Annotated in this window: 57 protein-coding genes, 3 tRNA genes and 1 other annotated feature (1 of these 61 running past the window's edge); of the genes, 23 read left to right on the top strand and 37 right to left on the bottom strand. The window is 38.2% G+C overall.

The features are described 5' to 3' along the window. Window positions 1-107: the final stretch of a M20 metallopeptidase family protein gene (locus tag KTHG_RS16980; RefSeq protein WP_139995465.1), read on the top strand. It extends 1063 nt beyond the left edge of the window; the window shows 107 of its 1170 coding nt (coding positions 1064-1170); the start codon falls outside the window, past its left edge; the stop codon is at window positions 105-107. Window positions 108-196: 89 nt separating this feature from the next. Here the strand turns inward: KTHG_RS16980 and KTHG_RS16975 are convergent, their stop codons facing one another. Both KTHG_RS16975 and KTHG_RS16970 read right to left on the bottom strand, forming a co-directional pair. Further along, a complete protein-coding gene (locus KTHG_RS16975; RefSeq protein WP_139995463.1) occupies window positions 197-1384 on the bottom strand; it encodes an ABC transporter permease in 1188 nt (395 codons plus the stop codon). Further along, window positions 1377-2117 carry an ABC transporter ATP-binding protein gene (locus KTHG_RS16970; protein ID WP_139995461.1) on the bottom strand — a complete coding sequence of 247 codons (741 nt, stop codon included), beginning with the start codon at window positions 2115-2117 and terminating at the stop codon, window positions 1377-1379. The genes KTHG_RS16975 and KTHG_RS16970 overlap by 8 nt, the downstream gene beginning before the upstream one ends. 125 nt (window positions 2118-2242) lie before the next feature. Between KTHG_RS16970 and KTHG_RS16965 the strand changes: the two genes are divergently transcribed. From KTHG_RS16965 to KTHG_RS16935, 7 genes are all read left to right on the top strand, one after another. Beyond that, window positions 2243-2662 (top strand): HIT family protein, encoded by a 420-nt coding sequence (locus KTHG_RS16965; RefSeq protein ID WP_126991227.1) that lies wholly within the window; start codon window positions 2243-2245, stop codon window positions 2660-2662. A 186-nt stretch (window positions 2663-2848) separates the two neighbouring features. Next, window positions 2849-3376, top strand: a complete 528-nt coding sequence (locus KTHG_RS16960) for a tryptophan transporter (RefSeq protein ID WP_139995459.1) — start codon at window positions 2849-2851, stop codon at window positions 3374-3376. Window positions 3377-3577: 201 nt separating this feature from the next. Beyond that, window positions 3578-3982, top strand: coding sequence for a YtxH domain-containing protein (locus KTHG_RS16955; RefSeq protein WP_126991225.1), 405 nt, complete (start codon window positions 3578-3580; stop codon window positions 3980-3982). A gap of 157 nt (window positions 3983-4139) precedes the next feature. Continuing rightward, window positions 4140-4658, top strand: a complete 519-nt coding sequence (locus KTHG_RS16950) for an HTH-type transcriptional regulator Hpr (protein WP_186439678.1) — start codon at window positions 4140-4142, stop codon at window positions 4656-4658. A gap of 162 nt (window positions 4659-4820) precedes the next feature. Beyond that, entirely contained in the window at window positions 4821-5360 is a 540-nt protein-coding gene (locus KTHG_RS16945) for a DUF3267 domain-containing protein (protein WP_126991224.1), read from the top strand. A 63-nt stretch (window positions 5361-5423) separates the two neighbouring features. After that, window positions 5424-5609: a hypothetical protein gene (locus KTHG_RS16940; protein WP_029500876.1), complete on the top strand. Its 186-nt coding sequence runs from the start codon at window positions 5424-5426 to the stop codon at window positions 5607-5609. 189 nt (window positions 5610-5798) lie between these two features. Continuing rightward, window positions 5799-6713: a peptidylprolyl isomerase gene (locus KTHG_RS16935; RefSeq protein ID WP_139995457.1), complete on the top strand. Its 915-nt coding sequence runs from the start codon at window positions 5799-5801 to the stop codon at window positions 6711-6713. Between the two features lie 87 nt (window positions 6714-6800). Here KTHG_RS16935 and yhaM read toward each other — a convergent pair whose 3' ends face one another. Further along, window positions 6801-7736: a 3'-5' exoribonuclease YhaM gene (gene yhaM / locus KTHG_RS16930; protein ID WP_126991222.1), complete on the bottom strand. Its 936-nt coding sequence runs from the start codon at window positions 7734-7736 to the stop codon at window positions 6801-6803. A gap of 201 nt (window positions 7737-7937) precedes the next feature. On the opposite strand from yhaM, the gene KTHG_RS16925 reads away from it, so the two are divergent. Then, on the top strand, window positions 7938-8123 hold the full coding sequence (locus tag KTHG_RS16925) for a YhzD family protein (protein WP_126991221.1): 186 nt from the start codon (window positions 7938-7940) through the stop codon (window positions 8121-8123). A 51-nt stretch (window positions 8124-8174) separates the two neighbouring features. On the opposite strand, the gene KTHG_RS16920 is transcribed toward KTHG_RS16925, so the two are convergent. Beyond that, window positions 8175-8957 carry an enoyl-CoA hydratase gene (locus KTHG_RS16920; protein ID WP_139995455.1) on the bottom strand — a complete coding sequence of 261 codons (783 nt, stop codon included), beginning with the start codon at window positions 8955-8957 and terminating at the stop codon, window positions 8175-8177. Window positions 8958-9326: 369 nt separating this feature from the next. After that, window positions 9327-9567 (top strand) — a binding site (T-box leader). A gap of 72 nt (window positions 9568-9639) precedes the next feature. Between KTHG_RS16920 and KTHG_RS16915 the strand changes: the two genes are divergently transcribed. Both KTHG_RS16915 and serA read left to right on the top strand, forming a co-directional pair. Then, on the top strand, window positions 9640-10812 hold the full coding sequence (locus KTHG_RS16915) for a pyridoxal-phosphate-dependent aminotransferase family protein (protein ID WP_139995453.1): 1173 nt from the start codon (window positions 9640-9642) through the stop codon (window positions 10810-10812). A 14-nt stretch (window positions 10813-10826) separates the two neighbouring features. Continuing rightward, complete coding sequence (gene serA, locus KTHG_RS16910) at window positions 10827-12413, top strand: phosphoglycerate dehydrogenase (RefSeq protein WP_126991218.1); 1587 nt, start codon at window positions 10827-10829, stop codon at window positions 12411-12413. 243 nt (window positions 12414-12656) lie between these two features. On the opposite strand, the gene KTHG_RS16905 is transcribed toward serA, so the two are convergent. The 14 genes from KTHG_RS16905 to KTHG_RS16840 form a co-directional block, all read right to left on the bottom strand. Then, on the bottom strand, window positions 12657-13448 hold the full coding sequence (locus tag KTHG_RS16905) for an HAD family hydrolase (RefSeq protein ID WP_126991217.1): 792 nt from the start codon (window positions 13446-13448) through the stop codon (window positions 12657-12659). A 170-nt stretch (window positions 13449-13618) separates the two neighbouring features. Further along, a complete protein-coding gene (locus KTHG_RS16900) occupies window positions 13619-15250 on the bottom strand; it encodes a peptide ABC transporter substrate-binding protein (protein ID WP_126991216.1) in 1632 nt (543 codons plus the stop codon). Window positions 15251-15450: 200 nt separating this feature from the next. After that, window positions 15451-16368, bottom strand: a complete 918-nt coding sequence (locus tag KTHG_RS16895) for an ABC transporter ATP-binding protein (protein WP_126991215.1) — start codon at window positions 16366-16368, stop codon at window positions 15451-15453. A 1-nt stretch (window position 16369) separates the two neighbouring features. After that, complete coding sequence (locus KTHG_RS16890; protein ID WP_139995451.1) at window positions 16370-17449, bottom strand: ABC transporter ATP-binding protein; 1080 nt, start codon at window positions 17447-17449, stop codon at window positions 16370-16372. An 11-nt stretch (window positions 17450-17460) separates the two neighbouring features. Continuing rightward, the gene (locus KTHG_RS16885; RefSeq protein WP_126991213.1) at window positions 17461-18378 is read right to left on the bottom strand and encodes an ABC transporter permease; all 918 of its coding nucleotides are present in this window, start codon (window positions 18376-18378) and stop codon (window positions 17461-17463) included. Beyond that, on the bottom strand, window positions 18375-19307 hold the full coding sequence (locus tag KTHG_RS16880) for an ABC transporter permease (protein WP_126991212.1): 933 nt from the start codon (window positions 19305-19307) through the stop codon (window positions 18375-18377). Before KTHG_RS16880 ends, KTHG_RS16885 begins: the two co-directional genes overlap by 4 nt. Before the next feature lie 192 nt (window positions 19308-19499). Next, entirely contained in the window at window positions 19500-21143 is a 1644-nt protein-coding gene (locus KTHG_RS16875) for a peptide ABC transporter substrate-binding protein (protein WP_139995449.1), read from the bottom strand. Between the two features lie 283 nt (window positions 21144-21426). Further along, on the bottom strand, window positions 21427-22326 hold the full coding sequence (locus tag KTHG_RS16870; RefSeq protein ID WP_126991210.1) for an ABC transporter ATP-binding protein: 900 nt from the start codon (window positions 22324-22326) through the stop codon (window positions 21427-21429). Window position 22327: 1 nt separating this feature from the next. Then, window positions 22328-23407, bottom strand: coding sequence for an ABC transporter ATP-binding protein (locus KTHG_RS16865; protein ID WP_139995447.1), 1080 nt, complete (start codon window positions 23405-23407; stop codon window positions 22328-22330). Between the two features lie 20 nt (window positions 23408-23427). After that, window positions 23428-24363, bottom strand: coding sequence for an ABC transporter permease (locus KTHG_RS16860; protein ID WP_139995445.1), 936 nt, complete (start codon window positions 24361-24363; stop codon window positions 23428-23430). Beyond that, window positions 24363-25292, bottom strand: a complete 930-nt coding sequence (locus KTHG_RS16855) for an ABC transporter permease (RefSeq protein ID WP_126991207.1) — start codon at window positions 25290-25292, stop codon at window positions 24363-24365. The genes KTHG_RS16860 and KTHG_RS16855 overlap by 1 nt, the downstream gene beginning before the upstream one ends. Before the next feature lie 86 nt (window positions 25293-25378). Next, the gene (locus KTHG_RS16850) at window positions 25379-27007 is read right to left on the bottom strand and encodes a peptide ABC transporter substrate-binding protein (protein ID WP_139995443.1); all 1629 of its coding nucleotides are present in this window, start codon (window positions 27005-27007) and stop codon (window positions 25379-25381) included. A 554-nt stretch (window positions 27008-27561) separates the two neighbouring features. Then, window positions 27562-28392 carry a DUF2785 domain-containing protein gene (locus KTHG_RS16845; protein ID WP_139995441.1) on the bottom strand — a complete coding sequence of 277 codons (831 nt, stop codon included), beginning with the start codon at window positions 28390-28392 and terminating at the stop codon, window positions 27562-27564. Between the two features lie 143 nt (window positions 28393-28535). Beyond that, window positions 28536-30059 (bottom strand): coproporphyrinogen III oxidase, encoded by a 1524-nt coding sequence (locus KTHG_RS16840; RefSeq protein WP_139995439.1) that lies wholly within the window; start codon window positions 30057-30059, stop codon window positions 28536-28538. 90 nt (window positions 30060-30149) lie between these two features. Between KTHG_RS16840 and KTHG_RS16835 the strand changes: the two genes are divergently transcribed. Together KTHG_RS16835 and KTHG_RS16830 are read left to right on the top strand one after the other, a co-directional pair. Next, window positions 30150-30968 carry a protoglobin domain-containing protein gene (locus KTHG_RS16835; protein ID WP_139995436.1) on the top strand — a complete coding sequence of 273 codons (819 nt, stop codon included), beginning with the start codon at window positions 30150-30152 and terminating at the stop codon, window positions 30966-30968. After that, window positions 30959-31450: a methyl-accepting chemotaxis protein gene (locus KTHG_RS16830; RefSeq protein ID WP_305000253.1), complete on the top strand. Its 492-nt coding sequence runs from the start codon at window positions 30959-30961 to the stop codon at window positions 31448-31450. Before KTHG_RS16835 ends, KTHG_RS16830 begins: the two co-directional genes overlap by 10 nt. 54 nt (window positions 31451-31504) lie before the next feature. Here the strand turns inward: KTHG_RS16830 and KTHG_RS16825 are convergent, their stop codons facing one another. Together KTHG_RS16825 and KTHG_RS16820 are read right to left on the bottom strand one after the other, a co-directional pair. Beyond that, window positions 31505-31852, bottom strand: a complete 348-nt coding sequence (locus tag KTHG_RS16825; RefSeq protein ID WP_126991203.1) for a YlbF family regulator — start codon at window positions 31850-31852, stop codon at window positions 31505-31507. Window positions 31853-31864: 12 nt separating this feature from the next. After that, the gene (locus KTHG_RS16820; protein ID WP_139995432.1) at window positions 31865-33007 is read right to left on the bottom strand and encodes a DUF445 domain-containing protein; all 1143 of its coding nucleotides are present in this window, start codon (window positions 33005-33007) and stop codon (window positions 31865-31867) included. Between the two features lie 142 nt (window positions 33008-33149). On the opposite strand from KTHG_RS16820, the gene KTHG_RS16815 reads away from it, so the two are divergent. Further along, window positions 33150-33353 (top strand): DUF5342 family protein, encoded by a 204-nt coding sequence (locus KTHG_RS16815; RefSeq protein ID WP_126991201.1) that lies wholly within the window; start codon window positions 33150-33152, stop codon window positions 33351-33353. Here KTHG_RS16815 and KTHG_RS16810 read toward each other — a convergent pair. From KTHG_RS16810 to KTHG_RS16800, 3 genes are all read right to left on the bottom strand, one after another. Continuing rightward, complete coding sequence (locus KTHG_RS16810) at window positions 33344-34612, bottom strand: MFS transporter (protein WP_370362823.1); 1269 nt, start codon at window positions 34610-34612, stop codon at window positions 33344-33346. The genes KTHG_RS16815 and KTHG_RS16810 overlap by 10 nt on opposite strands. Before the next feature lie 62 nt (window positions 34613-34674). Further along, window positions 34675-36402, bottom strand: coding sequence for an ABC transporter ATP-binding protein (locus tag KTHG_RS16805; RefSeq protein WP_139995428.1), 1728 nt, complete (start codon window positions 36400-36402; stop codon window positions 34675-34677). Further along, a complete protein-coding gene (locus KTHG_RS16800) occupies window positions 36395-38140 on the bottom strand; it encodes an ABC transporter ATP-binding protein (protein ID WP_139995426.1) in 1746 nt (581 codons plus the stop codon). The genes KTHG_RS16805 and KTHG_RS16800 overlap by 8 nt, the downstream gene beginning before the upstream one ends. Window positions 38141-38578: 438 nt before the next feature. On the opposite strand from KTHG_RS16800, the gene KTHG_RS16795 reads away from it, so the two are divergent. Then, window positions 38579-39922 carry a hemolysin family protein gene (locus KTHG_RS16795; protein WP_255512491.1) on the top strand — a complete coding sequence of 448 codons (1344 nt, stop codon included), beginning with the start codon at window positions 38579-38581 and terminating at the stop codon, window positions 39920-39922. A 36-nt stretch (window positions 39923-39958) separates the two neighbouring features. Here the strand turns inward: KTHG_RS16795 and KTHG_RS16790 are convergent, their stop codons facing one another. The 3 genes from KTHG_RS16790 to KTHG_RS16780 form a co-directional block, all read right to left on the bottom strand. Then, window positions 39959-40609: a response regulator transcription factor gene (locus KTHG_RS16790; RefSeq protein ID WP_126991197.1), complete on the bottom strand. Its 651-nt coding sequence runs from the start codon at window positions 40607-40609 to the stop codon at window positions 39959-39961. A gap of 14 nt (window positions 40610-40623) precedes the next feature. Then, window positions 40624-41739: a GAF domain-containing sensor histidine kinase gene (locus tag KTHG_RS16785; RefSeq protein WP_126991196.1), complete on the bottom strand. Its 1116-nt coding sequence runs from the start codon at window positions 41737-41739 to the stop codon at window positions 40624-40626. A 127-nt stretch (window positions 41740-41866) separates the two neighbouring features. Beyond that, window positions 41867-43414: a bifunctional GNAT family N-acetyltransferase/carbon-nitrogen hydrolase family protein gene (locus tag KTHG_RS16780; RefSeq protein ID WP_126991195.1), complete on the bottom strand. Its 1548-nt coding sequence runs from the start codon at window positions 43412-43414 to the stop codon at window positions 41867-41869. Between the two features lie 132 nt (window positions 43415-43546). On the opposite strand from KTHG_RS16780, the gene KTHG_RS16775 reads away from it, so the two are divergent. From KTHG_RS16775 to KTHG_RS16765, 3 genes are all read left to right on the top strand, one after another. Next, a complete protein-coding gene (locus KTHG_RS16775; RefSeq protein ID WP_139995424.1) occupies window positions 43547-43975 on the top strand; it encodes a disulfide oxidoreductase in 429 nt (142 codons plus the stop codon). Window positions 43976-43978: 3 nt separating this feature from the next. Beyond that, the gene (locus KTHG_RS16770) at window positions 43979-44551 is read left to right on the top strand and encodes a thioredoxin family protein (protein ID WP_139995422.1); all 573 of its coding nucleotides are present in this window, start codon (window positions 43979-43981) and stop codon (window positions 44549-44551) included. 450 nt (window positions 44552-45001) lie between these two features. Next, complete coding sequence (locus tag KTHG_RS16765; RefSeq protein WP_139995420.1) at window positions 45002-45679, top strand: DUF554 domain-containing protein; 678 nt, start codon at window positions 45002-45004, stop codon at window positions 45677-45679. A gap of 46 nt (window positions 45680-45725) precedes the next feature. Here the strand turns inward: KTHG_RS16765 and KTHG_RS16760 are convergent, their stop codons facing one another. Next, window positions 45726-46574, bottom strand: a complete 849-nt coding sequence (locus KTHG_RS16760) for an aldo/keto reductase (protein WP_139995418.1) — start codon at window positions 46572-46574, stop codon at window positions 45726-45728. 160 nt (window positions 46575-46734) lie between these two features. Here KTHG_RS16760 and KTHG_RS16755 point away from each other — a divergent pair, with 160 nt between their 5' ends. Together KTHG_RS16755 and KTHG_RS16750 are read left to right on the top strand one after the other, a co-directional pair. Continuing rightward, on the top strand, window positions 46735-48039 hold the full coding sequence (locus tag KTHG_RS16755) for an NCS2 family permease (protein ID WP_126991190.1): 1305 nt from the start codon (window positions 46735-46737) through the stop codon (window positions 48037-48039). An 89-nt stretch (window positions 48040-48128) separates the two neighbouring features. Then, entirely contained in the window at window positions 48129-48530 is a 402-nt protein-coding gene (locus KTHG_RS16750; RefSeq protein ID WP_139995416.1) for a hypothetical protein, read from the top strand. Window positions 48531-48565: 35 nt separating this feature from the next. Here the strand turns inward: KTHG_RS16750 and KTHG_RS21970 are convergent, their stop codons facing one another. The 3 genes from KTHG_RS21970 to queG form a co-directional block, all read right to left on the bottom strand. After that, window positions 48566-48700 (bottom strand): hypothetical protein, encoded by a 135-nt coding sequence (locus KTHG_RS21970; RefSeq protein WP_255411574.1) that lies wholly within the window; start codon window positions 48698-48700, stop codon window positions 48566-48568. 84 nt (window positions 48701-48784) lie between these two features. Next, window positions 48785-49261: a tRNA (uridine(34)/cytosine(34)/5-carboxymethylaminomethyluridine(34)-2'-O)-methyltransferase TrmL gene (gene trmL / locus KTHG_RS16745; protein ID WP_126991188.1), complete on the bottom strand. Its 477-nt coding sequence runs from the start codon at window positions 49259-49261 to the stop codon at window positions 48785-48787. A gap of 15 nt (window positions 49262-49276) precedes the next feature. Then, window positions 49277-50410, bottom strand: coding sequence for a tRNA epoxyqueuosine(34) reductase QueG (gene queG, locus KTHG_RS16740; RefSeq protein ID WP_139995414.1), 1134 nt, complete (start codon window positions 50408-50410; stop codon window positions 49277-49279). A gap of 59 nt (window positions 50411-50469) precedes the next feature. On the opposite strand from queG, the gene KTHG_RS16735 reads away from it, so the two are divergent. Both KTHG_RS16735 and KTHG_RS16730 read left to right on the top strand, forming a co-directional pair. Then, a complete protein-coding gene (locus KTHG_RS16735; RefSeq protein ID WP_126991186.1) occupies window positions 50470-51159 on the top strand; it encodes a B3/B4 domain-containing protein in 690 nt (229 codons plus the stop codon). 11 nt (window positions 51160-51170) lie between these two features. Continuing rightward, complete coding sequence (locus KTHG_RS16730) at window positions 51171-51683, top strand: hypothetical protein (protein WP_126991185.1); 513 nt, start codon at window positions 51171-51173, stop codon at window positions 51681-51683. 216 nt (window positions 51684-51899) lie between these two features. On the opposite strand, the gene KTHG_RS16725 is transcribed toward KTHG_RS16730, so the two are convergent. From KTHG_RS16725 to KTHG_RS16715, 3 genes are all read right to left on the bottom strand, one after another. Next, entirely contained in the window at window positions 51900-52805 is a 906-nt protein-coding gene (locus KTHG_RS16725) for a C40 family peptidase (RefSeq protein ID WP_126991184.1), read from the bottom strand. Then, complete coding sequence (locus KTHG_RS16720; protein WP_139995412.1) at window positions 52793-53881, bottom strand: mandelate racemase/muconate lactonizing enzyme family protein; 1089 nt, start codon at window positions 53879-53881, stop codon at window positions 52793-52795. Before KTHG_RS16720 ends, KTHG_RS16725 begins: the two co-directional genes overlap by 13 nt. Window positions 53882-54093: 212 nt before the next feature. Then, a complete protein-coding gene (locus KTHG_RS16715; protein WP_126991182.1) occupies window positions 54094-55014 on the bottom strand; it encodes a S66 peptidase family protein in 921 nt (306 codons plus the stop codon). A 121-nt stretch (window positions 55015-55135) separates the two neighbouring features. Between KTHG_RS16715 and KTHG_RS16710 the strand changes: the two genes are divergently transcribed. Beyond that, the gene (locus KTHG_RS16710) at window positions 55136-55816 is read left to right on the top strand and encodes a gamma-glutamyl-gamma-aminobutyrate hydrolase family protein (protein ID WP_139995410.1); all 681 of its coding nucleotides are present in this window, start codon (window positions 55136-55138) and stop codon (window positions 55814-55816) included. Window positions 55817-55853: 37 nt separating this feature from the next. Here KTHG_RS16710 and KTHG_RS16705 read toward each other — a convergent pair whose 3' ends face one another. From KTHG_RS16705 to KTHG_RS16690, 4 genes are all read right to left on the bottom strand, one after another. Beyond that, entirely contained in the window at window positions 55854-57245 is a 1392-nt protein-coding gene (locus KTHG_RS16705) for a GGDEF domain-containing protein (RefSeq protein WP_139995408.1), read from the bottom strand. 144 nt (window positions 57246-57389) lie between these two features. Beyond that, window positions 57390-57471: transfer RNA gene (locus KTHG_RS16700), tRNA-Leu, on the bottom strand. Window positions 57472-57500: 29 nt separating this feature from the next. Next, a tRNA-Cys gene (locus KTHG_RS16695) sits at window positions 57501-57574 on the bottom strand. Between the two features lie 20 nt (window positions 57575-57594). After that, window positions 57595-57669 (bottom strand) — tRNA-Gly (locus KTHG_RS16690). Window positions 57670-57671: the final 2 nt, after the last annotated feature.

Below are 57671 nucleotides of genomic sequence, written 5' to 3'. Positions count from 1 at the left end.
GTATTGCTTACCCACATCATCACGGTAAATTTGATTTTGATGAAGAAGCAATGATTGTAGGCGCACAAACAATGCTTGGCGCTGTATTGAAATATCAAGAAACATAATAAAAAGAAGGAACCACGTCAAATTGACGCGATTCCTTCTTTTCTTATGCATATCTTTTTCGGCTAGGAATTTCTTTAACCTAGCTTCTTTATTTTGATAAACGCAATGTCACTTCACCAACAACTAAAACGATAAGAGCATAGACATAAAAATAGGGTTGCATAATGCTTGCTAGTAAGACAATAACTGCCTGCGCAATAATAAAGTATCGCACGATTTTAACCGCTGCTTTTTGACGTGACTCTTGTGGTAATGGATACAACATACTCATCGTAAATTCATGCGTTGATGCAATCGCCTGCTTCAGTTGAATAGCAACCGCAAATGCAAGTGCTGCTGAAATAATCGCTCCTGCAATCGTAATGTCTACAAAAGCAACAATAAGCGCATTAATAACCACTAAACGCAGCCATAAGTAAAAGTGATCATCCGTACGAATAACACTACGGAATAAATAATATTCAAATGTTGTTTTATGCTTTTTAGGTACCATATTATATAGGAAGTCAAAATATGGGCGACGTTTAATACTGCCATGCACTTGTGGTACATCCGTAAAATAATTCGCAAAACGATAAATACCCATCATACGATTATCTTCAAGTGCTACAAAATGTTCGTAAGGAAATGGTTGCTTCACGATATTCTTTTTATCTACAAGCCATAGTGCAATAAATAATACAACTGCAATAACCAGCACTAAATAAAGTCCTGTCAAAACACCCCATAATGCGGCTCCATTTAATACATAGCGTACAAGACGATTCAACCAAACATGCTCACCCGCTTTATTCCAGCGATAAGCAAATTCAGCTTGAATATTAAGCCATTTTAAGACAATCGTCACAATAAGACCTGCGACAATTTGTGACACTTCTAACTCTGTTACTTGTCGCAGCATCGGCCACATCACAATATAGACAATTACTGCGATAACAGCCTGTGTTGTAAATGTAAACCTTAGTGCATGTTTGAAATAGACACCGAGCTTTGTTTCAAGCGGTAATAAATACACTTCATCAGGTTTTTTTAATAAGGTAACAGGTCGACTAAGCATTAAGAAAAATGCCACGATAAGCGTTGCAATTTCAAGAGATGGTGTATTTATATTACCATGGTTAGCATCTAGCCAATGACTATATTGATATCCGCCTGCTCCCATTAAAAAGACAATGACAATAGCCATATGTCCTGTAAAAATATAGCGCATATACTTTTGAAGTTCTTCCGTATAATGCGCTGACCGTTTACGCCAAACATCTTCTAAATTACGCATCTAGCTGTTCCTTCGTCATTTGAATGTATAAATCGTCGAGTGACGCATTTGGCATATGGAATGATTGGCGTAAATCATCCATTGTCCCAAATGCACGTACACGACCTTCATGAATTAATAAAATCTTATCACAGTGCTGTTCAGCTGTTGCAAGAACGTGCGTAGACATTAAAATAGCTGCACCGTCCTTTTTCTTTTCATCCATTTGCTCTAATAGTAAACTAATCGCAAGTGGATCAAGTCCTAAAAAAGGTTCATCAATAATGTAAAGTGATGGGTTGACTAAAAATGCACACATGATCATTACTTTTTGGCGCATTCCTTTTGAAAAATGTGATGGAAACCAATTCAAACGTTTTTCCATACGAAATTCTTTTAATAAAGGTGCAACGCGTTCTTCCATAATATTAAGTGGGATATTATAAGCCATTGCTGTCATTTCTAAATGCTCACGTAATGTTAATTCGTCATATAGTACTGGTGTTTCTGGAATGTATGAAAATGATGTACGATAAACATCCATATTTTCTTGCATCGTTTTCCCGTTAATACGAATTTCACCTTTTTGCGGCTGCATCATTCCAATAATATGTTTAATCGTTGTACTTTTCCCCGCTCCATTTAAACCAATTAAACCCACAAGCTCCCCAGGTTCTAGCGAAAAATCCAAACCGTGAATGACCGGCTTACGCGTATAGCCCCCTGTTAAATCTTTTACTTCTAAAACTGTCATTAATATCGTCACTCCATTTCGAGTCGTACTTTTCAAACTCCTGCCATTAGTTTAGCAAAAATCATCCTATCACGCAGTTGTCATATGGTAAAATAGAAACAAATCATTGAAAGGTGTGAATTTACATGTCAGATTGTCTATTTTGTAAAATCATTGCTGGAGATATTCCAAGCACGAAAATTTATGAGGATGAGCATGTATTTGCCTTTATGGATATCGGTCCATTAACAAAAGGCCATACATTACTTATTCCAAAAGAACATGCAGCAAATGTTTTTGAAATGTCAGAAGAAGTTGCAAGTCATCTATTCTCTGTCGCTCCCAAAATTGCAAATGCTATTAATAAAACGTTCAATCCAGTCGGCATGAACTTATTAAATAATAATGGTGAAGCTGCTGGACAAAGTGTTTTCCATTTTCACCTACATTTCATTCCTCGCTATGATGAAACAGATGGCTTTAAAGCTACATGGAATACAAAACAAGATGAATTTACACCAGCGATTTTAGCTGAGCTTTCTGAAAAAATCAAAGCAAATCTATAAACTGTACATAACCTCGCATAATGCGGGGTTTTTATTTTGACAAATTATTTTTCAAAATGTTCACGCTTTTGAGATTTGGAACCTTGCTTTTACATGCTTCGAAATGTAGAATCATAGTAAGTTTCGCTAATGCTCATAGGAGATATTAGGAGACAAACACAAGCATAGCTTAGGAGAGATGAGATTATGAAAACGAAAAATTTAGTGTTAATGGCTTTACTGGTTGGGGTTGGATGCGCATTGTATCTAGTAATTCCTGGGATTATGGGTGGAATGAAACCGGACTTTATGTTAACGATGATGTTTGTCGGCATTCTATTATTCCCAAATACGCGTGATGTCTTTTTACTAGCTTTAACAACGGGTATTTTATCTGGTCTATTTTCTACATTCCCTGCAGGCTTTTTACCAAATATTATCGATAAATTCGTCACAGCATTTATTTTCTTTGCATTAATTGTCGTACTGAAAAAAGTATCACAAAAAGTTGCAGTATCTGCTGTTCTTGTTGGTATTGGTACATTTATTTCAGGTAGTGTCTTTTTAGGATCAGCCATCTTAGTCGTTGGTGCAGAGATTCCATTCACAGCATTACTTGCTTCTGTTGTATTACCAGCAATCGTCATTAATATTGTAGCTTTTGTGATTATCTATCCGATTATCACAGGCTTAGTCAAACGGTCAAACTTTGATACTGCTGCCTCTCACGCGTAGGTACTCTAAAAGAACCTTTATCTTAAAAGATGAGGTTCTTTTTTATGCTCCGATAATGAAACCCAGCTTTTTCAAATCTTTTTTTTGCGTTGAAATCGCGCTACGACGCTTATTTCATGGCCAAGCATAGCTTTATATTGTAATAATATGTTTTAATAGAGTAAATCAAGGCAATAATATGTTTGAAAGGGGTCGTAACATATGAATATGAAATCATCACTTTTAGGTCTAGCAGTCGGAATCGTTGGAGGAGCTACAGCTATGCTACTATCAACGCCCCAATCAGGTAAAGACGTCCGCCAATCATTTAAATCGACAAAAGAAGCTAGTCAGGAAGTCGGTAGTGAACTACAACAACGTTTTTCTAGTATAAAGGATGCAGTAGATATGATTAAGTCTGAAGTACAGACAACTCTGCCAAATGTAGTCGCTGATGTCAAAACTTCTGTGCAGAAATTCCAAGAAGACACTGCACCAATTCAAAATCGTTTAAAAGGTAATATTGATGCAGCAAGCCAATCTGCTAACGAATTAGGTCAGGCAGCGAGCGAAATGTCGATGGAAGTAGAAAAATTAGTCAATCGATTAACATTTAAAAAACAATAAAACGTGCAATAAAAAACATTCATGACATGTAGTGGATTACAATACATGTCATGAACCATAAATTTTTAGAATTATTCGTATTTTTATTAAAACCAGCTTGTATACTTTTGGGAAATAATGTTATAATATAAAGAAAATTGCGAAAGTGGTGATAGCTATGTCTGAAGAAATAAACTCGGCACAAGAAGCCATGTTATATACTCAACGCATCGCTCATCTTTCAAAGGCGCTTTGGAAAGCTGTCGAAAAAGATTGGCAAGCGTGGATTAAACCATTCGATTTGAATATTAACGAACATCATGTCCTAAGCATCGCAGCAAATTTACAAGGTGCTTCTATTTCGGATATTGCAAAGTTTGGCGTAATGCATGTTTCGACTGCGTTCAATTTTTCTAAAAATTTAGAAGAACGTGGCTTGCTATCATTCTCAAAACGTGATGATGACAAACGAAATACATATGTGGAGATTACAGAGAAGGGTCAAGCGTTATTGAAAGAAATCGATGACAGCTTCAATTCTACTAACCACGCTGTATTAGAGGGGTCTCTTCCTTTAAAAGAAATGTACGGCAAGTTCCCGCAATATCTAGAATTAATGGCTGTTATTCGTAATATTTATGGCGACGATTTTATGGATATTTTCGAAAAATCATTCAAAGACTCTGAGAATGGCTAAATAAATTGTTCCAAGTAATCCCTCTATTGTAGCAACTACAATAGAGGGGTTATTTTGTCTTTAAATCATTTTTTATCTGATAGTAGTTAAAAAGCTTGCTTTTCCCTATGAAAAAGATTAATGTTATGTATCGAGAATTTTAAATGAATGGAGATGCGTAACTTGCATTGCTGGAAAACCATTAATGTACAAAAACACTATGGCCACGATCGTATTTTATTGATGTCAATCATAAGTATGCTCGCTGTATTTTCTGTTTTTTATATCGCATTAAATGTATTTCGCCATGAACCAGTTTCAGATAAACTGTTTCCATTGTTCATCATTGTATTATTGATGATCTATCCCGTGCATAAATTATTACATTTCTTGCCGCTAATTAAAGAAAAAAAACATATTCGTTTTCATATAAAGTATTATTTAAAAATCGTACCAATATTAAAGTTGCACGTAACAGAACCTGTCCTTAAATCTCGTTATATCACATCATTAATCGTACCATTTATCGTAATCAATATAATTTTGATTATAGGTGCACTAGTGTACCCATCATTCCGTCATTATTTCACACTTTTACTCGCTTTTCATAGCGGATTATGTTTAATTGACTTGTTATATGTGAAACATTTACTAAAGGCACCTAAAAAAGCATTAATCGAAGAAAATGATAAAGGTTTTCAAATCTTAATTCCCTTGCGTTAATGTTGTGTTTTTGCCCTGGCATTTGATATGCTTAGTAAATAGTACGAGAGAGGAGGAATGGACATGATCGTATTATTCGTTATTTTATTTTCTGTCTTTTATTTATTCCAAATTAATAAAATGACAGCGACTTTATGTGCAAGACGTGAAATCCCTGAGGAGAAGCAACCTAAAGTCTACAAAACGATTAATATTTTAATCACGATCCTGCTCGTTTCTTTCTATATTGAAGTGACGATGGCTGTATAAGAAAAAGAAGCAATTATGTAGATATACATAGTCGCTTCTTTTTTTATGTTATTTTATACCAACTTTTGTCATAGTAAAATCAGTTTATAATTATAATATAGGCAACCTTTTCCTTTTTTAAAACGTTTATGTTATAGTTACAAAAGTAGATATATTCTGAAGCAAAAGTTGGGAGAGAAAACGATTATTATGAACATCAAAAAAGGTATTTTAGCAGCAACATTAGCTACATCTGTACTTACTCTTGCAGCATGTGGTAATGGCGGCATGGATGAAAAAGTAGCAACATCTAAAGTGGGCGACGTTACAGTCGAACAATTATACAAAGAAATGAAAACATCAGCTGGTAGCCAAGCACTTCAATTAATTATGCTTGAAAACGTATTGTCTGATAAATATAAAGTTACTGATAAAGAAGTAGACAAAAAAGTTGAAGACCAAAAGAAACAAGTGGAAGCACAAGGAACTGACTTCAAAACCTACTTAAGTTCTCAAGGTATGACTGAGGATACGTTTAAACGTTATGCCAAACTTTCTTTATTACAAGAAGCGGCTCAACGTGATGGCGTAAAAGTTTCGGATGAAGAAATTAAAACATATTACGATCGTCTAGGTAAAGAAGTAAAAGCAAGCCATATTTTAGTAGCTGATGAAAAAACAGCGAAAAAACTTAAAAAACAATTAGATGATGGTGCTGATTTTGCTAAATTAGCGAAGAAAAACTCAACAGATACAGGTTCTGGCGCTAACGGCGGTGAACTAGGTTGGTTCGGTCCTGATGAAATGGTTGGCGCATTCACTGATGCTGCTTACTCAATGAAAAAAGGCGAAATTTCTGACCCTGTAAAATCTGATTATGGTTACCACATCATCAAACTTGAAGGTACAAAAGACAAAAAAGTCGATGGTACTTTAGACGAGAAAAAAGATGAAATCAAAAAGACTCTTCAATTAGCAAAAGCAAAAGCAGAAGATCCTAACCAAACAAAACTACAAGAAAAAGTTTCAAAACTGATGAAAGATGCAGACGTTAAAATCGAAGATAAAGATTTAAAAGACGCATTAGCTAGTTTCTTAGGCTCATCAACTACTGAAAGTAAATAATTTTATAACGAAAGAGTCGGTTCTCTATTGAGAGCCGACTTTTTTGCATACAAAAAAAGAACTGCCAAAGCAGTTCTTTTCGTAGTATTAAATAGTTGGTTTATAGAATGAACGGTTATCTAACGCAAATAGTCGCTCTGTAAATTCACCTGGTTCTGTTTTACTTAATGCTCGTTTTAGCATATTCATCTTCGCATCGATATTATCGATGTAGAATAACATCTCTGCCTCTTGTAGCATTGGTTTTTTCGGGCTACCATATTCTTCTTTACCATGATGAGACAGTACCATATGTTCTAATAACATGACTTCTTCTCCATCGATTTCAAGCTCTGCTGCTGCCTTTTCGATTTCAGATACCATAATGTTAATATGCCCAAGTAAGTTCCCTTTTGCCGTGTAAACTGTCGAAATCGGACCTGATAATTCAATTACTTTACCGATATCATGTAAAATAACTCCTGCATACAATAAATCGCGATTTAATGTTGGATATAGATCACAAATCGACTTTGCAAGACGCAGCATTGATGTTTCATGCTCTAAAAGTCCAGAAGCATACTCATGGTGATTTTTTGTAGCTGCAGGGAATGTCATTAGTTGCTCTTGGAATTTGCGTACGATATGACGTGTGATACGTGAAATATTTGGATTTTTAATTTCAAAGAAATATTGACTAAATTCTTCGTATAATTGTTCTTTTGGTGTTTCAGATGATTGAATTAAATCTTCTACGCCAATTGTTTCGTCTGGGCGTAATGGGCGAATTTGTTTAATACGCAGTTGCAATTTACCACGGTAATCTTGAATTTCCCCACCAATGTGTACAACAATTCCTGCTGGATAAAGACGTACTTGTTCTTCGCCTGCATCCCAAAGTTTGGCCTCAATACTACCACTTTTATCTTGTAAAATCAGTGTCATAAATGGTTTCCCCATTGTTGTGACACCTTTTGTTGATTGTTTAATCAATAGATATTGATCGACTGAATCTCCTACTTTTAACGTTGCAATACCGCTCATGTGGAGTTCGTCCCCCTTCATTTTCAGCTTGCCAAATAATTCGGCTTCACTTCATTTATTTACATTATTTATTGTACCATTTTGCCCGATTGAGTAACATAAAAATGCCGAAACCAATTGTTTTTTGATGAATTATTTTCCATTTTTTTGTATAATGAATATAAGTTCATTTACAATTTTAAACAATTAGGGGTGGAGAAAATGACATCATATCGTTTTACAGCATTTGAGAAGACAGGCGAATCATTATTCGATGAGGATTGGGAATTCGAATCAGACGATATCGCAAAAGAACAAGGTGCACAAAAGATTGAAGAACTAGGACTGACAGATAAAACACATCGTCTAGTGAATAATAAAGGAAAATTAATTGTTTTTCATGTGTAACGCGAAATAAAAGGAGAATGCGCACGAATCAGTTGCGCATCCTCCTTTTTTCTATTCTCCATTAAATACTGGCTGGCGTTTTTCTACAAAGGCTTGAATTCCTTCTAAATGATCTTTCGTTGCACGCATACGCGGTTGCATTTCCGCTTCCTGTGCTAAATATTTGTCTAGTTTATTTTCTTGCGAACCGTTTAATAAAAGCTTTGTTTCAATCTTCGCTACTAATGGTGTTTGAAGTTGTTGCGCAACAAACTGCTGCGCTACTTCTTTTGCCATACCATTTTCTACTACAATATCTGCCAAATCCCATTCAACGGCCTCTTCACCGTCCATAACGCGACCTTCCCAAATCATTTGCTTCGCCTTCACAGCGCCTACACGTTCTTTCATAAAGAAATGGCCGCCACCATCTGGAATAAGTCCAATGCCGATAAAATTCATCGCTAACTTTGCATCTTGCTCAACAATCACATAATCACAAGCAAGCGCCAAACTTAAACCAAAACCTGCTGCTGCACCGTGTACGACCGCTACCGTCACCGCTGGAAGCATATACAACGCCTTAATCGCACGCGTTAAATACGTCATGACCTGTTCGGTATCCGCTCCTACTGAAGCACCTTTTAACATTTCTTTAATATCACCACCTGCTGAAAAAACTTTTTCAGCTCCTTGTAGCATGAGAATCTGAACATTCTCTTTGTATAGTGCTTCAAAACATTCAGCTAAATCTACGGCCATTTGTTCATTTAATGTATTCATCGCCTGTGGACGGTTTAAGGTAACAACTGCTACCTTATCATTCACTTCACATAAGATTGTTTCGTATGTCATTGTTAACACTCCTTTATGAATAATCATTCACTTCTTTTGCTATATTCGCTACATAACCGAGAAATTCCTTTAATATCCGTAGAATTTTCTAATTATTTAAACTTTTATCGCTTTAGGAAAATGAAGTTTTCTTAACCAGTTTCTATTGTAAAAGATTCGATAGTTGTATAGGTTGGGTTTTTTGTTTTCAATAAAAATGCTTAATTTATGTCCTCTCATAAAGGACGAACATTAATTACAATAAAAACGTTATTTGTTCGTTTTTTATCTTTTTAGTTACCTTTTTCTAGTTATTTTAAAATTAATAATGAAATAAATATTGACATTACTGAATAATCGCTTTAATATTGTGTTAAATTCAAATCACGCAAAAATACGTTGAAAGAGACATACTTATATTTTTGAAAGCCTCACAGCGAGCTGGTGGTCGGTGCAAATCAGCGGTTTCAATTATAAGTTCCACTCCCGAGTAGATCTTCTGAAAATTCCAAAGTAGGAAGATTCGTCACATGCACGTTACGCATAAAGCAAAGCCTCGTTCTTATTTTGAACAGGAAAATTAGGGTGGTACCGCGTTACTAAATTGTTAATTTAGCCTTTCGCCCCTACAGTCATAGACACACGTCTGCGATTGTATGGGATGGAAGGCTTTTATTTTTAACTTTGAGAGGAGCTTTTGTTTATGTTACAAGATTATCAAGTGTTACGTATTCCAGGTCCAACTCCAGTTCCACCACGTGTGAACCGCGCAATGACACAGTCAATGGCTGGGCATCATGCGCCGCAAACTTATCAAATTATTCAAAATATTAAACCTAGACTGAAAAGTTTTTTTGGGACATCGCAAGATATTTTAATGATTGCAGGTAGCGGTACATCCAGTCTTGAAGCTGCTGTCGTCAATGTAACGACGAAAGGCGATAAAGTACTTGTTCTTTCAACAGGTGTTTTTGGCCATCGTTTTACAGAGATTTGCGAAAGCTATGAATTAGATGTAGACGAATTTACTACCGAGTGGGGCCAACCGTTCCCACTTGATGAAGTAATTGAACACATCAAACAACATCCTGATATTAAAGCAGTGTTCTCAACATTTTGTGAAACGTCAACAGGTGTTCTAAACCCTGTTGGTGAACTTGCTAAAGCCGTCCATGCCATTAATGATGACATCATCGTTATTGCTGATGGTGTTTCAGCCGTTGCTTGTGCTGAAACAAAAATGGACGAATGGGGTCTCGACATTGTCGTTACTGGCTCACAAAAAGGCTTTATGCTCCCTACTGGTTTAGCATTTATTGCCGTAAGTGACCGCGCTTGGAAAGCTATTGAACAAAATGATACAAAGGGCTACTACTTAGACCTAACAAAACATCGCGATGCCCTCGAAAAAGGTAACACCCCTTTTACACCTGCTCTTGGCCTTTTCCATGGTCTTGATGCAGTCCTGGATCAATTAGAAGAAGAAGGCGTTGAAGAAGTATATGCTCGTCACACGTTAATGCGTGACATGACACGTGCAGCTTTAAAGGCGCTCGACGTGAACTTACTTGTTGAAGATGCTTATGCATCCCCTTCTGTGACGGCTGTTGCCCCTACAGATTTTGATGCACAGGCCTTCCGCAAAGTGCTGAAAGAAGATTTCAATATCGATGTCGCAAGCGGGCTTGAAAAAATGACCGATACCATTTTCCGCATTGGTCATATGGGCTATTGCTCACCTGCTGACGTACTTCAATATATTAGTGCATTTGAAATTGCCTTAACGAAAGTTGGAAAAACAATCGAGCTTGGCGCCGGTACTCGCGCCGCTCAAGAAATTTACTTACAAAAAACTACAACAACTGTGACACAATAAGGAGAGAATTAACGATGGCTATTAACATTTTAATCAGTGACCCACTAAGCGAAGATGGTATTTACCCACTACGTCAAGAGAAAGAATTAGATTTAAATATTGACATTAAAACTGGCCTTCAACCAGAAGAATTAAAAGCGATTATTGCTAACTATGATGTATTATTAGTACGTTCTCAAACAAAAGTAACGCGTGACATTATCGAAGCTGCTGACAACTTAAAACTTATCGGACGCGCTGGCGTTGGTGTGGACAACATCGACCTTGAAGCTGCAACTGAAAAAGGGATTATCGTTGTTAACGCTCCAGATGGTAACACAAACTCTGCTGCTGAGCATACAACAGCGATGATTTTCGCTCTTGCTCGCCACATTCCACAAGCGTTCATTACACTAAAAGAAGGCCGTTGGGATCGTAAAAAATTCGTCGGCGTTGAGCTTAAAAACAAAACGCTTGGTGTTATCGGCTTCGGTCGTATTGGTCAAGAAGTGGCACACCGTGCAAAAGGTAACCGCATGAACGTTATCGCATACGATCCGTTCTTAACTGCTGAAAAAGCTGAAAAAGCGGGCGTAGATTACGGTTCAGTAGAAGATGTTGCGAAGGTAGCAGATTTCATTACTGTTCACACACCATTACTTGATTCTACTCGTCATATGATTAACGAAGATATCTTTAACGTCATGAAAGATGGCGTTCGTATCATCAACTGTGCACGTGGTGGTATTATCGATGAGGAAGCACTATATAATGCAATCGAATCTGGTAAAGTAGCGGGCGCTGCATTAGATGTTATGGAGGAAGAACCATTCGTAGGTAACCGCCTATTAGATCTTCCACAAGTTATCGCAACACCTCACTTAGGTGCATCTACAGTAGAAGCACAAGAATCTGTAGCAGTAGACGTAAGTAATGATATTCTATCTTACTTCAACGTTGGTACAGTTCAAAACCCTGTAAACATGCCTTCAGTTCCTAAAGATGTTGTAGCAAAAGTTGAACCATTCTTTGAATTAGGTGAAAAAATCGGTGCATTCGCAATGAACTTAACAGAAGAAGCTGTAAATGAAATCAACATCTACTACTCTGGTGACGTCGCAAACTATGATGTGCGTCCATTAACGAATAATACAGTAAAAGGTGTACTTACTCGTAACTTAGGTAACCATGTAAACAACGTAAACGCTCGCTACCTTGCTGATCGTAACGGCATCAAAATTAGCGAACAAAAATCTACACAAGCTCGTGCATTCTTAAGCTCAATTACAGTTGAAGTTATCACTGAAAACGAAAAACATTCTGTAAAAGGAACATTACTAAACGGCCTTGGTGCTCGTATCGTACAAGTTGACCAATATGTAGTAGACGTTGTTCCTGAAGGTAACTTACTATTCATCAAGCACACAGATAAACCTGGTGTAATTGGTCGTGTAGGTACTTCATTAGCTGAGCAGAACGTCAACATTGCAACAATGCAAGTTGGTCGTGCTGATGAAGGTGGCGATGCAATTATGATGTTAGCAATTGACAACACAGTTGAAAGCTTAGACTTCGTTATCGCAACAGAAGGCGTATTCGACGCAAAAGAAATCAAACTATAAAGTATACGTAAAAGAGGCTTAGGAAAATTCCTAAGTCTTTTTTTATGCGCTAAAAAAGCATGTCTTGCGAAATAATTCCGTAAGACATGCTCAGTAGCACTAACTATATAATCGATACAAAACAATCGCAATTGTTAAAATCATCGCAATAACTGCCATAGACATTTTTTTATTTGATTTGTTAGGCATCGCTCCCACTCCTTTTCTATTCGTTTAGAACGTTTAAAAAAGGTGATAAGTTCATTATAATGAGTCGATTAATGGTTTTAATTTTGTTAAGGTATCAATTTCATATGTAGGTACGACAACATCGTTAGGTGCCTTATCCTCACGGTTTATCCATACATTACGCATATTGACGCGAGATGAGCCTAGAATATCTGTCATTAAGTTATCGCCTACCATAAGACATTCTTCCGCATTCCCATCTGCAAATGTCAAAACATGTTCAAAAATAGAGGCATCTGGTTTCCCGATACCAAAATCACCAGAAATAATAATTTTATCGAAATAAGGTACAAGCTCTGGTGTAATTTCTAATTTTTTATTTTGAAGGCTCGGTGCCCCATTTGTTAAAAGAATTAATTGATAGTCTTCTTTTAAACTATCTAACACCGCGTATGTTTCATCATATACACATGGACTTGCAATACGATTCTCGACAAATTTTTCACCTAGCTCATGTCCAAAATCCTTATCATCAATACCATATTCTTTTAAACCTGCTGTCCATGCATCACTACGATATGTTGGCACGATGGCTTTCATCTTTTGAAAATCCTCTGTCGGGTCATCAAAATGGCCCCATAAACCTTCAAATGGATTAATTCCGATTTGTACCGTATAATCATATGTTTCATAGCCTTCATAAAGTGTACGTGCTGCACTGCGCACATAGTCTTCTAATTTCGCTCCATCAATTTGAGGATATTTTTGCGCTGCTTGTACACAAGTCTTCGCAAAGGCATCTGCAATACTTTTTTTATCCCATAAAAGCGTATCATCTAAATCAAAAATTACTGTTTTAATTGCCACTAAAGCCAGCTCCTTTAAGCATTATGTATGTTTGTATCGTATCATAATTCTCCGCTTAAAAGTCTGAAATTTCAAAGAATAATAGAATCTCTGCATAACAAAGGAATAGATCATTATTGTTCGTAACAAAAAAACAAGAGCTGCATTATGCAACTCTTGTTTCATCTTCATTATTTTTCTACTGAAACCCATTTTAAATCGATGAAGCCCATTAAGTTTGGTTCCATATTTTTCACATAATCTTTTTGTACATAGGTTGTTGTGTAGTAGTAAACAGGAATGACTGGGAATTGCTTCATCGCAATATCCTCTGCTTGTTGTAAATACTCTAAGCGTTTGTCTGTATCTGTTTCTTTTACAATTTTACCCATTAACTCTTTATATTCTGCATCTTCCCAGCCTGTATCGTTATTGCCGTTATTTGCAGATGTAAACATTTCTAAGAATGTGTATGGATCGTTAAAGTCAGCAATCCAACCTTGGCGACCAAGATCATATTCTTTTGCACTTAATTTATCTAAGTACACTTGCCATTCTGAGTTATCGATTGATACATCGATACCTAGATTTTTGTGCCAGCCTTCTTGGATATATTGTGCAATTGCTGAATGTGCTTCAGATGTGTTGATTGAAATACCAATTTTAATATCTTTTGCATCTTTAATACCTAATTCTTTCATTCCTTCAGCTAAAGCTTTTTTCGCACCTTCAATATCATTATCTTTGAAGTATTCTTTTTCTTCATAGTTTTGAATTGCTGGTGGTACCATGCCTAGCGCTGGTTTTTGGTCTGCTTTTAATACGTTATCAATTAATCCTTGACGGTTGATTGATAATGCTAAGGCTTTACGGATATTCACATTTTCCATGTATTTCGCTGTTGTGTTCACTTTGTACCAGTATTCTGCTGCAAAGTCTTGTACTTGTAATGATTTATCTTTTTTGTAGCCTTCAATTGCATCAAGTGGAATCGCTTGGAAGTCCCCACCAATGAAATCGATGTCACCACTTGTGAACATACGATTTGCTGTTGCTTGGGATTCGATCATTTGGATATTTACGTTGTCTAATGATACGTTGTCTTTATCCCAGTAGCTATCGCTTTTAGCTAGAACAATTTTGTCATTATGCTTCCACTCTGAAAGCTCAAATGCACCATTTGTTACGAAGTCTTTACCTGCATCAGAGAACCATTTGTCATTCCCTTCAGCAACTTTATGATTGATTGGCATATATGTGTAGAATGCTGTTAATTCTAAGAAATAAGGTGTTGGGTTTGTTAATGTTACTTTTAATGTTTTATCATCAACTACTTCGATGCCAACATCTTCAACTTTCCCTTTACCTTCATTGTAGTCTTGTGCACCTTTAATCGCATATAAGATTGAAGCGTACTCTGAAGCGTTTTTCGGATCTAATGCCCATTTCCATGCATAAGCAAAGTCTTCAGCAACAACTGCGTCACCATTTGACCATTTTGTATCACGTAATGTAAATGTATATGTAAGTTTATCGTCACTTACTTGTACATCTTCTGCTGCTGCATTTTCTGGCTTTCCGTCTTTACCAACGCGTGTTAAGCCTTCAAATACGTTTTTAATAACTGTTCCTGATGTTGCATCTGTTGCCATCTGTGGATTTAATGATGGTGGCTCAGACATAATGGATACATTTAATTCTTGTGCTTTTTCTCCATTTTCTTTTGTACCAGAATCTTCTTTTGAATCGCCGCCGAAATTACATGCTGCTAAAATACTCATAACAAGTACTAACAATAATAAAGGTAATAAGCGTTTCTTCATGTTGTCATCCCCTTTGTTGTTAGAAAATAATTAATTTTCTAAAAAATTATAACTCTAAAAGTATTTTACCATAAATATCTATAATTTGAATATGCTGATTTTCGATTCATTTATTCTCAGAACGAGAAGTGTCTATAGACTTATTTGTGCTACATAAAAAAATCAGCACGTGATAAGCACATGCTGACTTCATTAAAAAATTATTGTAGTTTAACTTTCTTACCAGTATACCAACGACCAATTTGCTCATCTGTGGCATATACAAAATGTCCCTCGAACACTTCATGCATAGATAATTCTCCTTCAGGCTCTTCATCCTTATAAGGAATACGCTTACGCGTTGCCTCTGATAATGGATCAGGTAACGGAATTGCTGATAATAATGACTTCGTATATGGATGCACTGGATAATTATAAATATCTTCAGATGTTCCAATTTCAACGAGCTTACCACGATGCATTACTGCAATACGGTCTGAAATATATTTAACCATCGATAAATCATGTGCAATAAATAAATACGTTAAATCGCGCTCTTTTTGAAGTTGCTTTAATAAATTGACGACTTGTGCCTGAATCGATACATCCAGCGCCGAAATCGGTTCATCCGCAATAATAAACGATGGTTCAAGACTAAGCGCGCGTGCAATGCCAATACGTTGACGCTGACCACCTGAAAATTCATGCGCATAACGATTCGCATGCTCTCGGTTTAAGCCAACCGCCTCTAGTAGCATCCCTACACGCTCACGACGTTCTTTTTTATTTTTATACATCCCATGAATTTCAAAGCCTTCTGAAATGATTTCACCGGCAGTCATACGTGGATTAAGTGATGCGTATGGATCTTGAAAAATCATTTGCATTTCTTTATTAAAACTACGTAGCTCTTTTGACGACATTTTATCCTGTACATTGCGTCCATTAAATTTGATTTCACCGCCTGTAATATCATACAAACGAATGATTGAGCGTCCTGTTGTAGATTTACCAGAGCCTGATTCTCCTACAAGGCCAAGTGTTTCACCTTTATATACATCAAAACTAATACCATCAACTGCTTTAATGGTGCCAAAGTGCTGCTTCAAATCTTTTACTTCTAAAATCTTCTCCGCCATACTATTCACCGCCCTTTCCAAGTTCAATACTAGTTTCATCATTTTTTTCTAAATACCCTTCAATACGCTTACGCACCGCTTCTGGTACTGGTACATGAGGTGCGTCTGGATGAAGTAACCATGTTTTCGCAAAATGCGTCTCACTTACTTGGAACATTGGTGGCTGCTGCTCATAGTCAATCTGAAGAGCAAATTCATTTCGTGCCGCAAAAGCATCCCCTGCTGGTGGATGAATTAGATCGGGTGGAGATCCGGGAATCGTACGTAATAATTCATCTGCATCATTATCAAGGTCTGGCATAGAGCCAAGTAATCCCCAAGTATATGGATGCTTTGGATTGTAGAAAATTTCATTTGCGGTACCATATTCAACAATTTGTCCAGCATACATAACTGCTACAGTATCGGCTACATTAGCAACAACACCAAGGTCATGGGTAATGAAAATAATCGACGTATCACTCGTACGTTGAATTTGCTTCATTAGTTCCAAAATTTGTGCTTGAATCGTTACATCAAGTGCCGTTGTTGGTTCATCTGCAATTAGAATTTTGGGTTCTGCTGCAAGTGCTATCGCGATTACTACACGCTGACGCATCCCACCTGAAAACTCATGTGGATATTGTTTAAACCGTTGTTCTGGAAATGGAATGCCTACCTCATCTAATAATTCAATCGCACGTTTTTTTGCTTCTTCTTTTGTAGCTACTTTTTTATGCTTCAAAATTACTTCCATGATTTGTTTTCCGACACGCATTGTTGGATTTAATGCTGTCATCGGATCTTGGAAAATCATTGCAATATCATTCCCACGAATTTTCGTCATTTCCTTCTCTGTTGCCTTCACTAAATCCTTACCCTCAAATAAAATTTCACCTTCTGCATAGATTGCTGGTGGCTGTGGTATTAACTTCATAATCGCATTACTCGTCACTGATTTTCCTGAGCCCGATTCTCCTACGATTGCAAGAGTCTTCCCTTTTTCAAGTGAAAAATCAACTCCGCGTACGGCTTGGACAAGGCCCGCATACGTTTTAAAATTAATCTTTAAATTCTTTACTTCTAAAATCGTTTCACCCATTGTCGTCACCTCTATTTTCGTAGTTTAGGATCGAGCGCATCACGAAGACCATCGCCGACTGCATTAAATGCAAAGATTGTTATTGAAATTAAAATAGCTGGGAAAATTAAACGCCAAGGCGCTGTATCAATGGCATTATTACCATCTGATGCCATCGTCCCCCAAGAAGCCATTGGTTGTGGTACACCTAAGCCTAAAAAGCTTAAAAATGCTTCCGTAAAAATCGCACTTGGAATTGTTAATGTCATCGTTACCAAAATGGCCCCTAATGCATTCGGAATTAAATGTTTCGAAATAATATGCCCTGTCGAAGCTCCGAGTGTACGTGCCGCTAAAACATACTCTTGATTTTTTATTGATAATACTTCCCCACGCACAATACGAGCCATATTTACCCAACCTGTAATTGATAGCGCGATAATGATTGGCACTAAACCTGGCTTTAACACAACTAATAAAATAATCACGACTAATAAATATGGAACCGCTGTTAATACATCGGCAATACGCATCATGATATCATCGACACGACCGCCAACAAGTCCTGAAATAGAGCCCCATAAAACACCGATAATTAAATCAATGACAGCTGCTGTAATTCCGATAAATAATGAGATACGCGCGCCAAACCACACACGTGTAAAAACATCCCGCCCAAGGTCATCTGTACCGAACCAATTTTTCGCAGATGGTGGTCCATTATAGACACCTAGTTGCTGACTATATGTGTACGGTGAAAATATTGGCACAAAAATTGCCATTAATGCAACAATCGCTAAAATAATAATGCCAATGATTGCAAGCTTATTATGACCAAAGCGCAGTCGCACTTCCTTCCAAAATGATACGGATTTTTCAGCAAGCTGGTCAGTTGCTGCATGGTTTCCGCCTACAACGGTGAATTTTTCTCTTGGAATTTGTTGTGTCATGCTTTTTTGCCTCCTTTAAGCTTGATACGTGGGTCAATAAAGCCGTATAAAATATCAACTAATAATACTGCTAAGAGTAAAATAATCGAATAGAATACGGTCGTCCCCATAATAACGGTATAATCACGGTTTGTAATACTCGTTACGAAATACTTACCAAGCCCTGGGATAGCAAAAATTTGTTCAACGATGAAACTACCTGTAATAACCCCCGCAAATAATGGCGCTAAATACGTGACAACGGGTAGTAATGCATTACGTAATGAGTGCTTAAATAATACGCCCCATTTTGACAAACCTTTTGAACGTGCCATCTTCACATACTCACTATTGTTTTGCTCAAGCATCGATGAACGAACAAGTTTCGCGATAAAGCCCATATGTGTAACCGCTATCGCTGTTGCAGGTAAAATACTGTAAATAAACCCGTTCCAACCACTGATTGGGAAGAGCTGTAATTTGAGGCCGAGGAAATATTGCAAGAGTCCAGCCAAGATAAAGGATGGTACAGATATGCCGAGCACAGCAATGGTGGTGACAACATAGTCTACACCCCGATTATGATAGAGCGCCGCAACGGACCCAAAAAGCACACCGAGCCCGACAGCAAGTATCATTGCTTCAATCCCAAGTGTTAATGAAATTGGGAAACTTTCCGCAATCATATCGTTTGTTGAGCGACCTTTGTATTTCATTGATTCACCAAAATCTAATTGTGCTGTTGATACTAAATAATCCTTATATTGAATATACCAGGGATTATCGAGACCATACTCAGCATTTAATTGCGCTTCAATTTCTGGTGGGAAGCTTTTCTCGGATGCAAATGGACTACCAGGAGCTAAACGCATGAGGAAGAATGTAATTGTAATAATGAGAAACAGCGCGATAAATATATACACAAACCGTTTCATAATATACTTAAGCATAAAAACCCTCCATTCTGTTGTACGTCAGTCATTTTATTTAAATGACTGGTTCCCATTGGCTGATGCGACACTACTTCGACAATCTATACCACAAACCCATAAATTTCATGTCTAATTTCACCATAACAAAAGCTGTTCATAATCAATGATTATAAACAGCTTTGTCAGTGTGATTATGTGTTACTCATAATCTTATTTTTCGATATCTACATCTTTCAAGTTTACGTTACCAAGTTTATCTGGTCCCATGTTCTTCACATAGTCTTGAGCTACGTATTCACTAGAATAGAAGTAAACTGGAATAACAGGCATTTCATCCATTAGGATTTTTTGACCGTCTTTTAAGAATTCTGTACGTTTTGCTTCATCTGTTTCTTTCACAGCTTTAGCCATTAACTCTTTGTATTCTTTATTTTCCCAGCCAGTATCGTTGTTACCATTCTTAGCTGTATCATAACGCTCTAAGAATGTGTAAGCATCGTTGTAGTCAGCAATCCAACCCATACGAGCTACTTGGTAATCAAGAGCAGATACTTTATCTAAAAATACTTGCCACTCAGCATTATCGATTGTTGTTTCGATACCTAGGTTTTTCTTCCAACCTTCTTGAATGAACTGTGCTACTGCAGCATGTGCTTCAGAAGTGTTGATTGAAATACCAATTTTTAAATCAGACGCATCTTTAAGACCTAGCTCTTTAAGACCTTTTTCAAGGTATTTTTTCGCTTCGTCTGTATTGTTGCCTTCGAATAAGTTGTTGTCATTTTCGTAGCCTTCGATTGCTACAGGGACATCAGCTAATGCTGGTGTTTGACCACCTTTTAATACATTTTTGATTAAGCCTTCACGATCGATTGACATCGCTAATGCTTTACGGATGTTAACATTTTTCGTTGGACCTTCTTTAGTGTTTAATTTGTATTCATAAACAGCCGCATAAGGTTCAGATTTTAAGATACCTTTGTCTTTGTATGTGTTCATTTTGTCTAAAGATACCACATTATATGGAGCACCTAAATAATCTAAGTTACCGCTATCGAATTCACGGTTAGCAGTTGCTTCAGATTCAATCATTTTTACGTTTACTGTAGATAGAGCTACATTGTCTTTATCCCAGTAATCTTCGTTTTTCTTCATTGTGATTGAATCATTGTGTTTCCATTCGTCTAATGTGAATGGACCATTTGTTACATACGTATCGCCTGCTTCAGCAAACCAGTTATCATTTTCAGAAACTACTTTTTCATTTACTGGCATATACGTATAGAACGCTGTTAATTCTAAGAAGTATGGTGTTGGATTTTCTAGTGTTACTTCTAATGTTTTATCATCTACAACTTTAATACCTAAATCTTCAACTTTCCCTTTACCTTCATTGTAAGCTTGAGCGCCTTTAATTGGGTATAGGATTGAAGCATACTCCGATGCATTTTTTGCATCTAATGCCCATTTCCAAGCATAAGCGAAGTCGCCTGCTACTACTGGGTCGCCATTTGTCCATTTTGCATCACGAAGTGTGAATGTATACGTTAATTTATCATCGCTAACTTTCACATCTTCCGCTGCTGCATTTTGAACCTTACCATCGCTATCCACACGCGTTAAACCTTCAAAAACATTTTTTACGATGGCACCAGAAGTGCTATCTGTTGCTTTTTGCGGATTTAATGACGGTGGTTCTGAAGTAATTGATAAGTTCAATGTTTTGTCAGCTGATTTGTCGCCGCCAGATGATTTATCGCCATCTGACTTATCATCGCTGCCGCCAAAGCCACAAGCTGCTAGTACAAGCATTAATGCTGCTAATAAAGCAAGTAATGAGAACTTTTTCTTCATTATTATCCCCCTTGTCTGTTCGACACGTTTTTTCCGTTACCACCCGAATCAGTAACTACTTATACTATACCAAAATCTTTTTCAGAAAAAAACAAATATATTAATTTTTCCGAAAATTATCTTATTTAAACTTGCTTATGCTCTTCTGCCCATTTTAAAACTATTTAAGAATATTATGACTTCCGTAATAATTATGCAAAAAAACGTATTAAAAAAGCGCTCCAACAACTGTTGAAACGCTTCTTTTGACTATTAAATGAATACATTATTTTCTAGTAAAAAATTAATGTTTATACCATTGTTTTACTTGCGCATCTGTACCGTATACAAAGTGTCCTGGGAATACTTCATGACTTTTCGCATCGTCTCCTACTTCTTCGTGTTCATATGGAATACGTGTACGAGTTGCTTCTGAAATTGGATCTGGTAATGGGATTGCTGATAGTAACGATTTCGTATAAGGATGAACCGGATAATTGTAAATATCATCCGCAGTTCCTAATTCAACAATTTGACCGCGACGCATTACCGCAATACGATCCGAAATATATTTAACCATTGATAAATCATGAGCAATAAATAAATATGTTAAGCCACGCTCTTTTTGCAGTTGACGTAGTAAGTTTACTACTTGTGCCTGAATCGATACATCAAGCGCCGAGATTGGTTCATCCGCAATAATAAATGATGGGTCTAAGCTTAGTGCACGTGCAATACCGATACGTTGACGTTGACCACCTGAAAATTCATGTGCATAACGATTCGCATGTTCTCGGTTTAAACCTACTGATTCGAGTAATGTACCGATCTTTTCTTTACGTTCTTTTTTATTCTTATACATACCATGAATATCAAAGCCTTCAGAAATGATTTCACCAGCTGTCATACGAGGGTTAAGTGATGCATATGGATCTTGGAAAATCATTTGCATATCTTTATTAAATTGTTTTAATTCTTTTGCTGATTTTTTTCCGTGAATATCTTTCCCTTGGAATATAATCTCCCCGTCTGTAATATCGTACAGACGAATAATTGAACGACCCGTTGTTGATTTACCACAGCCAGACTCACCTACAAGTCCAAGTGTTTCACCTTCATAAACATCGAAACTGATACCATCTACGGCCTTGATTGAACCAAAATGCTGTTTTAAATTTTTTACTTCTAAAATTTTTTCAGGCATTTTATTCACCAACCTTTCCTAAATCAATACCTGCTTCTTTATTCTTTTGAATATACCCTTCAATACGTTTACGTACCGCTTCTGGTACTGGTACATGAGGTGCATCCGGGTGAAGTAACCATGTTTTTGCAAAATGCGAATCACTAACTTGGAACATTGGTGGATCTTGTTCGTAATCGATTTGCATCGCAAATTCATTACGTGCTGCAAAAGCATCTCCTACTGGTGGATGGATTAAATCTGGTGGTGAACCTGGAATCGTACGCAATAATTCATCCGCATTATTATCAAGGTCTGGCATTGAGCCAAGTAAACCCCAAGTGTATGGATGTTTTGGATTATAGAAGATTTCGTTCGCTGTACCATATTCAACAATTTGACCCGCATACATAACAGCCACACGATCCGCAATATTTGCTACAACACCAAGGTCATGAGTAATGAAAATAATCGCTGTATTACTTGTACGTTGAATTTCTTTCATTAACTCAATGATTTGTGCTTGAATCGTTACATCAAGTGCCGTTGTTGGTTCATCCGCAATTAGTAATTTTGGTTCCGCTGCAAGCGCAATCGCGATAACAATACGTTGACGCATACCACCCGAAAATTCATGTGGGTATTGTTTAAAACGTTGCTCTGGGAATGGAATACCGACTTGATCAATTAATTCAATTGCACGTTTTTTCGCTTCTGCTTTTGATGTATTTTTTTTATGTTTTAAAATAACTTCCATGATTTGCTTACCAATACGCATTGTTGGATTCAACGCTGTCATTGGATCTTGGAAAATCATCGCAATTTCATTACCACGGATTTTCGTCATTTCTTTTTCAGTCATTGGTACAAGGTCACGACCATCAAATAAAATCTGGCCTTCTGCATAGATACCAGGTGGCTGAGGAATGAGTTTCATTAACGCATTACTTGTTACAGATTTACCTGAACCTGATTCCCCTACGATACAAAGAGTTTCACCTTGTTTGACTTCGAAGTTTACGCCACGTACGGCTTGTACGATACCTGCATATGTTTTGAAGTTGATTTTTAAATTTTTTACTTCTAATAAATTTTCACTCATTTTCTCACCTACTTTATTATTTACTTACGAAGTTTTGGATCTAGCGCATCGCGTAAGCCATCGCCTACTGCATTAAATGCAAAGATTGTGACAGAGATTAAAATAGCTGGGAAGATTAAACGCCACGGCGCTGTATCTAACGCATTGTTACCGTCAGATGCCATCGTACCCCAAGAAGCCATTGGTTGTGGTACACCTAAACCTAAATAACTTAAGAATGATTCTGTGAAAATCGCACTTGGAATCGTTAATGTCATTGTTACTAAAATAGCACCTAATGCATTGGGTACTAAGTGTTTCATAATAATATGTGTTGTATTAGCACCTAATGTACGGGCTGCTAATACATATTCTCGACTCTTAATAGAAAGAACTTCGCCACGAACAATACGAGCCATGTTTACCCAACCTGTGATTGAAAGTGCAATAATCATTGGTAATAAACCTGGTTGTAATACAACTAAAAGGATGATTACTACTAATAGGTAAGGTACTGCAGTTAATACATCGGCAATACGCATCATGATATCATCCACACGACCGCCTACAAGACCTGCAATAGAACCCCATGCAACACCGATAATTAAATCGATAACTGCAGCTGTAATACCAATGAATAGGGAAATACGGGCACCCATCCAAGCACGTACAAAGATGTCACGACCAAGGTCATCTGTACCGAACCAATGTGAAGCTGAAGGTGGTGCATTGTAGACACCTAATTGTTCGCGATAGCTATAAGGAGATAACCATGGTACGAAAATAGCCATTAACGTAACGATGATTAAAATAAAGAACCCAACAATCGCTAGTTTATTATGCATGAAGCGTAAACGCACTTCTTTCCAGAACGATACTGATTTTGCGGCTAGCTGATCTGTTTGATCATGCTTACCACCAACAACCGTAAATTTATCTTTTGAAATTTTCGGTAAATTCTCATTTGATTGAGTCATTATTTTTTTCCTCCTTTCAGATTAATTCGTGGATCGATTAATCCATAAATAATATCGACGATTAATACTGCTAATAATAAGATAATTGAGTAGAACACTGTCGTACCCATGATAACCGTGTAATCACGGTTTGTAATACTTGTTACGAAGTATTTACCTAGACCAGGAATCGCGAAGATTTGTTCGACGATGAAACTACCTGTGATAACCCCTGCAAATAGTGGTCCTAAGTAAGTAACTACTGGTAGAAGTGCATTTCGAAGGGTATGTTTGAAGACGGTCGTCCATTTACCGAGCCCTTTTGCACGCGCCATCTTCACATACTCACTACTGTTTTGTTCAAGCATAGATGAACGCACAAGTTTAGCGATAAAGCCCATATGTGTAACGGCGATTGCAAAGGCCGGCATAATACTGTAGATGAAGCCGTTCCATCCACTAATTGGAAGGAGTTGCATTTTCAGACCTACGAAGTACTGTAGAAGACCCGCTAATATAAAGGAAGGGACGGATATTCCTAGCACGGCAATTGTCGTACCGAGATAATCCGGGAATCTATTATGATACAGCGATGTGATAACTCCGACTAAAACACCGAGTCCGACCGCTAAAATCATCGCTTCAACACCTAGTGTTAACGAAATTGGGAAACTTTCCGCAATCATATCGTTTGTTGAACGACCTTTGTATTTCATTGATTCACCAAAATCAAATTGTGCTGTAGATACTAAATAGTCCTTATACTGGATGTACCAAGGATTGTTTAAACCATATTCTTCTTGTAGCGCTGCTTCAATTTCTGGCGGTAAGCTTTTTTCAGAAGCAAACGGGCTACCAGGGGCAATTCTCATTAGGAAGAATGTTAGTGTTACGATGACGAATAATGCGGCAACGATGTACAATAAACGCTTGAAAATATATTTAATCATTCTTTCAGCCTCCTTAACCTCTTAATAATAGAATAAGAGGACTGCTAGGCTTAGCCTGCAGTCCATTGGTAAATCTAGTGTGCGAATTATTTCGCAATTTTTACATCTTTAAGGTTGATGTTACCTAATACATCTGGCTCCATACCTGTGATTCCGTCTTTCACTACGAATAGAGAAGTGTAATCATAGATTGGTGCAGCTGGATAATCAGCCATAAACACAGCTTCTGCTTTTTGTAAGAATGCTAGACGTTTTTCAACATCTGTTTCTTTTTGTGCTTTCGCCATTAATGATTGGTATTCTTTGCTTTCCCAACCAGTTTGGTTATTGCCGTTATCAGCTGTTGTGTAAAGATCTAAGAATGAAGTTGAATCATTGTAGTCAGCTGTCCAACCCATACGAGCTACTTCGAAGTCACCGCTGTCCACTTTGTCTAAGTAAACTTGCCATTCAGAGTTGTCAATTGTTACATTCACACCTAAGTTTTTATGCCAGCCTTCTTGAACATATTGTGCAATTGCAGCATGTGCTTCATCTGTGTTGATTGAAAGTTTGATGTTGATGTCAGAAGCATTTTTGATGCCAAGTTCTTTCATCCCTTTAGCAAGTGCTTCTTTCGCACCTTTCATGTCATTATCTTTAAAGAATGTTTGTTGAGAATCCCATCCATTGATTGACATTGGTACGATACCATTAGCAGGTTTTTGTTCACCTTTAATTACATTGTCAATTAATCCTTGACGGTTGATTGCTAATGTTAAAGCTTTACGAATGTTTTTGTTTTTCATTACGTCATCTTTTGTATTGAATTTGTATAGGTATACAGATGCAATATCCGAGATTTGTAGTGATTTGTCTTTTTTGTATGTATCAATTTTATCAAGAGATACTGATTGGAATGGAGAGCCTAGGAAATCTAAGTCGCCACTTTCAAACATACGACTAGCTGTTGCTGAAGATTCGATCATTGCAATGTTGATTGTATCAACATCTACACTGTCTTTATCCCAGTAGCTATCTGATTTAGCTAATGTTACTTTGTCGTTGTGTTTCCATTCTTTTAGTGTGTATGGTCCGTTTGTTACGTAGTCTTCACCAGCATCTGCGTACCATTTATCATTTTTCTCAGCCACTTTTTTATTGATTGGCATATAAGAATAGAATGCTGTTAATTCTAAGAAATAAGGTGTTGGGTTATTAAGTGTTACTTCTAATGTTTTATCATCAGTCGCTTTCACACCAACAGCGTCTGCTTTACCTTTACCTGTGTTGTAAGCTTCTGCGCCTTTAATAGCGTAGAAAATGTAAGAGTATTGAGACGCATTTTTAGGTTCTAAAGCCCATTTCCAAGCGTACTCAAAATCTCCTGCTGTTACTTGGTCACCATTTGACCATTTTGCGTCGTCACGTAATGTGAACGTATAAGTAAGTTTATCATCGCTAACTTTTACATCTTCTGCGATTGCGTTTTCAACTTCACCTTTTTCATCTACACGAGTTAAACCTTCGAATACCCCGTTTAAGATTGATCCAGATTGTGTATCTGTCGCTAATTGCGGATGTAAGCTAGGTGGTTCTGAAGCAATTGAAAGATTTAATGTTTTGCCATCAGATTTAGAATCTTCAGACTTTTCATCTCCGCCGCCAAAGCCACATGCACCGAGCACTAATGTAAGAGCTGCGAGAATTGCTACCCATAAAAAGTTTTTCTTCATGTTGTGTTCCCCTCTAATGCCTATAAAGATTTGCGTTATATTTATAACGTATTAATACTATATCAAACAAATAAATAGAAAGAAAGAAGTATTCCGAAAATTTTCAAATCAGAAACAATTTATTTAATTTAGAACAGTTTATTTTAATGAAACATTTTTTAAAGATTATGTATTTTTATAAAATAATTCTCTTTCAAACGGCTTTTTAATGCTATTTTTATTAATTTAACTGCATTTTTATAATTTTCTGAATAGAATGAATATCGTCACAATTCAATAAAATAATTTACTATATTTTTTATAAAGTCACTTTTTTTATGTCTTTTCTATTTTTTATATCTTTTTTTCATCTCTATTACCTATAATTTTTTTGAATTATTGCTATTATAATAATATTTTTTCTGAATTTTACGATAATTTTATCGTTATCAGATGTCATTTTTTAGTATTTAAAAATAAAATCATTTAATTATTATATAAATATATCTTTCTTATGAATATTCAAATAAAAAAGGCTACGTCAAACGTAGCCTTTTTGTTTATTTAATATCTTTTTATTTCATAGAAGGTACTAATTTCTCTAAGCAATGTTCAATGCTTTTGAGTAGCGAATTATGCATATTTCTACGATAAACGTACAAATGGAATACATATAAAAAACCCGTAACATTTTTATACAAATACAATTGCTCGTCTGAACGTAACTTTTCATTCTGTGAAGTCATAAATTTCGGAACACGTATAAAGAAATCCTCAATCACTTTTTCATCCAAATGAATTTTTAATAATTTCATAATCGTTTTTGATAATACCTCTTTTTCATCACCAATATAGAGAACAGATGAACATGCAATTTTATTAGCTACTACACGAAAAAGATTCGCGCTTTGTTCTTTTGGAAAGCGCTCATCATTCATTAATTTCTCAAGTGCATCCACTGCATAAGCTACAGGCTGCACAAGTCCTCCTTCTTTACCGTAACTACGTACATCTTCTTCTAATTGAAGGTACAACATCACTGCACGATATATAGCATCATATGTTGCATTGTCTATAAAAGGCACTTCGTTATGTGCATCAATAAAAAAGCCAAGTGCTTTCATACTGTAAGAACGTTTATATAGCTCGTCACTATTAAGCATTCCTTGATTATAGAATAAATAATCGTCACTAATCAGCTCCAATATAACGCGTTCTTTTCTCGATGCATTAATATTTTCGTTCGTTGCAAATCGCTCTAAAAAAGCTAATAATTGTGCTCGCAGTTGTTGATCGAGTGTTTCAAGTGATGGCAGTACTTGTTGAATCAGCTCGTCATCATTCATACGATGCAATGTAACATCTTGTTCAATTAGTTCTTGTAGTCTTTCTATTGTAATGGTCATTTTCTCAACCCCATTCTATACTCTATTCATCAAGCCTATTGTAGCAATTTCCAAGTCGCTCGCTCAAAGAATTTTTCACTTTATATTGTGAAAAAGAAAAAGACAGTCGCAACGACTTTTTCGTTGTTACTATCTTTATTCCCTTATTTTTGTACTTTTTTACCATAAAGTTCATTTAAAATCTCAATTTTCTTTTCAATGGCCTCTTCATACGTCAAAATGTATGCGGCTGGCTCTTTTGGATTGTGGTGTTGGGTGATGCGCCCTGTTTGTGCATCAACGAATTTACTTGAAGCACCGCAGCCCAGTCCAATGATTGTTTGTACTTCTTCCATAATGACAATATTATAGATACTTTCCTCGCCAGGTTTTGAGTAACCGACGTTTTCTAAATTGCCTAAAATATTTTTTTGACGGTATAAATAGTACGGCGCGTAATCATGCTCATCTGTCCATTCATGTGCACGATGCATCATCGCTTCAGCCGTTTTACGGTCCGCGACTTGATATTTATCACGGTTATGCGTCATTTCTGAGGCACGCTTGAACGATAATGTATGCACTGTTAAAGATTCTGGCATCATTTTTTCAGATTCTGCTAATGAATGTTCAAACTCTTCAAGACCCTCATTCGGTAAGCCGATGATTAAATCCATATTGATATTATTCATGCCTTCTTCACGTGCAAGCCAGAATTTATCAATTGTTTCTTGTACGCTATGATGACGCCCAATAGCTTTTAATGTTTCATCTGTATACGACTGTGGATTAACACTAATACGATCAATGCCCCATTTACGTAATACGGCTAATTTTTCAGATGTAATCGTATCCGGACGTCCTGCCTCTACCGTTACTTCACGAATTGTTTCAGGATGTGGGAAATGTTTGTACATTGTTTCATACAAAGCGTCCATTTCATCTGCCTCGATCGAAGTAGGCGTACCCCCACCCCAGTAAATCGATGTAATCTTCATATCATTTTCAGTAAGCCATTGCCCCATACGTTCAAGTTCAATATGCAATCCATCAAGGAATGTATTTACACGACCTTGTTTACGATTACTTTGAATCGCATAAGCTGGGAACGTACAATACGCACATTTTGTCGGACAGAATGGAATACCAATATAAATACTAACCTCATCGCCAATTGTATCTAAGTCTGGAATTGTTTTTAATTGTACAGCTACAATACGCTCTAATAAATCGATTTTTTCATGCGACAAACGGAATTCTGTCACAAGTTTTTCGCGAATAGCTTCCTTTGTATAGCCTTGCTTACGAAACTTATGATAAAGCTTCGTTGGACGAATCCCTGTAAGGATACCCCATTTTTGATGCATATCCGTTAATTGCTCTAATGCCTCTAACAATACATATGACACGGCGCGTTTTAAACGAATATTCTGCTCACGGTCTGTTCCTAGTGTTTCGTATGGTTGGTCAAACGTTGTATAAAACTTCGCACCACTTGCTTGCTCTTGTAATTCACAGGTAGCATGCACGGTATAATCTTCGTCTACTTGCGATGTGAAATGAACTTTCAAGTCAACTTCTTGCTCTTTTTTCGCTACTTTCGAATCCTCAAAAAATAGATTGGCGATATGCGTAATTTGACGTATCCAATCTTGAGGATACGTTTTATTTAATGAAATTAATTTCATTTGATTGGTTCAACTTCTTTCGAATTTAGTTTAAATAAAAAATTTTATAGGTATAAGTAAATAAAATTAGTAAAAAATGGGGGTTTTATCATGATCTTTAACACATGGAAGAAAGTATCTTATGAATTATCTATTGAAAATAGTATAGAGTCCGAATTACCTAATGTGTGTATTGAAAATAATTTAAGTAACGATATCTATACACAGCTCGAAATGATTTCCTTAACCTTACGTGATTTAGCGATTTTGCGTTTGATGCGGCCCATTTTAAAAGAAAATTTAACGTCCCTTGTTGAAAATTTTTATTTAAATCTTCAAAAGGAGCCATCTTTACAACAAATCATTCAAGATAATAGTACATTTGAGCGCCTCAAAAAAACATTATCTCATCATCTCGGAGAATTATTTGATGGGGTCATTGATGAACAATTTGTAGCAAAAAGACAGCGTATTGCATCTGTTCACGCACGTATTGGTTTGGCACCTAAATGGTATATGTGTGCATTTCAAGATTTGTTAAACGGCTTTTTTATTATTGTCGAAAATACAGCTTATAACACAAAAGAACGTTTTGAAATTTTAAAAGCGATTTCAAAAATTTTAAATGTGGAACAGCAAATCGTTCTAGAATTATATGCATCTGATTATGAACAAGCCTTGATGAAAAAAAATGAAGTGAATTTAGCGATTGTAGAATCCGTACGCTCAAACTCTTCTGCGCTTAGTACAGTTGCTGCAGAAACAAATGATTCGATTTCATCGATTGTTACGGTATTAAATGACCTAAAAAAATGTCTGCACATAATCATACATTATCCGATGAAGTTGTTCGCTCTGCAACGAAAGAGCAACAACGCTTATTTGCCACTGAAGAAAATAGTACCGAACTTCAGGAAACGATGCAACTAGTTAAACATGACATCGATGAACTTCATGACTTAAATAATCAAATCAACGATATTGCGAGTCTAATTGCTGATATCGCGAGTGAAACCAATTTACTATCATTAAATGCATCCATTGAAGCCGCGCGTGCTGGTGAACATGGCAAAGGCTTTGCTGTTGTAGCTAGTGAAGTACGTACACTAGCTGAAAATACAGCAAAAGCGGTGAAGACTGTTAATCGTATTGTTTCTAAAAGTTTGATAAAAACGAAAAAAATTGCCGAAACCTCACTAGCGCTAGAAACACTTGTTGTGACATCTAATGCAGATATCCATGAAACTGGTCTATCTTTCACAGAAATTTCAACGCGTATGCAAGCGCTACGTCAAAGCAGTGATGCACTCATGCATAATGTCGAATACCTTAATACAGCGGTCTCAACTATTCAAGAAAATGCGAATCGTATTCATATGGCATCAGTTGATTTAGTAGCACAATCCAAATAAATAGAAAAAGAGCACTTTCATTGTCGAAAGTGCTCTTTTTTTATGAAGAAGGTATTATTGAATACCATCATACATTGCTTGGATTGGTTTTGTTAGTACACGATTAATTTCCTGTACTAATTCGCTAAGTGCCATTTCAGCCATTAGCATTTTTGAAATCGCTTGGTTTTGTTGAGCAAGTTGCGCTGTTTTTTGTGCGTATTGTAGCTCGTCCTCGCCGATTTCTTCACCCTTCATTTGCTTTTCTTGAAGTGTCATTTGTAGTTCACGGAATTTCGCAAATAATGCAACCGCTGCTTCATCTTGTTTCACTTCTTCAATCGCTGTTTTTAATGCATTGAATTGTTCCGTTTGACGGAATGTGCTTTCTAATTTGTTTAAATCATCGTAAATATTAATCATGTGTAAATCCCCCTACATAAAGTATGAAATAATCCCTTGCAAAATCCCGATAAAGCCACCAAGCACAAAGCCAAGAACTGTAATCATTTTTAGTTCACGACCTGTGATACCTAGTACAAGCTTTTCAAGAACTTCTAGCGGGAATGTATCGACTTGCTCACGCACAAGCTCCTCAATATCAAGACGAGCGATAGCTGTCTCTAAGTTTGCTTCTGCTTTTTCAAAACCAACTGCTACAACTTGTGGCACAACCTTGTCAGCTAAATGCTGCGCGCCTGTTGGCCAGTAATGTACAAGTGGTTTGTCTAAATGTGTTTCAATGGCTAATTCTTTTTTCGCGTATGACTGGATGTTGCGTGTGACACTTGTGAAATCAAGATCACCTAAAATTTGTGGCACGGTTTGAACGCGTAGCTTACCCCATTCAGTTATTAAAATATTATTGACCATATTAAAGGTGCCAGGTGCTACAAGGAAATTATGAATTTCCTTTTGAACTTTTAACACAATCGAATCACTGTCACCTAAAAACATTTGAACCATACCGCCAAGTGTTCCTTTTGATTCAAGGAAGTTGTCGATAAGCCCTTTAATTGTTAAGTAACCTTCACTTGATGCAAAATAATCGTCGCCACGCATTAAAATATAACTTGAGACTTCTGGAATTTTCGCATCGACTTTTTCAGTCCAGCTTGGCGGCAGTAATGCTTCAATCGCATCCTTTGAAAGAACGTTTTTGAAATGCATGACTTGTTGGTCGATAACCGTATCAATTTTCTGTTCAATCAATTGCGGTGCATCAGCTACACCAGCTTGCTTTAGCCAATCATTTAACGTTTTATCTTCTGCAAAAACATATTGTTGAATAAGTTCATTTGCTTTCGCTTCAATCTTTTGTTGATTATCAGCATTAAAGAATTTTTTGCGGAACATTTCTGGTGTTAATAAATAATTGACGACTGTTTTTCCGAGTTGCTCTGCAATCGCGCCACGTCGTTTTGGAATAATCCCTGGTGTGAATGGCAAACGCCAGCCGAAAAGATATTTTGCCTCTAACGGACGGAATAACATTTTAATAGCGATATGATTTGTAAAGCCACCAATAACGGAGCCAATCACAGCCATGACGACAATTTTCCATAATAAATCTAGCATATAGCTGTCACCCTTCTTTACGAATATCATTGCCTGTTCACATTATAGCAGAGGCAAAAAAAATCGCATATCAAAATCCTTTGTTCGCAAAAAGTTAGAAAAATAGGTAAACTATTACAAATAGGAAATGGAGTGATATACGATGATTCAACATTTTAAATTTAAGCCTCTATACAATTCGAAGCTGCCAGGTTGGCAACTGAACTTCTATAATAAGAGCATCTATTACGAAGTCATCTACAATTCAGATGGCTCGCTTACATGCGTATCGCCGAAAGATATGGTGCTTGATGAACAGTTAGAAAAAGAAATTCAAGCACTTATGGCGTTTCACGTTTACGATTGAGTTTTTAAACGTTCAAATCGTTTACCAAACGTGAAGTAGAAATAAGTAGACGCTGTTAAATAAAGCGCCGACGTTAAAATAAATGTATATACATAGCCATAGTAACTACCAAAGGCGGTTACTAAATATGTCGCTGGAATCCCCATTGAGGCCCAGCCGACTTGGAATACCATTTGGTTGACCGAGTTGGCGAGGCCTTTATATTTGTCATGGACAATATCCATCGCGACAGCACTCTGAATTGGTGATGCAGCATTCATGAGTGCCTGACGGAATAAAAAGCCAATTGATGCGACCCATAGATTCGTTGTAAAGGCCGTTAATAATAGGAAAGGAATCGACGCATATTGGAAAATAATAATGGCCTTTACCTCACCTACTTTTTTAACAACAATTGGTCCGATTAGTTGTGCGACAGCTGTCATCGCTGAGCCAATTGCTAAAATAAAGCCAATATACGAATTCGACGCATCAAAACGATTGGCAAAATAAAGATTTAAATACGGAATAACTAGCCCTGAGCCTGTCCCAATAACTAGCTGTGCAATTCCAAATAATACGATGATTTTTAAATTACTTTTAAAATCGACCGCATGATGGTCTTGTACAAGTCGCGGTGCCTTCGGTTTATTTTCCTCAACAGGCACAGCTTTTTTCATCATAAGCATTGGTAGTAAGCCAATAAGGAAAAAGACAACCCCGATTAACAGCGCAACACGAATCCCTGCCGCTGCACTAATATCGAAAAGATCACTCGCACCATCAGCAATGACACCGCCAAATAAATTCCCGGCAACGCCTGCAATGGTCACAAGCGAAAAATGTACACTAAACAACTGCATACGTTCTTTTGGTTTTGAATTTTCTGCTAAAAACGGTACACTGGCCACTTGTGGAAACGCCCAAACAAGCCCAGTTAAAAATGCACCAATGAGCATCGTTTGCTCGGTTACCGTCACACTACGTACAACTAGTGTGATGGCGGTAAGACCTGCACCAATGATGATCATCCATTTGCGCCCAACACGGTCACTAAGTAACCCTGCTGGCACAAGTATAATGGCCGTAGCAAGCGCCGTCATCGCAATGACGTGTCCGCTTACTTCGCCAGCGAGACCTAGCTCGCGAATATATAAATTGTACATAACGCCAAAAATCCCCATACCCATCTGGATTAAGACGTTCCCAAACATAAACAACTTCACATTGCGATTGAATGAGTTCAGTTGATGAACCCAATCTCTCCACCAATTCGTAATGCCCACCCGCTTTCTTTCATTTCACGAGTATACATGCTACGCTCGTTCACATAAAAATTCAATTAGTTTGTTTGCATCCCTGACTGTAAGCGATACATTTGATAATATTTTCCTTGTTTTGCGAGGAGTTCCTCATGAGTCCCTCGTTCGACAATGCGCCCCGCATCTAGGACTAAAATCAAATTAGCATTTTTAATAGTAGAAAGTCGGTGTGCAATGATAAATGTTGTACGACCACGCTTTAAAACATCCATTGCGCGTTGAATCATTTCTTCGGTCTCAGAGTCAATATTCGACGTCGCTTCATCTAATATTAAAATTGCTGGATCGAAGGCAAGTGCACGTGCGAATGAAATCAACTGGCGCTGACCAGAAGATAATGTCGTACCACGCTCTACTACCTTATCATCAAGTTCAATGCCTTTTAATCCACCAACTGCTTCAACGGCTGCTTTCACCTTGGCATCTGAAATTCTTGGATCATTTAAGCTAATATTCGATGCGACGGTTCCTGTAAATAAATACGGGTCTTGTAGCACAATGCCCATATGCTCACGCGTCGTTTGCACTGGCTTGTCATTCACATTTTGCCCATCAATGGTAATCGAACCTTTTGAGACATCATAAAAACGGAAGAGTAAATTCATAATCGAGCTTTTACCTGAGCCTGTATGACCAACTAATGCCACTGTCTCTCCTGGTTGCGCCTCAAAATCAATATTTTTCAGCACATACTCCTCGTCCTTATAAGCAAAGCTCACATCATTAAATGCGACATGTCCGTTATAACGTGGCATATGCTCATTGCTTACTTCTGTTCCGTCATACTCTAATAGCTCGAGTACACGCTGTGCCGATACACGCGCACGTTCAAGACGATTTAACTGTCCGACAATTTGCATGAATGGATTAAATAGTCGTGTAATATAATCAATGAACACATAAAGTAGACCAACTGAAAATGCTTCTGAGCCTGACAATGCTTGTGAACCAAAATACCAAATAAATGCAAGGAACACCACAGAACGTAATAAGCCGATTAAGTTATGCGTTGTCGCTGCATCAAGGACGAGCATCTTATTTTGATAATCATAATGGTCCTTATTAATCTTTTCAAATTCTTGTTCCATTTTCTTTTCTTGCCCAAATGCTTGAATAATTGTCATTCCATTAATCGACTCATTTAACATACCGTTCATATCCGATAATCGCGTACGAATAATATGATTAAATTTTGTCGCAAATTTATGGTAGAACCACACGAAGGCAATTAAAACTGGTAGTAAGCATAATACGATTAATCCCATGCGCCAATCTAAAATAAACAGCATGATGTAGACGCCAAAGATTGTTAAAATACTTGATGCAAACTGTGATAATACCGTCACGAATAAATCACGAACAGCTTCGGTATCATTTGTAATACGTGATACGACCTTCCCAGCTGGGAGACTATCAAAGTAACGAATCGTTAGGCGATTAATATGCTCATATACATCGTTACGCATCGTTTTAATAATATTATTCGCACCTGATTGTAATATAATGTACTGTGCATAACGGAAAATCGCGGATACTACGGATAGTCCAAAGAAAATCGCTAGCAGCACAGAAAAGGGTTGCCACGGAACGCCATCTGCTTTGGCATCCGTAATATAACGGTCAATCATTTCTTTTGCAATTAAAGGTCCTGCTAAATCTGCCGCAACAGCGATTAATAAAAAGCTGACACCAATAATTAGTTGTTTCTTATATAAGTTTGCGTAGTGCATGAGTCGCTTTTTAAACATCGCCATCACCTCCAATTTGTTGTAGCGCAAACTGCTCACTATACCAGCCACCTGCACGAACTAACTCGTCATGTGTGCCTTCTTCTATAACATGACCATCTTCTAATACAATGATGCGGTCTGCATGCATCACTGCAGATAGGCGGTGTGTAATAATTAATGTCGTTTTATCATTGCGTAGCGCCTGGATATTATGAATAATTGTACTTTCTGTTTTCGCATCAACGGCCGATAATGAATCATCGAGAATTAGAATTTCCGGATTTCGAATTAATGCGCGCGCAATAGAAATCCGTTGTTTTTGTCCACCTGATAGAGAGATTCCTTTTTCACCGACCATCGTTTCAAGTCCCTGTGGTAGACGTTTTAAATCTTCTTCAAAATTAGCCATGCGAATGGCAGCACGGAGTTCTTCCTCTGTCGCATCTGGTTTTCCGAAAAGAATATTTTCGCGTACCGTACGTGAAAATAAAACATGCTCCTGTGGTACATAGCCAATCCATTTACGGACTTGTTCTTTTGATTGCAACTGAATTTTTGTATCGGATAACGCCACGTCGCCTTCTCCAAGTGGATACTCACGTAGTAGTTGCTTTACAACGGTTGTTTTCCCACTGCCGGTTTTTCCAACAATACCAAGTGTTTCACCGCGCTCTAGACGAATGTCCATATCCACTAAATTTGTCTGCTTAGCTGTTGGATATGTGAAACTAACGCCATCAAAGACAATATTACTTGGCTTCTCAATATCGATTGGCTTCTCTGGGTCTGGTACATCCTCATGCTCTGCCAATGTTTCGCGAACACGATCTGCTGACGCATTGCCACGCTGCATAACATTAATCATTTCACCAATTGCCATCATTGGCCAAACGACCATCCCCAAATAAACATTAAAGGTAATGAGCTCACCAACTGTAATAACGCCCTGCGATACGAGGTATGCACCATAGCCAAGGCCTAGCATATAGCTAAGCGCCGTCAAAATCTTACTAATCGGTGCAAATAAAGCATCGACTCGCTCTACACGCATATTTTTATCGTAAACGTCTTGCGTCATATTTTTGAACTGTGCTTCCATTGAACGTTCCTGTACATAAGCTCGTACAACACGCACACCTTCAACCCCTTCTAGTACACGGTCATTCATATCCCCAAATGCTGCCTGTGCTTCAACGAAACGCTCATGAATTTTTTTACCGATAATTTGCATCGCATAAGCTAAAAATGGTAGCGGTAAAATCGCCACAAGCGTTAGTTGCCACGATACACCAAAGCCCATCATTAAAATAATCGTTACTAAATAAAATGATGAATCAAGCATCGTCATAATACCGTAACCCGCTGTTTCAGAGACAGCATTTAAATCATTCGTTGAGCGCGCCATTAAATCGCCTGTACGATTGCGCTCATAAAATGGTGGTGCCATACGTAAGAATTTACGCATGAGATTTTGGCGCAGTTGATATTGTAAAATATTCGAGCCGCCAAATAATTGATACTGCCATATATAGTTTGTAATATAGCCAACAACTGTAATGCCTACGAGAATAAAAGTATATTGCCATAGCAAATCACTCGTAAGTTGCCCACGATGAATCGCATCGATTGTGTCCCCAATCAATTTTGGCGGTACAATTTCAAGCACACTTGAAATGATAAGTAGTAGAATTGCTACACTATACCGCTTCCATTGTTCTTTAAAAAACCAATCAAGCTTTTTAAATATGTCGAACATAGTGTCATGTTCTCCTTTCTCTCCGCTCCGCAAACACAAAAAGGCACGCACTCCTAGTTAGAGCGCGTGCCTAAACAATAGAAGTGTACAGAAAATCCCTGCACACTTAAAAAGTCGAGTTACATAATGTGTTGTGCGGAGATATGTTTTGTAGTTGTGTTGTCATGTGAATGCTTTTTGATGTGAATCATAGTACATACCTCCTTTTTATTAGTTGCCTTTCATGCTACGCCGTTTCCATTAAATTGTCAATATATTTTTAATTTTCCGTATAAATAAACTATTTTAATCATATAACAAACTTTTTGCTCATTTAGTTGAGAACATTTGAAAAATCATTCTAACTGGTCTATATTATTTCTATTAACTAATTTTTTATTATAGGAGGTGTACACTTTGTCCTTCCCCTCATTCGGGCTTTAAGGACAAAGGAAGTCTTTGGACATAGCCATACGGTTGACAGCAGTTGCTGTCTTAATCGCGATCTCCGCGTTCTTCGTAGCAACTGAATTTGCTATCGTACGAACGCGAGCTACTCGAGTAAATCAGCTGGTAGCTGAAGGAAATAAACGAGCGTTAAACGCTAAAAAAGTAGTCGATAATTTAGATGAATATTTATCCGCCTGCCAATTAGGTATTACGATTACATCATTAGGTATTGGTTGGTTAGGGGAAGAGGCCGTAGCAGCAGTTATCGAGCCTATCTTTCACTTAATCGGTTTAGAAAGCGGCGCTGTCTTAACATTAGTGTCATTCATCATCTCATTCTCAATCGTGACGTATATTCACGTTGTTATGGGTGAACTTGCTCCGAAAACATTAGCCATTCAAAAAGCCGAATCTGTTGCACTTGCAACGGCCAAACCATTAATCATTTTCCATAATGTTATGTTCCCATTCATTAAATTATTAAATATTTCTGCACGAGGTGTCGCAGCAATGTTTGGTTTAAAAGGTATGGGCGAATCTGAAGGCGCAATGTCTGAGGAAGAGCTTCGTTTAACATTATCGGATAGTCTAAAGGGCGGCGAGATTAATCAAGCTGAATATCGCTATGTAAATAGCATTTTCGAATTCGATGATCGTCTTGCCAAAGAAGTCATGGTACCTCGTACAGAAATCGTCGGTATCGATAAAGACCTTACATTGAAAGAGGTCTTTGAAGTAATCGGTGTAGAACAATACACACGTTACCCCGTTATCGACGGCGATAAAGACCATGTGCTGGGTCTTGTTAATATGAAATCATTATTAACAGCCTACATTAAAAACCCAGAAGTCAACGGGCCAAAACCTGTGACAACGTATATGCGACCAATTATTCGTGTATTTGAAACAACACCAATTGGCGATTTATTACTTAAAATCCAACGTGAACGTATTCATATGGCCATCTTAATGGATGAGTACGGTGGTACGTCTGGTTTAGTAACAATCGAAGATATTATCGAAGAAATTGTCGGCGATATTCGCGATGAATTCGATACAGATGAGATTCCTGAAGTACGTAAAGTAAAAGAAGGTCATTACATCCTTGATGCGAAAATGCTACTAGAAAGTGTGAATGATTTTCTTGGCATTAACATCGAAGAAGATGATATCGATACAATTGGCGGTTGGGTCATGACGAAAAACTTTGATGCAGTAAAAGGTGAAAAGATTATCGAGCAAGGATATCAATTTGTTGTCAAAGAGCTAGAAGGACATCATATTTTATATCTTGAAGTGACAAAACTTGCCCCTGCACAACCACTTGAGTCGGACGTTGAAACAGCCGAATAATACGAAAGAGCTGGAGATATAATCTCCAGCTCTTTTTTATACTTTGCCACTTGGCTCTGTTAAATTATGTTTTACAGCATAGAGTGCTGCTTGTGTACGGTCTTGCACTTCTAACTTAGCAAAAATATTAGAAATATGCGTTTTAACCGTCTTCTCTGTCACAAATAATGAGGACGCAATTTCTCGATTGCTTTTCCCTTTTGTAAGCTCTGCTAATACATCACGTTCACGCGGTGTTAATGGATGTTTCACATGTGGGCTATTTTCTTCTTCTTTTTCCGCTTCTTCTAGTTGCTCACTAGCATCTGGGTGCAAAATATTTTCGCCTGCAATGATTTTGCGGATTGTTTCTACAAGCTCATCTGGCTCAATATCTTTTAGCTGATACCCTGCCGCACCTGCCTCAATCGCTGGCACGACATGGTCACGGTCTGAAAAGCTCGTTAGCATAAGCACATGCACTGCTGGAAACTGCGCTTTAATTTTTTTCGTTGCTTGAATGCCATCCATCTCAGGCATCACTAAGTCCATTAATACAATATCAGGCTGTAGCTCTGCTGTTAATGCAACGGCCTCTTTGCCATTTGCCGCTTCACCGACTACTTCAAAATCCTTTTGCGTTTTTAAAAAGAATAATAAGCCACGGCGTACAACATGATGGTCATCTGCTATTAATACACGAATCATGACAAATCCCCCCTCTAATATGGCATACGAATTAAAATTTCCGTACCCTTTCCTATATCACTTACCCAATCAATCGTGCCACCTAATGACGTTGTACGGTCACGCATGCTTTGAAGTCCTAATGATGGTAGCTGGACACGGTCTGGTAATTGGAAGCCACGTCCCTCATCTTTAATAACGAGTAAAACATCCGTTGACGTCAGCGTAATATAAAGCTCCGCCTCCTTCACACCCGAATGCTTACGGACATTATTCAGCGCTTCTTGTGCTAAACGGAATAATGCCTCTTCTACTTTAGATGGCAACTGCACAACACCTGTGACATTCACTTTCAATTGAATTCCCAGCATATCTGCATAGCCTTTAATAGCTTCCAAAATACCACTCTCTAAACCTTTTGGGCGTAGTTGCCAAATGAGTGCACGCATTTCTGTTAAGGCCTCTTGTGTTAAATCCTGAATTTCTTTAAATGTTTCTTTCACCATCGGCTCGTCACTCATCTCAACGCCTGCACGTGATGTCAGTGTCACCGAGAATAGTAGCTGATTGACCGAGTCATGTAAGTCACGCGCTAAACGGTTACGTTCTTGCACTAATGCCATTTCCTGCTCCTGCTTCGTCAGCATAATCCTTTTAATCGATGAACCAATTTGAAAGGCCACAGATTCAAGTAATGCTAAATCATCATCTGAGAAGCTTACCGTATTAGGCGATGCTACATTAAGTAAGCCAAAGCGTTCATGTCCTGACTGCAGTGGTACGGTTGCATGATGCGTAATGTCTGCATTATCGCCTACATCTGCTGCATTGGCACTTTCAATTCGTTGACATTCGATAATATTTGACGCTTTCTCCAGTTCATTATTACGAAATTTCGATAAGCACCAGCAGCCGCCCTTACATAAGTAACGACAATTATCATGCGCTAATGCTTCTGGTAAATTTTCATGTGCAATCATCTCATGTTTTCCGCGGCCATTAATAAAGAAAATCCATCCTGTCTCAAAGCGTGTACCTGCTAATAATTTACGCAGCGCGCCTTGTAGCATCGGCTGTAATTCGGTTTCTTCGTTTAATAGCTCTGCAATTTCTTTTAATAAGCTAATATTTGAATGATCTGTCGGCTGCATAAAATGCCCCCTAATCGTTTACTTACTTCTATTGTACCGTTTATTGCGAGTAGTTTGTATCACGAGTCCCTCATACTTTTGAATGAAAAAAGAACCGCACACGAGGTACGGTTCTTTTTAGTACAGCTTAATCTTCTTTTGTATAGTGTAATGAATACACATCATGGCGACGGTCTTTTAAGTGCGCTACTGTACCATCTTGGCGTTTACGACGTAGAATTTCTAAATCGACATCGCCGATTAACACCATTTCTAAGTTTGGACTTGTTTCACCGACAATACCATCGCGAGCAAATTCAAAATCAGAAGGTGCAAAAATCCCTGACTGCGCATATTGAATGTCCATATTTTCTGTTTGTGGTAAGTTGCCGACTGTTCCAGCAATGACCGTATAAATTTGGTTTTCAATGGCGCGTGCCTGTGCGCAATAACGTACACGTAAATAGCCTTGGCGATCATCTGTACAGAATGGTGTGAAAATAATATTTGCACCTTTATCGGTTGCGATACGTGCCATTTCTGGGAACTCAATATCGTAACAAATTTGGATGGCGATTTTACCGCAGTCTGTATCAAAGACACGGACTTTATCGCCACTTGAAATCCCCCACCACTTACGTTCATTTGGTGTGATATGCACTTTATATTGCTTTTCAATTGTGCCATCACGGCGGAATAAGTAGGCGATGTTGTAAATTTCATCATCTTCCTCTTTAACGAAGTGAGAGCCGCCGATGATATTGACATTGTAGCGAATCGCTAAGTTTGTAAATAGCTCTAAATATTGCTCCGTATATTCCGTTAGGCGGCGCACGGCTAAGCTTGGTGATTTTTCGTTCATAAAGCTCATTAATTGGGTCGTGAAAATCTCTGGGAATACGACAAAGTCCGAGCTTGCATCACTGGCTACATCAACGAAATATTCACATTGGTGTGCAAATTCTTCAAAGCTTGAAATTTTACGCATCATATATTGGACAGCACAAATACGTACTGGGTAGCTCGTTTTATAGTGACGCTTTGTACGTGGTAAATAATCAACATTATTCCACTCCATCAATGTCGCGTATTTTGCAGAAGCCACATCATCTGGTAAATAGTTTGGATTTACACGCATTAGTGTAAATCCATTTTTAATTTGGAATGTTAATACTGGATCATATACTTTATGACGAGATACGGCATCCACATATTCGCGTGGTGTCATTTCATCGATATGTTTATGGTAGTTTGGAATACGGCCACCAATAATTATTGATTTCAAGTTATGCTCACGCGCTAAATCTTTTCGCGCGTCATATAAACGTTGGCCGATTTTCATACGGCGGTAGGCTGGGTCTACCATTACCTCGATACCGTATAAATTATAGCCGTTTGGATTGTGGTTTGTAATATAGCCATCATCTGTTAAATCTGACCAGGTAGCGCGGTCATCATATTCATCAAAATTAATAATTAAGCTTGAGCATGATGCAATGACTTTACCGTCTAATTCTGCGACGATTTGGCCTTCTGGGAAAATATCTAAATGGCTATTTAAATGCGCTAATTCCCATGGGTCCATTCCTGGAAAAGATTTGCGTTGGATTTCTAAAATTTCATCAAAGTCTGTACGCTGCATTTTGCGAATGACTAGGTTTTTTTCAAACTGTGATACGTCTAATTGTTCTGACATGGTTAGTCCCCTTTCATAATCAAGGCGTACCCTTATTCTACTACTCTAAAACAAAAGGGAAAAATTATTTTACTTATGACGCTAATCCCACTATAATCGAGTAAGAAATAGACTAAAATTAGGAGAATTTTCATGCAACGAAAACTCGAAAATGCACTACTATTTATGTGGACCGTTTCACTAGTTGCGACGCTCGGTTCACTGTACTTTTCTGAGGTGCAACTATATGAGCCTTGTAAATTTTGTTGGTTCCAACGAATTTTTATGTATCCACTTGTACTAATTTTGGGTATCGCATACATACAACGCAATGTAAAAATTGCGACCACAAGCGCAATTTTTTCCGTAATCGGCGTCTGTATTGCGCTCTATCACTATGGTATACAAAAGATTCCATACTTACAAGACAATGCCGCTTCTTGCGGACTTGTCCCTTGCACTGGTCAATATATTAACTGGCTTGGCTTCATTACGATTCCATTCCTATCGTTAACCGCTTTTATTTTAATTGCGGTTACAAGTTTTTACATGTTAAAACAACTGAAAAAAGGAGCACACTAACTCATGGCGAAAAAAACAGCCGCACAGAAAAAAGACAATCGCTTAACGCTTTTATTAATTATCACAATTGTTGTTGTACTTGGTTTTACAGCGATTTACTTCATTAACAAATCGCAAAACGAAACAAAAATTGAAAATTCAACGAGTGCCGCTAACCAAACAACTGGCGAAAAAGCAACAGGTGATACCGATACACATGGCTTATATGGTGACTACAAACCGAAAACACAAGCAACAATCGATCAATTAGACGATAAAAATTATCAAAACATCATCTTACCGGATGATTTAAAGAAACGAATCGATGCGGGGAAAGAAACATTCGCATACTTCTTCAGCCCAACTTGCTCTCACTGCGTGGCAACAACACCAATCCTAATGCCTGCAGCGGATAAAGCGGATGTGCATATTTATCAATACAATGTTTTAGAGTTTGAAGAAGGCTGGACAGACTACGCGATCAATGCCACACCAACACTTGTCTACTTTAAAGACGGCAAAGAAGTTGGACGTGTCATCGGCGAACAAACAGCTGAAGGTTTCACTGAATTTTTCAAAACAATGGAAAATTCATAAAAATAAACTGACCTAAAAAGAAAAGGACACTTTCAATGAGAAAAATCGTTGGAGGTGTTTTTTTGTTGAGCAAAAACACGCGTATTCACACGGAACAAAATTGAAAGCCATTAAGATAAAGTGCGCAACCATACCAGTGAACGAAATAATAGCTCAACGACTATACTCGAATTTCGGTAAAATCAAATCCTAGTTGTATACCAAAAAAAGAATTTGACGGCGACTCCTAGGAGAATAGCATGAGCGAAAGACCCCACAGTGAGCTTGCGAACGAGGAGGCTTCCGCCATGCTAAAGGAAAGCGTCTGTCAAATTCAATTGAAGGAACATGTCTTTTTCTTTATCTCATTTTCTAGTGTGATTTCTTCTTTTTCTGTTGCAAGCCGCTAATTGAATAGAGCTAGGAGTCCCTGTCTCTTTTTTGTTATACTAAACGAATTGGAGGGATTGGATGATTGGAACGATTTTTAACTGTTTGACGATTATTGTCGGAAGTTTAATAGGAAGTTTCCTGAAAAAAGGTATCAAGGAACGCTATCAGGAGATTTTGATGCAGGCGATGGGCTTTGCGGCAGTGGCACTTGGTATTAATGCGATTGTACAGTATATGCCAAAGAGCGATTTCCCTGTACTATTTATCGTAAGCCTCGCAATCGGTGGACTCATTGGCGAAATGATTGATATTGAAACACAGTTTAATAAGCTTGTCGGTAGATTTTCAAAAAGGGATTTAGCGAAGGGGTTATCAACCGCCATTTTACTGTTTTGCATTGGAACCTTATCGATTTTAGGACCGATTAATAGCGCACTTCATGGTGACTATACATATTTATTTACGAATGCTATTTTAGATTTTGTAACATCGATTGTTTTGGCCTCTACATTTGGTATTGGCATTGCCTTTGCGGCAGTTGTACTATTTGTATGGCAAGGCTCATTTTATTTATTAGCTATTTATTTAAACGATTTCATGTCAGCACATTTACTGACGGAGATTTCAATTATTGGCGGAATTTTGATTTTAGCTTCTGGCCTTAGTATTCTCGGCATTAAAAGTTTTAAATCGCTCAATATGCTTCCTGCCCTACTCGTACCGCCCTTATTTTTTATTATCACGCATTTTTTCTAATCTATACAAAAAACACTTCCGCCTAACTCATGGAAGTGTTTTTTCGTTAACGATTGTATTTTGGGTCATCGTATGGGAATAAATCTGGATGATTCCCTGTACGCTCATCTTTATTAAGTGAATCCATTAATGCCATATCTTCTTTAGTTAATTCAAAATCAAATACCTCCGCGTTGGCACGAATGCGACTTGGTGTCACCGATTTTGGAATGATCAGTGTGTCATTTTGTAGATGCCAGCGAATCACAATTTGCGCCGCTGATTTATTGTAGCGCGCTGCTATGTTTAAAATCGTTGGATCCTGTAGTGCCCGCCCGCGGCCAAGTGGCGACCATGCTGTCACTGCAATTTGATGCTCGGCGCAAAATTGCTGTAATGCTTTTTGTGATAAGTATGGATGGCATTCGATTTGATTGACCATGGGCTGTACATTCGCTTGCGCAAATAATGCCTCCAAATTATGTGCCTCATGATTTGATACCCCTGTTGCACGAATAAGCTTTTCATCATATAAACGCTCAATCGCACGATATGTGTCCTTATACGTGTCCGGCTTTGGCCAATGGGTTAAATATAAATCCATATAATCCATATTTAAATTTTTCAACGATACTTCAAATGCACGCAGCGTTTCATCGTATCCCTGGTCATTGTTCCAAACCTTTGATGTAATAAAAATTTTGTCGCGTGCGACACCTGATTGACGTACAGCCTCGCCAACTTCAACCTCATTATCATAAAATGAAGCCGTATCAATTGCGCGATATCCTGCCTGAAGCGCCGTTACCATCGCCTCGATTGCCTCGTCCTTATCGGTCATTTTATAGACACCTAGACCAAAACGCGGCATATCGACGCCATTTACTAATGTTTTTGTTGAATCAATTGTGAACATTTCCATCACTCCTTTTTTTTATTATAGCGAATCCTTCTAATTACTTGCGAATTATTGCCTGAAAACTTAAATTACAATTAAAACCATTGCTTTTTACGTCATAAACGAATATTATTATATTTGGCTTTTTTAATGTTCGTATTTAGAAAGGAAGTTTCCATTGTTCCACTTAGAAAAAAATAACACAACAGTTAAGCGTGAAGTCCTTGCAGGGATTACAACATTCTTAACAATGGTATATATCATCATCATTAATCCAGCGATTTTAGCACAAGCTGGCGTTCCAAGTGATCAAGTATTTATTGCAACAATTATTTCAACTGTTATCGGTACATTATGGATGGGGCTTGTTGCCAACTATCCAATCGCAATCGCACCAGGTATGGGGTTAAATGCTTTCTTTACATTCTCTGTCGTGCTTGCATCAAAAGGCGAAATCAGCTATATGACGGCATTCGCTTCTGTCTTTGTAGCCGGTATTATTTTCGTTATTCTTTCATTAACACCGTTCCGTGAAAAATTAATCGATGCGATTCCGAACAACTTAAAATATTCAATTACAGCAGGTATCGGTTTATTTATCGCATTCTTAGGTCTTCGCTCTGCAGGCGTTATTATCGCAAGTAAAGACACGAACCTACTTACATTAGGTGACTTAACATCTCCTAGCGTCTTATTAACATTCTTTGGCTTATTATTTACCGTTATTTTAATGGTACGCCGTGTGCCGGGCGCAATTTTCGTCGGTATGCTCGTAACAGGTATTATCGCGTACTTCACAGGTATGCTACACATGCCAGAGAAAATTATTGCAGCACCACATTTACCAGAAGGTATTTTAATGTGGAACCCAATTGAAGCATTTGGTGAAATTATCGAATACAGCCTATATGGCGTTGTATTCTCATTCATCTTAGTTACATTATTTGATACAACAGGTACAATGGTCGGTGTCGCAAAACAAGCTGGCTTATTAAAAGAAGATGGCAAGTTGCCTCGTGCACGTAAAGCATTATTAGGTGACTCAATCGCTACAACAGTTGGTGCAATGTTTGGTACAAGCCCAAATGCTGCGTTCGTTGAATCTTCTGCTGGTGTTGCTGCTGGTGGCCGTACGGGTCTTACAGCTGTAACCGTTGCTGTTTTATTCATCGTTGCCTCACTCTTCGGTCCATTAGTAGGTGCTGTTTCAGGCGTTGCTGCTATTACGTCTCCTGTATTAGTTATCGTTGGTGCGTTAATGATTAGCTCAATTAAAGATGTTGACTGGTCATCAATGGACGAAACATTACCAGTATTCCTAGTAATGTTAATCATGCCTTTAACATCTAGTATTTCTACAGGTATCGCATTTGGTTTCATTGCCTACCCAATCTTAAAAATCGCAAAAGGTGAATGGAAAAAAGTTCACCCACTACTTTACTTATTCGCTATATTATTCATTGTCCAATTAGTATTTTTATAAGATATTAAACATTTAAAGAAGGATTCCTATTACAAAAACAGGAATCCTTCTTTTTTTATGGTAATATGGAAAATAAAGGAGGTTTAATAATGAAGAAAATTATACTGCTACTAGCGGTCATTTTAATTGCGGCGATTGCCTATAGTGTGTTTATGCCAAAAACCGTCGCCTTTGAAAAAGATATTTTATCAGATGTCAATTTTTCAAAAGTGAAGGTCTCTCATGTGCTAACAGATGACGATAAAATCAATACGGTATCTACAAAGCAGTCGGATACCATTCTTACGCTCTTAAAAATGGTAGAAGCAAAGAAAGTATTACGCAACCCGGATGTAACATCTGGTACATCCTTTAAACTTGGTGGCTCTGGTGGCTCTGAATTAGTTACTGTTTATAAAGAGGGCTACCTTAGTATTGGCAGTGACCCTGATACATATTATGAAATTGACCAAACGACTTGTGAGGCTTTAATCACCGCACTTAAACCGTAAAAAAAGGAGGCACCCATATCCGGGCGTCTCCCTTTTTATTGTGCAGGATCTTGCTGCAAGCCTTCCTCGCGTGCTTCCTCCGCCTGCTCACTCACCTGTTCCATTTGTTTTCCTAGCTCTTCAACTTCTTCCATGTCATTCGCCATATTGCCACTTTCACGCTCTTTCATGCGACATTCCCCCTCAAATGTATTTACTTATCTATACCCATTTTAAGTATAAAAAAAGCCCCACAAATGCGAGGCTCTACCATTTTATTTAATCATATTTGGGAAATCACGTTGACGTAATGCTTCGAAAATAACGATTGCAGCGGTATTAGATAAGTTCATTGAACGAACATTTTCACTTTGTGGAATACGTAGGCACATATCCGTACGTTCAGCGATTAATTCGCGTGGAATACCGGTTGTTTCTTTACCAAACATAAAGTAAATGTCTTCTTCTACATTTGAATAATCAAACTCTGAATACATTTTCGTACCGAATGTTTCGATAAAGTAATGCATGCCACCTGCTGTTTTTTCAAAAAACTCTTCGACATTATCATAGTACGTAATGTCGACGCTTGACCAATAATCAAGGCCTGCACGTTTTAGCATTTTATCATCTGTTGAAAAGCCTAATGGACGAATTAAATGTAGGCTTACATTTGTAGCGGCACATGTACGTGCAATATTTCCTGTATTGGCAGGAATTTCTGGTTGGTATAATACAATATTTAAAGACATTTTTCTAACTTCCTTCTAATTTTTTAACAAAGTTAAGCCTTTGTCGATTTCATTTAACACATCTGGGTCTTGCTCAAGCTGTAATGCAGCCAGCAACACTTCTTCTGCTTCTGCTGCAGCAATTTTACCGATTGCCCAGGCTGCAGTTCCTCGAATCATCGGACGTTCATCTTTTGTTAATAGCTCAATGAGTTGTGGCATAGCATCTTCTTCCTTGAAATGTACGAGTGCAATAATCGCATTACGCTGAATCGGCTTTTTGCCACGCCATGAGCCAGACATATGTCCAAACTGCGATTTAAATTCCTTATTCGTCATTGATAATAATGGTGCTAGAAGTGGCTTCGCAAGCTCTGGCTCTGGCTCAAAGGCCGCATGTAGCCAGTTTTTCTTGCCCTTATTTTTTGGACAAACTGTCTGACACGTATCACAGCCATAAATTCGATTTCCGATTTTCTCACGGAATTCATCTGGTAAAAACCCCTTCGTTTGCGTCTGAAATGCGACGCAGCGATTGGAATCAAGCTGGCCGCCCTGCACGATAGCACCTGTTGGACAGACATCGATGCACAGCGTACACTCACCGCATTGGTCCTCAATGGCTTCGTCTGGCGCAAAGGGAATATTCGTAATCATTTCACCGAGATAGACATACGAACCAAATTCTGGCGTGATAATCGAGCAGTTTTTACCGCTCCAGCCAATCCCTGCGCGCTCTGCGACTGCACGGTCTACAAGCTCACCCGTATCGACCATCGAGCGAAATTTAATGCCTGGCACGCGCTCAACTAAAAAGCCTTCAATTTCCTTCAACTTCTCGCGTAAAACGGTATGATAATCTGTTCCCCATGAAGCGCGGCAAAAAATACCACGACGAGCGCCTTTTTTCCCTGTTGGTGCATTTTCCATACGGGATGGATACGCTACCGCAATCGCAATAATGCTCGCGGCTTCTTCTAGTAGTAACGTCGGCTCTGTACGTAACTCAATATTTTCTTCCTCAAAACCTGACTGATAGTTTAATTCCTGCTGTTGCTTCAGCAAATGCTTTAAATCGACGAACGGTGCAGCCGTCGTAAAACCAATTTTATCGACCCCAATGGATGCCGCAAAATCGCGTAGCTCCTGCTGTAATGTAAGTACATTCATTTCGTCGTGTACTCCTTCTATGTTACAATTTCATAAAATACGTGGAAAAAGGTGATCCGATGCATATTCATTTAGATTCTTCGTTAACGACAATCATTCCCGAATTTAAAATCGGCATTATACATTATACCAAAATTACAGCGGGAGAATCGCCTCAAATGATTCTCGGACGTACAAGATTGTATCAGGAAAGCTTGTACTTTGACTTACAAGATGCCCCTGTGACAGAGCGCGCTGGTGTTAGTGAATGGCGAGACGTCTGGAAAAAACTTGGCGCAAGTCCTAGCCGCTATCGTCATTCGACAGAAGCAATGTTACGCCGCATTGCAAAAGGTGATTATTTACAACCAGTCAATTCAGTAGTGGATTTAAATAATTTCTTCTCGCTACAATATGAAATTCCTGTCGGTAGCTACGACGTGGCAAAATTAGACGGTGCTATTACGGTAGCACTAGGAACGAAAGAAACGGGCTATGACGCACTTAACGGCCGGTTCACGACACTTGATGCGATTGCTTACGCAAAAGATGCGACAGGGGCATTTGGTAGCCCATACGTCGATTCTGCACGTACTGCAGTGAATGAGCACGCAACGGACGTCTTACAAATCTTTTATTTACGTCCATCTATGTCGACAGAAGAGGCAGATAAGCTATTAACGGCGGCTGGACATATGTTTACGCAAATTAACGGTGGGGAATATGAAAAGACCGTTTTGGATGCGGACCATGCATCCACTACTGTATAGGGGGACTTAAAATGGCAAACATCACATTAGCAGAGGCAGTAAAATTGAAGAGTATTTTACGCAAACGTATTCAAGAGCTTGAGCTTGAAATGTATCGTGTTGCTTATACGAAAGTAGAAGGCGATGCGGCGCCTGAAAAGCCAGCGCGCGCACTTGAAGTCGTTGATGCGGAGCTACTAGACGTACGTGCAGACAATCGTACACTTGACCGTTTAATTTATGAGGCGAACAGCTATCATACGATTAACTTTGACGGGAAGGCATTAAAGCTTGTAGAGGCGATTGAGCTCGCAACACAGTTCCGAGCTCATGCTGAAATTTATAAAAATTTATCGCACGCTGAAAAACGTGAGCTTGATTATATGAGCGACGAACTTCCGATTTATACAGTGGCGTTATTTGACCCAGAGGAGTACCGTGTGAAGGCACTAACTTTCGAGCGCAATGCTCATAAATTATCAAATTCAGTAAATGCGAAAAACTATCAAATCGAGCTTGATTTTGATGAGGATAAATATTTCTAATCTTCGATAAGGTGAGACTCCTTGTCGAGGCATTGTGACTGCTTTTCAAACCTTTCTAGGTGACTATGCAAACCAATAACTCTTTCCCAGTTACAACGTGACCAATGACCACTAACCAACCGAGGACATGGGCATGTTTACAATTTGTGTAATCTTTTCAGCAGTCCAATGAAAAAAAGGATGGCACTCCGCTTTGGAGTAGCCATCCTTTTTTAGTTAGAAGCGACGCACTGCGCATACTTCTTTATCTAATTTAGAGCCTTCAAGTGCGAGAATTTCAACCGGCAGTCCTGTTGAGTGGGAATGAAGAATTTGACCATCCCCAAAGTAGAAAGCGACGTGACGCACCGGTTTTACACCTGGTTCATCTGAGAAGAAAACAACATCACCTACTTGCCACTCAGAACGATCTAGATGATTCACTTCCTTCCCCTCTTTCGCCTGCTCATCAGCATCGCGTGACATTAAAATGCCGACAGAACGCGCCATTTGATAAGTAAATCCTGAACAGTCATAGCCATATGAACTCATCCCACCCCATAAATACGGTAGGTCTAAAAATGCGAGACCATGCTGTACAGCTTGTGCCATCGTGCCAGGATTTCCCACTGCATTGGATGCCGTTACGGTCGATTGTGCTTTTAAAATTTGCTGCAGACCATGTGGCGTTTCAACGGTGAAATGCTTATCATCCTCTACGACATACGGTAGCATCGTATTAAATGACACGACAATGGTTGGCTTACCATGCTGCCAAAGCTGTGCGCGTGGTGCTGTTACGATGACATAGCGCTCACTCGTTTGCACCGTTGCCTCCTGTAGCTGTGCTACTGGAATATACCCTGGGTAGCCACGGTCATCCTTGTCACTCTTTTGATGTACGACACAAACCTTTGCCCAGCCATCCTGCTCCTCATCAATTAAAACGTATTCACCATATAGCACCTGTGATTGAATGCGATTCCCATCACATAAATCAAGACGCTCTGGCTTCGGTAATTTCTCTAGCCATTTATTTAATGTTTGTGGATTTGTTAATGCCTCTGCATCTAGTTCGCGGGCTTTACCTGGTGCTGTCCATAGTGTTGCGACGGGTACGTTGACGATTGCTAATGTTGACATGATTTGATTCCCCCAATTCCTAGTCCTGGTGCATCTGTAAAGGTCACTCGGCTGCCATCGTATACGATGCCACCATCGACCGTTTCTTCTTTTAACATAAGTGGTGCATCAAAGTCATAATATAAAATATTCGACTGACTTGCCGCAAAATGAGCAGCTGCGGTTACGCCAAGCTTCGTCTCAATCATACTACCGACCATGCAAGTCATATCATAGCTCTGTGCGAGTGCATTAATTTTTAGCGCCTCGTAAATGCCCCCCGCTTTCATCAGCTTAATATTAAACATATCCGCTGCGCGTCCTTCGATAATGCGGCGTGCGTCGTACAGTGAAAAAATACTCTCATCTGCCATAATCGGCGTCAGTGTATGATTTGTCACATAGGCTAAGCCGTCGATGTCATGTGCAGGTACTGGCTGCTCGATTAATTCAATGCCAAGGTCTAAATCTTCCATGCGCCCAATAATACGGACAGCATCCTTCGCTGACCAGCCCTGATTGGCATCTAGACGTAACACGACATCATCGGATACAACTTTGCGAATCGCTTGAATACGACGAATGTCATCCTCAGGGCTCCCAATACCGACTTTGATTTTTAACACATCAAAGCCATTTTCCACATAGCGCTGTGCATCGGCTGCCATTTCTGCTGGCTCATTGACACTCACCGTAAAATCCGTTTTTAATTCACTTCGTGCGCCACCTAAAAATTGATACAGTGGCATATTCGCGGCTTTTCCTAGTAAATCATAAAGTGCCATATCCACTGCGGCCTTTGCACTCGTATTACGTACCATTGCTTTATGTAAAAGTTTAAATACATGATCGTGATAGCGTAAGTCTTGTCCGATTAATTGCGGTGCAAAAACTTCCTCAATCGCAAACTGAATGCTCGCCATTGAATCCCCTGTCACAACATGTGTTGGCGGTGCCTCGCCGTAGCCCTTCATGCCGTTATCAAGCGTCACCTCGACATAAATCGCCTCCGCTACCGTCACTGTTCGAAGTGCCGTTTTAAACGGCTTATTTAGCGGTACTGCTTTTTTAAATGTTTTAATTTGTTGAATAATCACGCGTCCATCCCCCTATCACATCTTTCTCTAAGGGTATCCTAATTTTTAGAATTTTACAAATTCATTACATAAAAAAGAGGCTTGGACAAAACACTTTATTTTTCTTTTTTAGTGTTCGCAATGAAAAAACCGAAACCGCGCCCCAGCGCGATTCCGGTTTTTCTTATGCTCATAGGAGTATTTGTTTTACACGTATGTCAAAGCCGCTGTCGTTATTCTACACCTGGTAAAACAGCTAAATACTTTTCATCCGCATCTAAAATAACATCAACACCTAATGGTAAGCCAACATTTAGTGCATCATGGCCAATTTTAAAGCCGCTGACAACGGGTTTATTAATATGTGCAAAATATTCATCTAAAAGCGCGTCAACTGATGGTGAATCTTGATAGTCGCGTGGCTCTGCTAATGTGAAGTCACCAATAATGATTCCGGCGGCTTGCTCTAGTTTACGCGATTGCTTCAATTGATTCAATAATTCATCGATTTGCGCTGGCTCAATGCCAATATCTTCAATTAGGAGTACTTTATCCTTCGTATCAAGCTCAAACTTCGTGCCGATACCATTAACGATACGTGTTAAATTCCCACCAACAAGCTCACCGCGTACACGTCCTCCATGAATCGTTGTTAGCTTCGAAATATTTTTATCGTAGTAAATCTCTGCTGGTGCAAATAATTGCTTAAACATCATTTTAGTACGTTCTGGTAAGCCTTCATGACCAATGCTTGAAATCGTTGGACCATGAAATGTTACTAAATTACTTAGCTGACCGATAGCTGTGTGTAAAAACGTGCTATCAGAGAAGCCCCAGAAAATTTTTGGATTTTCTTCTAATAGCATATAGTCGATTTTATCTGCGACACGCGCAGCCCCGTAGCCACCGCTTGCGCAGAAAATGGCTTTCACCTCTGGATCTTCAATCATTGCTTCAAAATCACGTGCACGATCACGGTCTGAACCCGCTAAATAATGCACATGCTTTTGTACGCTTTCTCCTAAAATATAACGTAAGCCAAGTTCCTCTAAATACTGTAGGCCACGCGTTAAATTATCCATATTAGGTGGTGATGACAAAGCGACGATTCCTACTAAATCGCCCTCTTGTAAATGTGCTGGTCTTGTTCTCATGAATGAAAACTCCTTTTATCGTTTACTTCCCTTTTAACTGTATCAAAAAAGCGACTTTCTGACACTTTTTTTCCTCTTAGTATTAAGCTATAGTTAAAAAAAGGAAATGGAGGACGACAAAATGAAGCCAATTATCGGTGTTACGATGCAACCTGCTAAAGGGACGCAGCAAATTAATAATCGCTATATTACATCTATTTTAGAAGCAGACGGGATTCCGCTTTGTATTCCAAACAATACGCCTATTGACGACGTACTATCACGACTAGACGGTTTGCTTGTTATTGGTGGCGACGATATTCACCCGAAGTTTTTTAACGAGGATCCACTTCCTGGACTGGGTCATGTTGATGTAGCACGCGATAACAGCGATATTGCAGTAGTTCATGCGGCCATCAAACATATGCTCCCTCTTCTCGCAATTTGTCGCGGAGAGCAAATTTTAAATATCGCGCTAGGTGGCACACTTTATCAAGATATTCCGCGTCAATTACCACAAGCCATTCAGCATAAACAAGCTGCCGACCGTGTGACACAAATTCATTCCGTAAACATTGTAAGAGAGACAAAACTTTCAACAATTGTTGAAGCTGAATCGATTATGACCAATTCATTCCATCATCAGTCAGTAAAGGATGTTGCGTCTACCTTAACTATTAGCGCTACCACCAATGATCATGTCATTGAAGCTATTGAACACCCAAATCATCCATTTTGCATTGGTGTACAATGGCATCCTGAAGAGCTTAATGATGAAGCTTCTAAACGCCTATTCACAGCATTTGTCAATGCTTGTCACTAAAAAAAGAGGAAATCGTATTTGGTACGACTTCCTCTTTTTATTTAATTTCTTTCACAACAACCTGTCCGCGTCTTACTTTTGCTTCATAGATAGCTGCATCTGCCACACGAAATAGCTGATCAATTAATTGATAACTCTCTTCTGTATGAGCGATTCCTATGCTAACAGATAGTGGAAAAGCTTCAATATCTGCTACTTCAAAAGGTGTCTGCATTAACAGATTATGCAGCTCCTTAATATCTTCTTCCACCACTTCATAGCCATATGGAATAAGTCCAATAAATTCATCACCACCATAGCGCACAATTGAAATATCATGTTTAGGATTCCAACTTTTTAATCGATCGGCTACAAATTTAATCGCCTCATCACCTACCGCATGGCCATACGTATCATTGATTAATTTAAAACGGTCGATATCGAGTACAAACAATGTATAATTCTTTACTTGTTGCTGCTTCTTTAATAAATCTTCATAAAAATTACGATTTTGTACTTTTGTTAGTTGGTCGACATACAATTGAGATTCATAAAATTGACGTGAAAAATTTTGAATAATGGTTGTACGTTCACTACTATTTTCAAAATCATAATGTTCATTTAGTAAATCAATTAAAATCGATTGATATTTAATAACATCCTTATAGCGTTCATTTTCTTTTAATACGTCAATTAATAAGTTTAATTCAAACTTTATTGACATTAAATCCACAGTTTGAGCTAGTCCATCATCAAAATAAATAAGTGCTTGATCAATTGATCCTATACGCATTTCTAACAGCGCCTGGCATATTGGATACATAAAATAAAAGCTATCAACGATGATGTCGCGTTCTTTTAGCCATATTAAAATACGCTGGCATTCCTCATAATCTTTATTTAAATATAAAAGTTCAAACGAATAAATCCAAAACATATAGCGTGCCATTCGACTAATTGTCGTGTTGTCTTCATACAATGACTTCATTTGATAATAAAGACGTAATCCCTCTTGATGTTCACCTATATCTACAAAGTAATACATTAAATTATTCGCTACCGTACAAATTAAATCGGTATATCCCTTAGCAGAAACTTCACATAATAATTTTTTATATGCTTCTTGTGGCTGTCCTATACGATTATATGCATTGAAGATAATACAACTTAACTCATGCCGTTCTTTAATTTCTTCATAGCCATATTTTTCAATTAATGGATTAACTAAAATAATATATGGATATACCTCAGACATACGGCTCGTATTAATTAAAATACGCTCTAACCATACCATCGCAGATACATACATATCATAGTCCTCGTGTTGAAATGCGCTTTCAATAACTAAACGAAACAAAGGTTCTGCTATATGATAGTCTCCATCTTTAAAAGATTGTTGTGCTAATAAAAATTTACGCTGTTGCTCTTCAAGTGTAAATAATTTTTCCATTTAAAATCTCCTTACACACGACTTTTAACTTATATCTATTTTACCAAATTTTGGTCTCATCAAACCATTCATTTGGAATAGATACGAAAATATCGACAAAAAAAGACTCTAATCACAATGGATTAGAGTCTATATAAACCTTGATACCGGTGGTCGGGGTCGAACCGACACTCCTTACGGAACACGATTTTGAGTCGTGCGCGTCTGCCAATTCCGCCACACCGGCATATATAAAAGTTAAATTAAATAAAAAAATGGAGGCGGCAACCGGATTCGAACCGGTGGTAGAGGTGTTGCAGACCTGTGCCTTACCACTTGGCTATGCCGCCATCATTAAAAAATATAAAATTGGAGCGGAAGACGAGGTTCGAACTCGCGACCCCCACCTTGGCAAGGTGATGTTCTACCACTGAACTACTTCCGCAT

Source organism: Kurthia sp. Dielmo (genome assembly GCF_000307285.2).
In the GTDB taxonomy this organism is placed as follows: domain Bacteria; phylum Bacillota; class Bacilli; order Bacillales_A; family Planococcaceae; genus Kurthia; species Kurthia populi.
Note: the sequence above shows the minus strand (reverse complement) of the source record. Positions and strands in the feature narration are given on the sequence as shown.

Excerpts from the sequence above, each read along its gene's own strand:
- KTHG_RS16975 (WP_139995463.1), bottom strand. The coding sequence starts at position 1,384 with ATGCGTAATTTAGAAGATGTTTGGCGTAAACGGTCAGCGCATTATACG.
- KTHG_RS16970 (WP_139995461.1), bottom strand. The coding sequence starts at position 2,117 with ATGACAGTTTTAGAAGTAAAAGATTTAACAGGGGGCTATACGCGTAAG.
- KTHG_RS16965 (WP_126991227.1), top strand. The coding sequence starts at position 2,243 with ATGTCAGATTGTCTATTTTGTAAAATCATTGCTGGAGATATTCCAAGC.
- KTHG_RS16960 (WP_139995459.1), top strand. The coding sequence starts at position 2,849 with ATGAAAACGAAAAATTTAGTGTTAATGGCTTTACTGGTTGGGGTTGGA.
- KTHG_RS16955 (WP_126991225.1), top strand. The coding sequence starts at position 3,578 with ATGAATATGAAATCATCACTTTTAGGTCTAGCAGTCGGAATCGTTGGA.
- KTHG_RS16950 (WP_186439678.1), top strand. The coding sequence starts at position 4,140 with ATGTCTGAAGAAATAAACTCGGCACAAGAAGCCATGTTATATACTCAA.
- KTHG_RS16940 (WP_029500876.1), top strand. The coding sequence starts at position 5,424 with ATGATCGTATTATTCGTTATTTTATTTTCTGTCTTTTATTTATTCCAA.
- KTHG_RS16935 (WP_139995457.1), top strand. The coding sequence starts at position 5,799 with ATGAACATCAAAAAAGGTATTTTAGCAGCAACATTAGCTACATCTGTA.
- yhaM (WP_126991222.1), bottom strand. The coding sequence starts at position 7,736 with ATGAGCGGTATTGCAACGTTAAAAGTAGGAGATTCAGTCGATCAATAT.
- KTHG_RS16925 (WP_126991221.1), top strand. The coding sequence starts at position 7,938 with ATGACATCATATCGTTTTACAGCATTTGAGAAGACAGGCGAATCATTA.
- KTHG_RS16920 (WP_139995455.1), bottom strand. The coding sequence starts at position 8,957 with ATGACATACGAAACAATCTTATGTGAAGTGAATGATAAGGTAGCAGTT.
- KTHG_RS16915 (WP_139995453.1), top strand. The coding sequence starts at position 9,640 with ATGTTACAAGATTATCAAGTGTTACGTATTCCAGGTCCAACTCCAGTT.
- serA (WP_126991218.1), top strand. The coding sequence starts at position 10,827 with ATGGCTATTAACATTTTAATCAGTGACCCACTAAGCGAAGATGGTATT.
- KTHG_RS16900 (WP_126991216.1), bottom strand. The coding sequence starts at position 15,250 with ATGAAGAAACGCTTATTACCTTTATTATTGTTAGTACTTGTTATGAGT.
- KTHG_RS16895 (WP_126991215.1), bottom strand. The coding sequence starts at position 16,368 with ATGGCGGAGAAGATTTTAGAAGTAAAAGATTTGAAGCAGCACTTTGGC.
- KTHG_RS16890 (WP_139995451.1), bottom strand. The coding sequence starts at position 17,449 with ATGGGTGAAACGATTTTAGAAGTAAAGAATTTAAAGATTAATTTTAAA.
- KTHG_RS16885 (WP_126991213.1), bottom strand. The coding sequence starts at position 18,378 with ATGACACAACAAATTCCAAGAGAAAAATTCACCGTTGTAGGCGGAAAC.
- KTHG_RS16880 (WP_126991212.1), bottom strand. The coding sequence starts at position 19,307 with ATGCTTAAGTATATTATGAAACGGTTTGTGTATATATTTATCGCGCTG.
- KTHG_RS16875 (WP_139995449.1), bottom strand. The coding sequence starts at position 21,143 with ATGAAGAAAAAGTTCTCATTACTTGCTTTATTAGCAGCATTAATGCTT.
- KTHG_RS16870 (WP_126991210.1), bottom strand. The coding sequence starts at position 22,326 with ATGCCTGAAAAAATTTTAGAAGTAAAAAATTTAAAACAGCATTTTGGT.
- KTHG_RS16865 (WP_139995447.1), bottom strand. The coding sequence starts at position 23,407 with ATGAGTGAAAATTTATTAGAAGTAAAAAATTTAAAAATCAACTTCAAA.
- KTHG_RS16860 (WP_139995445.1), bottom strand. The coding sequence starts at position 24,363 with ATGACTCAATCAAATGAGAATTTACCGAAAATTTCAAAAGATAAATTT.
- KTHG_RS16855 (WP_126991207.1), bottom strand. The coding sequence starts at position 25,292 with ATGATTAAATATATTTTCAAGCGTTTATTGTACATCGTTGCCGCATTA.
- KTHG_RS16850 (WP_139995443.1), bottom strand. The coding sequence starts at position 27,007 with ATGAAGAAAAACTTTTTATGGGTAGCAATTCTCGCAGCTCTTACATTA.
- KTHG_RS16845 (WP_139995441.1), bottom strand. The coding sequence starts at position 28,392 with ATGACCATTACAATAGAAAGACTACAAGAACTAATTGAACAAGATGTT.
- KTHG_RS16840 (WP_139995439.1), bottom strand. The coding sequence starts at position 30,059 with ATGAAATTAATTTCATTAAATAAAACGTATCCTCAAGATTGGATACGT.
- KTHG_RS16835 (WP_139995436.1), top strand. The coding sequence starts at position 30,150 with ATGATCTTTAACACATGGAAGAAAGTATCTTATGAATTATCTATTGAA.
- KTHG_RS16830 (WP_305000253.1), top strand. The coding sequence starts at position 30,959 with ATGCAACTAGTTAAACATGACATCGATGAACTTCATGACTTAAATAAT.
- KTHG_RS16825 (WP_126991203.1), bottom strand. The coding sequence starts at position 31,852 with ATGATTAATATTTACGATGATTTAAACAAATTAGAAAGCACATTCCGT.
- KTHG_RS16820 (WP_139995432.1), bottom strand. The coding sequence starts at position 33,007 with ATGCTAGATTTATTATGGAAAATTGTCGTCATGGCTGTGATTGGCTCC.
- KTHG_RS16815 (WP_126991201.1), top strand. The coding sequence starts at position 33,150 with ATGATTCAACATTTTAAATTTAAGCCTCTATACAATTCGAAGCTGCCA.
- KTHG_RS16805 (WP_139995428.1), bottom strand. The coding sequence starts at position 36,402 with ATGTTTAAAAAGCGACTCATGCACTACGCAAACTTATATAAGAAACAA.
- KTHG_RS16800 (WP_139995426.1), bottom strand. The coding sequence starts at position 38,140 with ATGTTCGACATATTTAAAAAGCTTGATTGGTTTTTTAAAGAACAATGG.
- KTHG_RS16790 (WP_126991197.1), bottom strand. The coding sequence starts at position 40,609 with ATGATTCGTGTATTAATAGCAGATGACCATCATGTTGTACGCCGTGGC.
- KTHG_RS16785 (WP_126991196.1), bottom strand. The coding sequence starts at position 41,739 with ATGCAGCCGACAGATCATTCAAATATTAGCTTATTAAAAGAAATTGCA.
- KTHG_RS16780 (WP_126991195.1), bottom strand. The coding sequence starts at position 43,414 with ATGTCAGAACAATTAGACGTATCACAGTTTGAAAAAAACCTAGTCATT.
- KTHG_RS16775 (WP_139995424.1), top strand. The coding sequence starts at position 43,547 with ATGCAACGAAAACTCGAAAATGCACTACTATTTATGTGGACCGTTTCA.
- KTHG_RS16770 (WP_139995422.1), top strand. The coding sequence starts at position 43,979 with ATGGCGAAAAAAACAGCCGCACAGAAAAAAGACAATCGCTTAACGCTT.
- KTHG_RS16765 (WP_139995420.1), top strand. The coding sequence starts at position 45,002 with ATGATTGGAACGATTTTTAACTGTTTGACGATTATTGTCGGAAGTTTA.
- KTHG_RS16760 (WP_139995418.1), bottom strand. The coding sequence starts at position 46,574 with ATGTTCACAATTGATTCAACAAAAACATTAGTAAATGGCGTCGATATG.
- KTHG_RS16750 (WP_139995416.1), top strand. The coding sequence starts at position 48,129 with ATGAAGAAAATTATACTGCTACTAGCGGTCATTTTAATTGCGGCGATT.
- KTHG_RS21970 (WP_255411574.1), bottom strand. The coding sequence starts at position 48,700 with ATGAAAGAGCGTGAAAGTGGCAATATGGCGAATGACATGGAAGAAGTT.
- trmL (WP_126991188.1), bottom strand. The coding sequence starts at position 49,261 with ATGTCTTTAAATATTGTATTATACCAACCAGAAATTCCTGCCAATACA.
- queG (WP_139995414.1), bottom strand. The coding sequence starts at position 50,410 with ATGAATGTACTTACATTACAGCAGGAGCTACGCGATTTTGCGGCATCC.
- KTHG_RS16735 (WP_126991186.1), top strand. The coding sequence starts at position 50,470 with ATGCATATTCATTTAGATTCTTCGTTAACGACAATCATTCCCGAATTT.
- KTHG_RS16730 (WP_126991185.1), top strand. The coding sequence starts at position 51,171 with ATGGCAAACATCACATTAGCAGAGGCAGTAAAATTGAAGAGTATTTTA.
- KTHG_RS16725 (WP_126991184.1), bottom strand. The coding sequence starts at position 52,805 with ATGTCAACATTAGCAATCGTCAACGTACCCGTCGCAACACTATGGACA.
- KTHG_RS16715 (WP_126991182.1), bottom strand. The coding sequence starts at position 55,014 with ATGAGAACAAGACCAGCACATTTACAAGAGGGCGATTTAGTAGGAATC.
- KTHG_RS16710 (WP_139995410.1), top strand. The coding sequence starts at position 55,136 with ATGAAGCCAATTATCGGTGTTACGATGCAACCTGCTAAAGGGACGCAG.
- KTHG_RS16705 (WP_139995408.1), bottom strand. The coding sequence starts at position 57,245 with ATGGAAAAATTATTTACACTTGAAGAGCAACAGCGTAAATTTTTATTA.